Raw genomic sequence first — 57,671 nt, forward strand, 5'->3', positions numbered from 1 at the left:
ACTCGGTGCTCGGCACCACCCTGGTGCTCAAGGGGGTGACGGCCTCGCCCGTCCGCGACCCGGCCGGGGTGATGTACAGCCACCGCGCACCGGACGGGGCGTGGCTGCCCGGCGGCGCGTCCAGCGTGGGCGCGGGCGTCTTCGCGGGCGTCGCGGACCTGGAGCGGCTGGACGCGCTGGCCGCCCGCCGCGAACCGTCCAGCGCGGTCGCCTACCCGCTGGTCTCGCCCGGTGAGCGCTTCCCCTTCCTCGCCCCCCAGGCCGAAGGGTTCATGCTCGGAACGCCCCGCGACGAGGGCGACCGGCACGCCGCCCTGCTCCAGGGCGTCGCCCTGGTCGAGCGGCTGGCGCTGGCCTACGTCCGCCGGCTCGGCGCCGCCGTCGAGGGGCCGGTGACCTTCACCGGCGGCGCGGTGCGCAGCGCCTACTGGAACCGGCTCCGCGCGGACGTCCTGGGCCGCCCGGCCCGGATCCCCGAGCACGCCGACGCGGCGCTGGGCATGGCGGTCCTCGCCGCCTGCGGCACCGCGCCGGACCGCTCACCGGCCGACGTCGCCGAGTCGATGGTGCGCATCCGCACGGTCGTGGAGCCCCGTCCCGGCATGACGGAGCGTTACGGCGCTCCTTTCGGGCACCTCGTGGACGAACTGGAAAAGCGCGGCTGGCTACCCTCCGAAGTGGCCGCCTACGCACGAGAGCACGGGTAGGACAGCATGGGCAGGAGTGCCTTGAACACCACCCTCTACGTCGTCCGGCACGGCCAGACCGAGTGGCACGCGGAGAACCGGTACGCGGGCGTCACCGATGTCGCGCTCACCGGAACCGGACGGGAGCAGGCCGAACGGCTCGGCCGGTGGGCGGCCGAGACGGGTGCGGAGGCGGTGTGGGCCTCCCCCCTGAGCCGGTCGAGGGCGACGGCGGCCCCGGCGGCGTCCGCGCTCGGGCTCCCCATCGCGATCGACGGCGACCTGATCGAGCTGGACTTCGGCGCCGCCGAGGGCCGTACCCTCGCCGAGCTGCCGCCCGCGGACGTGGACGCCTTTCTCGCCGACCCGGTGACCGGGGTGTTCCCGGGGGCCGAGGACCCCCGCAAGGCCGTCGAGCGCGGCATGACGGCGCTGCGGCGCATCGCCGCCCGCCACCGCGGCGAGCGGGCCCTGGTCGTCACGCACAACACGCTGCTGCGGCTGACCCTGTGCGGGCTGCTGGGCATCGCACCGTCGTCCTATCGCACGGTGTTCCCGCAGGTCCGCAACTGCGCCGTCACCGAGCTGCGGATGACGGGACGCTCCACCGCCCTGATCTCCTACAACGTCCCGGTTCCTTGATCCGCCCGATGGCGGGAAAGGGCCGCGGAATAAGGGACCAATCGTCACATTCGCCCCAAGAGTTCAGTGCCGAGTAGTGACGCCGCGACCGTAGGGGCGGGAGAATGGTCCGGTGACGCTCCTTTTGGCCCGATCTGACCTGGAGTCCCTCCTCGACCCGGTGGAATGCCTCGACGCACTGCGCCGCGGCTTCACGGCCGCCGAGGGCGAGGCCGTCGCGCGCCGGGTGGTCGGCAGGCTGCCCGGCCAGGGCACCGCGACGGCGCTGCTGCCGGGAGTGGTCGAAAAGGTCCCCGCCTACACGGTGAAGGTGAACGCCAAGTTCCCGGGCAGCCGCCCCGCGCTGCGCGGCGTCGTCTGCCTGCACGATCTCGGCACCGGGGAGCTGCTGGCGCAGCTGGACTCGGCGACCGTGACGGCGTGGCGCACCGGTCTGGCCGCCGCGCTCGGCACGCACGCGCTGGCCCGCCCGGACGCCGGCGCCGTCGCGGTGATCGGCGCCGGAGCCCAGGCCGAGCTGGTCATGCGGGGGCTGTCGGAGCTGCGCGAGGTGCACGCCCTCACCGTCTGCGACCTGGACGCCGGCCGCGCCGCCGGATTCGCCGAACGGCACGGCGCCCGGCTCGGGGTGACCGCCGCCGTCGAGGCGGACCCGCGCGACGCGGTCCGCGATGCCGGGATCGTCGTCATGGCGACCTGGGCGCGCCGCCCCATCCTGCACGCCGCCGACGTGACCCGCGGAACCCACATCACCTCCCTCGGCGCGGACGAGCCCGGCAAGGCCGAACTGGCCCCCGACCTGCTGGAGGGCGCCCGCGTCGTCGTCGACGACGTCCCCCTCGCCGTCGAGATGGGCGTGCTGGCCGGGGCGGGGCTCGACGTCAAGCACGCCGCCGGGACGCTCCGCGACCTGCTGCGCGGCCAGGTGCCGGGGCGGGTGAAGGGCGGCGAGGTCACCGTGTACGCGCCGGTCGGGCTGCCCTGGCAGGACCTCGCGGTGAGCTGGACCGCCTACGAGGCGGCCCGCGCCGCCGGCACGGGGACCCGGTTCGACTTCCTCGCATGACCCGGGCGCCGCACGTATTGAAACACGTTCTACCCGCTGCGTAGGCTGTGCGGCACGACTGGACGGCCCGGAGGTGACCGCGGTGATCCTTGATCGGTTCCGCATCGACGGCAAGGTCGCGGTGGTGACCGGCGCCGGCCGCGGCATCGGCGCCGCCGCCGCCGTCGCGCTCGCGCAGGCCGGCGCCGACGTGCTCGTCTCCGCCCGGACGGAGGAGCAGCTCGCCAAGGTCGCGGCCGAGATCGAGGCGGCCGGGCGGCGGGCGCTGATCGTCCCGTCCGACCTCAGCGATCCGGACGCGGCGGCGGAGCTGGCCGCCCGCGCCGCCGACGGCCTCGGCCGCCTCGACATCGTGGTGAACAACATGGGCGGCGCGATGCCCGCCCCGTTCCTGGAGACCAAGCCGCGCCATCTTGAGAACGCGTTCCAGTTCAATGTGAGCACCGCGCACGCGCTGACCCGCGCCGCCGTCCCGCACCTGCTGGAGTCGGGCGCGGGCAGCGTCGTCAACATCTCCTCCGTCATGGGGCGGATCGCCGGCCGCGGATACCTCGCCTACGGCAGCGCCAAGGCCGCGCTAGCCCACTACACCCGGCTCGCCGCGTTCGACCTGGCGCCGCGCGTCCGCATCAACGCCATCTCCGTCGGCTCCGTCGCGACGTCCGCGCTCGACATCGTCATGACCAGCGACGAGCTGCGCACCGAGATGGAGCGCAAGACGCCGCTGCACCGCGTCGGCGCCCCCGAGGACGTCGCCGCGGCCGTCGTGTACCTCGCCTCACCCGCCTCCGCCTACACGACCGGCGCCCTCCTGCGCGTGGACGGCGGAATCGAGACCCCGAACCTCGACCTGGGCCTGGAGGATCTGTGACCTACCGCGTCGTTCAGTGGAGCACCGGCAACGTCGGGCGGCACGCCATCGCGGGCATCGACGCCCGGCCCGACCTCGAACTCACCGGGGTCTGGGTCTCCAACCCCGCCAAGGTCGGCAAGGACGCCGGGGAACTCGCCGGCCTCGGCCGCGACCTCGGCGTCACCGCGACCGGCGACGAGGACGCGCTGCTCGCGACGCGGCCCGACTGCGTCGTCTACACCTCCATGGCGGACGTGCGGCTGATGGAGGCGATCGACGACCTGTGCCGCATCCTGCGCGCCGGCGTCAACGTCGTGTCCAGCAGCCCGGTGTTCCTGCAGTTCCCGGACGGCGTCGTCCCGCCCGAGATGTCCGACCCCGTGCGGGAGGCGGCCGCCGAGGGCGGCGCGTCGATCTTCGTCAACGGCATCGACCCCGGCTTCGCCAACGACGTGCTCCCGCTCGCCGTCACCGGCATCAGCGAGCGCATCGACCAGGTCCGCTGCATGGAGATCCTCAACTACGCCACCTACGACCAGGGCACGGTGCTGTTCGACATCATGGGCTTCGGCCGGCCCCTGGACGAGACGCCGATGCTGCTGCAGCCCGGCGTCCTCACCATGGCGTGGGGCAGCGTCGTCCGGCAGATCGCCGCCGGTCTCGGCGTGGAACTGGACGAGACCGCCGAGTGGCACACCCGGCTCCCGGCCCCCGACACGTTCGCCGTCTCCGCCGGGACGATCGAGAAGGGCACCCAGGCGGCGCTGCGGTTCGAGGTGCGGGGGATGCGCGGCGGCGAGGCCGTCGTCGTCCTGGAGCACGTCACCCGGCTCCGCGACGACCTCGCCCCCGACTGGCCGCAGCCCGCCGGCGAGGGCTGCTACCGGGTGGAGGTCCGCGGCGAGCCGAACTACACCGTGGACCTCCGGCTCCTCGGCACCGACGGCGACCACAACACCGCCGGGCTGAAGGCCACCGCGATGCGCCTGGTCAACGCCGTGCCCGCCGTCGTCCAGGCACCGCCGGGCCTGCTCACCGCCCTCGACCTGCCGCTCATCCCGGGACGCGGGCTGCTCTAGAGCCCGATCGTGTCGAGGAGCGGGACGAGCCGCTCCTCCTCGCGGTCCAGGTGGGCGTGGAGGATCGCGGTGAGCCGTTCGACCTCGGTGAGCAGGGACGCCGGATCTCCGGCGTCGAGGACGCGGCGCAGCTCGTCCAGAAGCTCCTGCATCTTCTCGTGGTCGTCCTTCAGCTCCGCCAGCGTCGGCCCCAGTCCCGGATGGTGACGCTCCAGGAGCGGGAAGATCTGCTGGTCCTCGCCCATGTGGTGGTTGCCGAGGCCCTGGCACAGCGTCAGGCAGTTGACCCGCAGCTGCGCGCCGAGACCGGCCCCCGACGCGGCGACCTCCTTGCGGATCAGCTCCAGCTCCCTGCGGAACGCGTCGTGCAGCGCGACGAGCATCGCGCCGAGCGACTCCGGCCCGGCGGGCGGCCCGGCCACGACCGGTACCAGGGCGACGACGGGCAGCGTCCGTCCCGACCTGGTCTCGTACTCGGCCCACCCCGGGTCGGCCTCGGCGGCGCGGGCGAAGGCCGCGTCACGTTCGCCGCTCTCCAGGACGACGGCGTCCGCCTCGTAGGTGAAGGCGCCGCTTTCGACCGTGACGCGCGGGTTCGCGACCAGGTTGTGGAACCAGGCCGGGTGCTTCGGCGACCCGCCGGCCGAGGCGATGACCAGCACGCGGTGCTCGCCGTCCGGCAGGTATCCGAGCGGCGTCGTGTGCGGTGCGCCGGACCGCGCGCCGGTGGTGGTCAGCAGGAGGAGCCGGCCGTCCTGGAACACGCCGCCGACGCGGCCGCCGCCCGCCCGGAACTCCTCGATGACCTGCCTGTTGAAATCCATATGTCTCCTGAACTGTTTTCGGGCATGACGAATAAGCCACGGAAAGGGATGCGCAACCGTGGCTGAAGAATGGCGGAGAAGGGCGTGCCGAAGACGGTGTTCGCCGCATAGGGCAGCCCGATGACGTCGCGCGATACACGCGAAACAAAGAAACGAAGAAGAGAGGGCGAGGAGGGGAGTGGCGGGCCTCGCGCCCGCGCCGGCCTCACTCGGAGGCCGGGTACCTCACTCGCTCATGGCCCATGGCCGACCCGGCAGTCACGGAAATGGAGATTACCCGCGCGGGCAATTCAATGCAACATCACATTCCCTCGCGGTGCGCGGCGGCGGCGGCCTGGGTGCGGCTCGTCACGTTCAGCTTGGCGAGGATGTTGGAGACGTGGACGCTCGCCGTCTTCGGGGAGATGAACAGCGCCGCCGCGATCTCCCGGTTGTTGTGCCCCTCCGCGACGAGTTTCAGCACCTCCCGCTCCCGCCCGGTGAGGGACCCGAACGGGCCGGACGGGGCGGTCGCGGCGGGCGCGGGGCGCGCGGCGCCGAGGCGGGCGCGGGCGCCGAGGTCGCGGAGCGCGGCCAGCAGCGGCGCGGCGCCGAGCCGCTCGGCGTCGCGGACGGCGGACCGCCACTGTTCGGCGGCGCCCTCCCGGTCGCCGTTCTCCGCGAGTGCCTCGGCGAGCCGCCACCGCGACCGCGCCACCTCGTACACGAACCCGCCGTCCGGGTCGCCGTAGGTGAACAGGTCGGTCGCCTTCCGCCACAGGTCCACGTCGTGGACGCCGTCCACGCGGCGGCGCTCCGCCTCCGCACGGGCCAGCCAGCCGTGCCCTTCGAGCCCGAGCCAGGCGCGCGTCCGCCCGTTGTCGGTGAAGCCGACGGCCCGCCTCGCCCGCGACAGCAGGTCGTCGCCGGTCGCGGCCGCCTCCCGGACGGCGGCGTCGTCGCCTGCGGCCCGGGCGCGTGCCGCGATCTCCGCCTGCGCCCACAGCCCGGTCGCGGCGATCCGGATGACGCCGACCGTGTCGCCGTAGGAGGTGGCGATGATGCTCGCGACGTGCTCGCTCGCGGCCCGGGGATCGCCCCGCCACAGGGCCTGCTCGGCGGCGAGCCCCCGGGCGAGGTAGTTGAGGAAGAGGTCCTGGTCCCACAGCGGGGCGATCCAGCGCAGCCGCTCGTCCGCGGCGGGCCCGCCCCGCGCGACCTCGACGAACAGTGCGTACGCGGAGATCTGCGCCTCGTACGGCCGGACGACCTGGACCGCGAAGTCCGCGGCGAGCCGGTCCGCCTCCGCCCAGTTCCCCGTCGTGTAGTGCATCAGGTACCGCAGGGACCGCAGGATGATCCCGAACGTGCTCCAGCCGAGGCCGTGCTCCAGGGCGAACTTCACGCCGTCGTCGGCGGCGCGGGCCGCGCCCGCGAGGTCGCCGCGGTCGAACTTCGTCCGGGCGTAGTGCCACGCGGCGCGCATCGTCACCATCGGGCTCTCGCCGCCCGCGGCGGACAGGTCGCGGGCCCGCGCGAACACCTCCGCGACGCCCGAGTCGGCCTCTCCCGCCTCCCGGTGCACGCCGAGCGTCACCAGCAGGCTCGCCTCCGCGCCGGTGGCCCCGGCGGCGCGGGCGGCCTCGACGGCCCGCTCGGCCAGCCCGGGCAGCTCGCCGTCGCCGTCCCGGTAGAGCAGCATCCGCGCGTAGGTGGCCAGGGCGTTGGCGCGCTCGACCGTCGGCGGGTCGGCGGGCAGCATCGCGACCGCCTCCCGCGCCGTGGCGACCGCCTGGTCGAGGTCGTCGATGTCGCCCAGGTACGACGCGAGCACCTCGCGGATCCGGGAGCCGAGCGGCGCGTCCGCCGGGTCGGCCTCGTCCAGCAGCCGCCGCAGCCGGTGCACGGCGCGCCGGAGCTCACCGGACTGCGCGGACTTCTGGGCGGCGAGCAGCGACAGCCGCACCCGGTCGGTGCCGGCGGCGCCCTCGGCGTCCGGCACCGCGTCCCACAGCTCCAGCGCCCGCTCGTAATGCCCGAACGCCTCGGCGGGCGCGCCGAGCCGCCCCGCCTCGTGCCCCGCCCGGACGGACGCGGCGAACGCGGCGGGCAGGTCGTGCGCGGCGAGGCTGTGGTGGGCCAGCTCGGCCGCCGACCCGCGCGTCCCGTCCGGGAGGCCGGCGAGCAGCCGCGCGAAGGCGGCGTGCAGCCGGGTCCGCTCGCCCGGCAGCAGATCGGCGTAGACGGCCTCGCGCAGCAGCGCGTGCCGGAACGTGTACCCGGCCCCGGACGGCACGAGCAGCTGGTGGGAGACGACCTCGCGCAGCGCCCCGCCGACCTCGGCTTCGTCGAGCCCGGACACGCTGCGCACCAGCTCGTCGTCGATGCGGCGCCCGGCGACCGCCGCGACCCGGACGACCCGCTCCGCGGCGTCCGAGATCCGCTCCATCCGCGACAGCAGCAGGTCGGCGAGCCCGGACGGCAGCTCCGCCGGCTGCGCGCCGGGGGAGTCGAGCCCGGCGGCGTACAGCTCGCCGGCGTAGAACGGGTTGCCCTCCGACCGCAGGTGCACCCGCTCGACGACCTCCGCGGTCACCGGCGCCGACCCGCGCGACAGCTCGGCGAGGTACTCGGCGGTCTCACCGGGCCCGAACGGGCGGACCTCGACACCGGTCACGTTCGGCAGCCGCAGCAGCTCCGCCACCACCGGCCGCAGCGGATGCCGCCGGTGCAGGTCGTCCGAGCGGTACGTGCCGACGAGGCAGACCCGTTCGCGCTGGAGCACCCGGGTGAGGAAGGTCAGCAGGTGCCGGGTCGAACGGTCGGCCCAGTGCAGGTCTTCCAGGACGAGCAGGACGGGCCGGTCCGCCGCGAGCTCCCCGAGCAGCCCGAGCACGGCCCCGAAGAGCTGCTGCTGGCCCAGCTCGGACGCCGCGCCGGGGCCGCCCTCACCGTCGGGCAGCAGCCGTCCGAGGACGGGCCGGGCGGTGATCGCGGCGCGGACCTCGTCCGCCTCGGGGGCGCCGGCGTGCGCGGCCGCCCACAGCGCGTCCGTGAGCGGCAGGTACGGCATGCTCTCGCCGAGTTCGGCGCACTGCCCGACGAGGACGGCGGAGCCCCTGTCGCGTGCGGCGCGGGTGAGCGCGGACACCAGGCGGGTCTTGCCGGCGCCCGCGTCGCCGCTGACGAGCACGACGCCCGCGCCGCCGCCGGCGGCCCGCTCCAGCGCCGCGGTCAGCTCCGCGAACTCGGCCGCCCTGCCGATCAGCCTGCTCTCCGGCGCCTGGCCGTCCCCTCCGGTCATCGCGCCCAGTATCGCACCGGACCGGACATGAACGGGCCCCGGATCCGGCGTCGGATCCGGGGCCCGCGGGCTGGCGGACGGGCGCCGAGTGGAACTCGTCCTTTGAATGGCGGCGGGTGGGGGCTGGAGGACGGTGCCGAGTGGAACTCGTCGGTTGAATGGTGGCGGGTGGGGGCTGGAGGACGGTCAGCCGACCAGGGCGGGGGTCCTGTCGGTCTCGCGCACCGCCGCGTCCTCGGCGGCGTCTTCGACGGTGTCCTCGGGGTCGGGGACGGGCAGCACCTTCTGGTAGGCGCGGAGCGTCTCGGCGGCGATCCGCTCCAGCGAGTAGCGGGAGCGGGCGCGGTCGGCGGCGGCGATCGAGTAGCCGTGCAGCGTGGTCTCCTCGGCCAGCAGGTGCCGGATCGCGCGGCCGATCACGACCGGCCGCCCCGCGGGGACGTGCAGCCCGGTGATGCGGTCGAGCACCTCGTCGGCGTTGCCGCCCGCCGGGGTCGTCACGACGGGCACGCCGCAGGCCATGGCCTCCAGCGGCGTCGACGGGCACGGGTCGTGCGGGGTCAGGCACAGGGCCAGGGACGCGGTACGCAGCAGCTTCGGCAGCGCCTTGCGCGGCAGCCGCCCCAGGAAGATCACCCGGTCGGCGACGTGCAGTTCCTTGGCCAGCAGCGTCAGCCGGTGCACGACCTGGTCGTGGTCGAGGTCCTCGCGGGCCGGGCCGCCCGCGACGGTCAGCTCGGCGTGCGGGACGTGCACCAGCGCGTGCAGCGCCGTCTCGACGTCCCCGGCCTCCAGGTCGTCGCAGACCATCACCAGCCGGCGCCGGTCACCGCGGGGCATCGCGGGGCCGACCTGCGCGAACTGGTCGCCGTCGACGCCGTAGGGGACGACGGCGACCGCGGGGCGGGGGACGCCCATCCGCACGACCGCGCCCGCCTCCTCGGTGTGCCCGGCCAGCACCACGTCGGCGTCCCGGCCGATGGCTTTCTCCAAACGGTCCCGGTGGGGGTGAACGGGGTGCCCGGCGCGCCGCTCGGCGGCGGCGACGCCGTGGTAGCTCTGCGCGAACGGGATGCCCAGCTCGCGGGCGACGGCGCAGGCGGCGAGCCCGCCGATCCAGCCGTGCGCGTGCACGATGTCGGGACGTCCATGCCCCGTCCAGCGGCGGCGCAGCTCGTCGGCGAAGTCGCGGACGTGCTTCAGCGTCTCGTCGTCGGACAGCGGGCGGGCCGGCCCGGCGTCGATGTGGACCAGCGCGGCTCCGGGCGCCAGCCGCACCCGGCTGCGGGCGGCGGCGTCCTGGCGCCGCGTGTACACCGTGACCTGGTTCGGCTCCCCGTCCCCGGTCAGCGGGCGGGTGAGCGAACGGGCGAGGTCCCGTACATGGACGGACTGCAGGTGTTCGCCGTCGAGGTCGGAGGCGGACACGAGAGCGATGTTAAGCGTGCGGTGCATGACGGATCCTCCGGTACATCACAGGGGAAGCACGGAGGTATCTGCGTCGTAGACACCTGCTCGGTCAGTTTCATATCCGCCCGCACTCCCCGTCAAACGTCGCGAATCGGGTCTCAGCTCCGCTTGGACCCGGCGAACCGCCTTCAACCTGCTGGAATACTGGACCAGATGGACGACGAACCGCTCTGGTACGTGGCCTACGGCTCGAACCTGTTCCGCGACAGGTTCCGCTGCTACCTCGCCGGGGGCCGTCCGGAGGGCGGCGCCCGCCGCCAGGCCGGCTGCCGCGATCCCCGTCCCGCCCGCGCCGAGCAGTCGATCACGGTGCCCGGCGGCATCTACTTCGCGCACGCCTCGCGGACCTGGGGCGGCGGGATGGCCTTCTACGACCCCGGCCTGCCCGGACGCGCCGCCGCCCGCGCCTACCTGCTGACCCGCCGCCAGTTCTGCGACGTCCTCTCCCAGGAGATGCACCGCGACGTCGGCACCGACCACGACCTCTCGCAGGCCGTCGCCCACGGCCGGCAGCGTCTCGGCCCCGGCCGCTACGAGACCGTCCTGAAGGTCGGGGAACGCGCCGGGCACCCCATGCTCACCTTCACCTCGCCCGCCCCCGCCCCGCCGAACGCGCCGACGGCCCCCTACCTGACGATGCTCGGCAACGGCCTCCGCGAGGCGCACGGCTGGTCCGCCGAACGCGCCGCGTCCTACCTGGCCGGACGCCCCGGCGCCCACGGCACCTGGACGCCCCGGGGCATCACCGCCCTCCTGCGCCCTGGCCCGCCGGCCGTCCGGACGGCTAGGTTCGACCCATGAACGTCGGTGACGTCGTTGACGACTTCGAACTGCCCGACGAGACGGGCGAGCCGCGCACGCTGACCGGGCTGCTGGAGAAGGGGCCGGTCGTCCTGTTCTTCTACCCGGCCGCGATGACCCCCGGCTGCACCGCGGAGGCCTGCCACTTCCGGGACGTGGTGGCCGAACTCGCCGAGGCCGGCGCCCACCCGGTCGGTGTCAGCGCCGACCCGGTCGCCAAGCAGAAGGAGTTCGCCGACAAGCACTCCTTCGGCTACCCCCTCCTGTCGGACCCGGACGGCGACGTCCGCGCCCGCTTCGGCGTCAAACGCGGCATCGCCCTCCTGCCCACCAGACGCCAGACCTTCGTCATCGACACCGACCGCCGCGTTCTGGCGGTCGTCAAGAGCGAGATCCGCATGAACACCCACGCCGACAAGGCCCTGGACGCACTCCGCAGCCGAAGGGCCTGAAGAAGAAGGCGGCCTCCGCTCGCTGCGTCCGCCGTAATACGCGTGCCCCGCTTCCCGTTATCGGCGGGCCTGGTGGCGCGTTCGCCCGTGGGTGCGGGTGCTTTGTGTCGTGTGGTCGGTGGGATCAGCGGACGACGGGGAGGTTGACGGTTGAGGGGTGGGCCGGGGAGTGGAAGATCTCCTGGTCGGCGGTGAGCATTTCGGTGGCGGTGCCGATGGGGGCGCCGGTGCCGGGGTTGCGGGCGACGCGGGGGTAGGCGCCGCTCGCGATCTGGACGCGGACGCGGTGGCCGCGGCGGAACCGGTGACCGGCCGGCCATAGCTCCAGGGCGACGTGCCGGACGCCGTCGCCGTCCGGCTCCGGGGTGCCGGGGACGAGGCGGCGCATGCCCTCGCACAGGTTCAGCGACTCGCCGTCGGGGGTGACGTCGCACAGCCGCACCACGAAGTCGGTGTGCTCCCGGTTCGAGCGGATGTGCAGGTCGGCGGTGACCGGGCCGATGATCTCCAGGTCGTCGTCGAGGACGGCGGAGGTGTAGGTCAGCACGTCCCGGCGGCGTTCCAGGCGCTTCTGGTCGGTGGACGGGCGGGTCTCGCCGAGCAGTGTGGGGCCGCCGAGGAACGGCGTCGGGTGCTCCGGGTCATAGCGGTAGGTGTCGGGTTCCGACTCGGGCGGGGCGTCGGGGGACAGGGCGCCGGCGGGCTGCAGGTGCCAGCGTTCCTCCCGCATCCCCGGGACGGGCCAGTCGGGGAACTCGCGCCACTCGCCCGCGCCGGTGATGTACAGCCGGACGGGCTGTTCCCGCAGCCCGGACGGGTCGTCCAGCAGGTGCGCGCGGAACCAGGCGACCGACTCGCCGACCGATCCGCGCATCATCCGCTGGTCGGCGTGGAACCACGGGCCGATCGTCAGGTAGGGGCGCCGCCCGGCGGCGCGGAGCGCGGCGTAGTCCTTCATCTGCCACGGCAGGAAGATGTCGTACCAGCCGCCGGTCATGTTCACCGGGGCCGTGACCTGCGACACGGTCGGGCTGAAGTCGCGCTTGTCCCAGAACGAGGTGTCGGGGCCGTTGACGAGGAGTTCCTGGAAGAACCGCTGCTGCCCGCCTGTCGCGAGCCGGTCGAGTTCGGCGATCGGGCGTCCCGACAGGGTGGCGCGGCGGGCCCGGCGCGGCGACATGATGCCGGTCGTGATGCCCGACAGGGAGTTCTTCATCCGCGCGGTGAGGTCGACCCAGATGAGCGCCGACTCCAGCGCGAAGGTCCCGCCGACGTTCACCGCGTCCCGGAAGGTCGAGGCGGTGACCTGCATCGACAGCGCGCGGAGTTCGGGGCCGGCCTCGGCGGCGACGGCCCACTGCACGTAGCCGAGGTAGCTCGGCCCGTGCATCGCGAACGTCCCGCCGAACCACGGCTGCGACTTCAGCCACTCGATGGTGGCGAGCCCGTCCTCCCGCTCGTCCAGCGCCTCGAACACGCCGCCGGACCCGAACCCGCCGCGGACGCTCTGCACCACGGCCTGGAACCCGTGCGACGCGAACGCCTGCCCGCACATGAGTCCGAACGGCCCGCGCCGCCCGTAGGGGGAGCGGACGAGCACGGTGGGGGCGCGCTCCACGCCGACGGGCGCGTACCGGTCGGCGAGCAGCGTCACCCCGTCGGCCGCGGGGACCTCCAGGTCCCGCTCGACCGTGACCTGGTGGGGGCCGTTCCGCAGTCCCAGCGCCGTGACCCCGAGCCGGCGCATCATTCCGACGCCTACCACTTGATCGATCGTAATAGCCTCGTGGGTCGCGTCCGTCCCCGGAGTCCGTGATGTGCCTCGCACGCTCCGGGTCTTCTATACGATCGAGGACGCGCAACACGGCAAATCGGGATCTGACGGGCGGGCGGCGGCGCCGTCCGCGCGAAGGGGGAGATGCACGCGCCATGGGTGATGTGAGCTGGGAGCGGGTCATCGCGGCCGGGGTCGTGCTGGCGGCCGCCCTGGCGATCGCGGTGTTCCTGCGGTTGCTGACCGGCCGGCTGTTCAGGCGGGCGGGAGACACCCGGTGGGCCTGGGACGACATCGGCGCCCGGCTCATGAAGGACCTGGTGGTGCCGGTCTCGGTCCTGCTCGGCCTGTGGATCTCGGCGAAGGTGCTGCAGCTGCCGCGCGGCACGCTCGACGTCACGGCCAAGGTGCTCACCGCCGTGACGATCCTGGTGGTCACGCTGGCGCTGGCCCGGCTGATCGCCGCGTCGGTCGCCTCCGTCGCGCTGGCCCGGCAGGGCGTCGCCGGCAATGTGACGATCTTCGCCAACATCACCCGGGTGATCGTGCTCGGCCTCGGCATCCTGGTGATGCTGGGGAGCCTCGGCGTGTCGATCACGCCGCTGCTCGGCGCCGCGGGCATCGGCGGACTGGCGGTCGCGCTCGCGCTGCAGGACACCCTCTCGAACCTGTTCGCGGGCGTGCACGTCCTGGCGGCCAAGACCATCGAGCCCGGCGACTACATCAAGCTGGCCACCGGCCAGGAGGGGTACGTCGTCGACATCAACTGGCGCAACACCTCCATCCGGACGCTGTCGGACAACATCGAAGTCATCCCGAACATGCGGTTCTCCGACACGATCCTCACCAACTTCCACCGTCCCGCGCAGGACATGTCGATCCTGGTGTACGCGAAGGTGGCGTACGACGTCGACCTGGACCGGTTCGAGGAGATCCTCACCGAGGTCGGCCACGACGTGATGAAGGAGGTGCAGGGCGGCGTGGCCGGCAGCGACGTCCTGGTGCGGTTCGACGACTTCAACGACTCCACCGTCGGCTTCCACGTGATCCTGCGGTCCTCGGAGTTCGGCGACCAGTTCCGCATCAAGCACGAGTTCCTCAAGCGGCTGCACAGGACGATCCGCGACGAGGGCATCGCGCCGCCCTACTGGCACCACCGCGTGCTCGTCGACGAGGCCGCCCGCAACGGCGAGCCGTCCCGCGACGGCGAACCGGCCGTCTGACCCGGTGGGGGCCGCGTGCCCCCGGCCCCGCAGCCGTCAGGGCCGGACGATCGGCATCAGCACCTCGTCCACCACCGACTCCAGGTAGGCGTCGGTGATGGGGCCGCCCTCCGTAAGGTTCTGGTAGACGACCACGGCCGGGCCGACCTTCGCGATCTGCCTGGTCACGGCCTCGGGCCGGATCTCGCCGCGTTCGGCGGCCTGCTCGAGCGACTGGTACATCACCTCCTTGACGGGCTTGCTCATGCGCAGGTGGACGACCTCGTGCAGGATCCCCTTGCCTTCCTCGCTCTCCTCCTTCAGCACCTTGAACGCGGCGCCGCGGCAGGCGATCAGCGTGTCGCGCAGGCAGACGAGGGTCGCCAGCATGTCCTCGCGCACCTTGCCCGTCGACGGCGGGGCGGGGGGCTCGGGCAGGACGTGCTTGAGGGCGTCGGTGATGAGCGCGTCCTTGGACGACCAGCGCCGGTAGAGGGCGGCCTTGCCGGTCCGGGCGGCCGTCGCGATGCCCTCCATGGTCAGCCGGTGGTACCCGACGGCCTCCAGTTGCTCGAAGACGGCGTCGAAGATGGCCGTCTCCAGGTCGCCGCCGCGGCGGCGGGTGGCCGGGGTCACGACACGCTCCCCAAAATAGTGAACGCAAGCGTTCCTTCTGGTGCGAATCGGTGATACGTTCCCCACATAGTGTACTTCGCCGTTCCTTAATTCTCGAAGGGTCGATCTTGTCCGCATCGAACGGGCGGACGGCCGCACCGGAGGAGTTCGCCGCTCCCGCCGAAGCCGCCGCACCACCACCTCATCATCGCCCGGGAATCATTCTCGCCGTCATCGTCGGCTGCCAGCTCATGATCGGGCTGGACACGTCCGTCGTCACCATCGCGCTCCCGCAGATCCGGGACGGGCTCGGGCTGTCGACCGGGGGCCTCGCCTGGATCCAGAACTCCTACATGCTCGCATTCGGCGGGCTGCTCCTCCTCGGCGGACGGGCCGGGGACGTCTTCGGCCGCCGCCGCACCTTCACCGCCGGGATCGGGCTGTTCACCGCCGCGTCGCTGGCCGGCGGGCTGGCCACCGAGGGCTGGTGGCTGCTGGCCGCCCGCGTCGCCCAGGGCGTCTCCGCCGCGATCGCCGCGCCGAGCGCGATGGCGCTGATAGCCACGAACTTCCAGGGCGGCGCCCGCGTCCGGGCGCTGAGCGTCTTCTCCGCCGTCACCGGCGCGGGTGCGGCGCTCGGCATGCTCGCCGGCGGTGTGCTCACCGAGGCGTCCTGGCGCTGGGTGTTCTTCGTCAACGTCCCGTTCGGCGTCGTGCTGGCCATGCTCGCGCCGCGCATCCTCACCGAGACCCGGCGCCGCTCCGGCCGGTTCGACGTCGCCGGCGCCGTCGCGTCCACGGCCGGCATGACCGCCCTCGTCTACGCGCTGATCCGGGTGGGCTCGGACGGCTGGGGGGACGGCCGGGCCCTCGCCGGCTTCGCCGCCGCCGCCGTCCTGCTGGCCGGGTTCGCAGCCGTCGAGCGCCGCGCGGGGGAGCCGGTACTGCCGCTGTGGCTGCTGACCGGCCGCGACCGCGCGGCGTCCTATCTGACCCAGTTCCTGCTGGTCGCGGCGATGTTCGGGGCGTACTTCTTCCTCACCCAGTACTTGCAGCAGGTCCTCGGCTACGGGCCGCTGCGGGCCGGCGCGGCGTTCCTTCCGATGGTCGTGATGCAGTTCGCGACGGTCCGTGCGGTCCCGCGCGTGCTGCCGCGCCTGGGCGCCCGGACGCTGGTGGTGGCCGGGACGGCCCTGGTCGCGATCGGGCTGTTGTGGCTGTCCGGCCTCTCGCCGGAGGACGGCTACGCCTCCGGGCTGCTCGGACCGTTCGTCCTCGTCGGCGCGGGCGGCGGCATATCGATCATGCCGTTGAACGCGACGATCCTGGGCAGCGTCGAGCCCGAGCAGTCCGGCGCCGCCTCCGGCGTCGCGCAGACCATGCTGTGGACGGGCGGTTCGCTCGGCTCGGCCGTCCTGGTCACGGTGCACGGGTCGGCGGTGCCCGATGGGGCCGTGCCCGGCGGCGCGGTCGTCGAGGGGATGACCGCGGCGTTCGCGGCCGGCGCGGTGTTCGCCGCCGCCGCGCTGCTGGTGGCGCTGTTCGTCCTGCGCGTCCGCCGGTGACCCCGGTGGCCGGGCCGGTCAGGCGGGTGGGGGGACGGTTTCGTCGAACCAGGCGAGGAACTCGGTGCGGCCGAACATCTTCGCGGTGTCGACGGCGGACGGGGAGCCCGCCCGCGGGTCGGCGCCCGCGTCCAGCAGGGCCCGCACCACCTCCGCCTCCTTCTTGAACACCGCGCCGGCGAGCGGCCGCTGGCCCCGGTCGTTGGCGCGCTCGGGGTCGGCGCCCCGCGCCGCGAGGGCCCGGACGGTCCCGGGGTGTCCGTGGTGGGCGGCGACCATGAGCAGCGTGTCGCCCTTGTCGTCTGACAGGTTCGGCGGCACCCCTGCGTCGACGTGGCCGGCGAGTTCCGCCGTCTCGCCGCTGCGCGCCATGTCGAACAGACGGGTCGCGAACTCCGCCGTCTCCGGGCCGGCCTCGGCCGTGAGCGGGACCCCGGTGCCGGCGGTGAGCAGCCCGCCGAGGCTGTCCTCCCCGTACCGCAGGTTCTTCTCCAGCGCGACGAGCGCGCCGTCCTGGAGGAAGGTGCGGAACCGGACGTCGTCGGCCAGCGTCCTCATGATCAGCAGTCCCCGGCCCTGTTCGGCCACCGGTTCCGGATGCGGGATCCGCTCGGCGTCGAATCCCGTCCCCGAGTCGATCACCTTGATCAGGCAGCGGCGGTCCTGGATGACGACCCGCACCGTGTAGTCGGCGCCGTGCTCGGCGTGCTCGATCACGTTGGTGCACGCCTCGGTCAGCATCACCTCGATGTCGTCGCGGATCTGGTCCTCCACCCCGAGGGCGGTCAGCGCCGCGTCCAGGAGCCTCCGCGTCGCCGGGACGCTGGCCGCGTCACGGGGGAGCAGGAGGTCGAGGCTGATCTCCACGTTGTCTCCGTCCACGTTCTGTCCCTGTGAATCGTGCCCTTTCGGACACGCTCAAACATGCGGGGGACGGATGTGCGCTAGACTGATTGTGTCAAACTAAATTGTGCACAACTGAAGGAGGAACCGGTGGACGTTCACTACACCGCCGTCGCCACCGCCAACGGGCGCGACGGCAAGGCCGTCACCTCCGACGGCCGTCTCGAAGTGGCCCTCGCCGTCCCCGTCGAGATGGGAGGCGGCGGCGGGAACGGCACCAACCCCGAGCAGCTGTTCGCCGCCGGATACGCGGCCTGCTTCGCCAGCGCCATCGGCGCCGTCGCCCGCACCACCCGCCAGGACGTCCGGGACGTCTCCGTCACCGCCGAGGTCGGCATCGGCGGCGACGTCGAGAACGGGTTCGGCCTCACCGTCGTCCTGCGGATCGAGCTGCCCGAGGACCTGGAGAACGGGCGCGACCTGGTGGAACGCGCCCACCAGGTCTGCCCGTACTCGAACGCCACCCGGGGCAACGTCCCGGTCGAGCTGGTCATCGAGTAGCCGGTCCGGGGGCGGCTCATCCCGCGGCGGCGGCCGCGTTCTCCTGGCGGAGCAGCTTGCGGACCGCCGTCGCCGCCGGTCCCGTCCGCGCCGTCAGCTCCTCGATCCGCCGCTTGTGCCGCCGCCGGTCCGCTCCCGGCAGGACGGTCTTCAGCTCGCCCGCCGCCGCCAGCGCGACCGCCGCCGCGTCGTAGCTGTTCACGTGGGCCACCGGACGCCCACGCAGCGCGGACGACGCCCCGCCCCACAGCGACTTCACCACCCGGGGATCCTTGACCGTCACCTCCTGGCGCTTGAACAGGCCCAGCTTCCGGCGCGTCCGCACGCGGATCCACCCGTCGCGGACCAGCTCGTCCCGAACCCTCCCCACCATGGCCTTGCTGTCCTTGCGGACCCAGTGCCGCCACGACCGGGGCCGTGACTCGGCGATCTGGGCGAGCACCCCGTACGGGTCGTCGCCCGGCGTGTCCGGGACGGGTTTGCGCCGCTCCTCGCCGAGCCGACCGTCGAGGTACAGCTCGGTCAGGGCCGCCGCCCGCAGCACGTAGCCGAGCTGCGAGCCGCCCTTGCTCATCCTGTGCTTCCTCAGGTCGTACGCCAGCAGGTACATCCGCGCCGGCAGCGATTCCGGAACATCGACCATGGCTAGTCCTCGCCCCCGCCGCGCGGCGGGTCTTCCTCGTCCTCGGCGGCCTTGCGGGGGCGGCCGGGCCCGCGCATCCCGCGGGCCGACCCGGGCATCCGCCCCGCGTCGGCGAGCGCCCGTCTCAACAGGAACTCGATCTGCGCGTTGGTGCTGCGCAGCTCGTCCCCGGCCCACCGGGCCAGTGCGTCGTGCACCGCCGGGTCGAGCCGCAGCAGGATCTTCTTGCGTTCAGTCACCGGTCAGGGGGTCACTGGTAGAGGCCGCCGGTGTTCACCACCGGCTGGGCGTCGCGGTCGGCGCACAGGACGACCAGCAGGTTGCTGACCATCGTCGCCTTGCGCTCCTCGTCCAGTTCGATCACGTTCTGGTCGTCGAGCCGCTCCAGCGCGAGCTGCACCATGCCGACCGCGCCCTCCACGATCCGCTGCCGCGCCGCGACGACCGCGCCGGCCTGCTGGCGGCGCAGCATCGCCTGCGCGATCTCCGGGGCGTACGCCAGCCCCGTTATCCGCGACTCGATGATCTCCACGCCGGCGGACGCGACGCGCTCGGCCAGCTCGTCCGACAGCTGCGCGGTGATCTCGTCGGCGTTGTCGCGCAGCGAGGTCCGGGCGGCGTCGTCGTAGGGGAAGCTGCCCGCGATGTGCCGGACGGCCGCCTCGGTCTGGAACGCCACGAACTCCACGAAGTCGTCGACCTCGAACACGGCCCGCGCGGTGTCGGCGACCTGCCACACCACCACGGCCGAGATCTCGATCGGGTTGCCGTCCAGGTCGTTGACCTTGGCCAGCCCGGTCTCGTGGTTGCGGATCCGCGTCGACACGCGTTCCCGGTTCGTCAGCGGGTTCACCCACCGCAGCCCGTCGGTGCGGACCGTCCCCTTGTACCGGCCGAGCAGCAGCAGGACCCGGGCCTCGTTGGGCGCCACGGGCGTCAGGCCGGCGGCGACGACCAGCCCGACCGCCGCGAGCAGCGATCCCGCGGTGACGGCCGCCGCGAGGGCGACGGTCCCGCCCACGGCGATCCCGGGGAGCACCGCTGCGGCGCCCAGCAGGATCAGCACCACGGCGAGCGCCAGCATCGTCCACCCGCCGCGGTCCCGGGCCGGCCGCTCCGTGATCTTCGGACGCGGCATGTCCACCTTCGCCGTCTCATCGGCCATGTTCGGTTCTCCTCGTCTAGCGTTATCACCAACCTATCAAAGTGATATCACTTTATTCAAACCGGGGCAGGTCAGGCGGCCGTGACCAGATCGGGCTCCTCGACCTCGGGGATCACCTTGGGGACGTTGCGGAGCGTGACGAGCGCGAACCCCGCGACGAGTGCGGCGAACACCGCGCTGCACAGCAGGGCGGCGTGCATGCCGTCCACGAAGGCGTCCCGCGCCGCGGCGCCGACCTGGGCGGCGACGTCCGCGGGCAGGTTCCCGGCGGTCTGGAGGGCGGCGCCGATGGAGTCGCGGGCGGTGGCCGCGGCCGGTGCGGGCACCGTCGCCGGCAGGTCCAGGACGCCCCGGTACACCGCGTTCAGGACGCTGCCGAGCACCGCCATGCCGAGCGCCCCGCCGAGTTCGGTCGCCGTCTCCGAGATCGCGGACGCGGCGCCGGAACGCTCCTTCGGGACGGATGCCAGCACGGTGTCGGAGGTGACCGTGAGCCCCATCCCCATCCCGATGCCGGACATCAGCATCCCGGCCACCATCACCCAGTACGAGGTGTTCAGCCCGATCGTGAGGAAGAAGGTGAAGCCGCTCGCGGCGACCAGCATGCCGGCGGCGACGGTGCGGGCCCGTCCGAGCGCGGTGATCAGCGGCGGTGCCAGCGCCGCGCCGCCGATCACGGCGCCGACGGCCCCGGGCAGCCCCGCCAGCCCGGCCTTCAGCGGCGACCAGCCGAGCGCGAGCTGGAAGAACAGCGAGAAGATCAGCGACTGGGCGACCAGGGCGAACATCGCGAACATGTTGGTGCCGACCGAGCCGCTGAACGCCGGGTTGCGGAAGAGCCGGACGTCGATCAGCGGCCGGTCCAGCCGTGTCTGGCGGACCAGGAACGCGGCCAGCGCGAGGGCGCCGGCCGCCGCCGGGACGTACACGCGGATCTCGTCCGGCCCGTGCGCGGCGGCCTCCTTGACCGCGTACACGAGCCCGAGGACGCCGGCGACCGACAGCGGCACGCTGAGCAGGTCGAGCCGTCCGGGAACGGGGTTGCGGGACTCGGTCAGGAAGACCGAGCCGGCGAGGAACGCCACCACCATGATCGGAACGTTGATCATGAAGACGGAGCCCCACCAGAAGCGGTCGAGCAGCGCCCCGCCGATCACGGGCCCGAGGCCGACCGCGAGGCCCCCGGCGCCGCCGAACGCGCCGACCGCCATCGTCCGCTCCTTCGGGTCGGTGAAGGCGCGGCGGATCAGCGACAGGCACGACGGCATCAGCGTGGCGCCCGCGGCGCCCAGCAGCGCCCGTGCCGCGATCAGCAGCTCGGCGGTCGGCGCGTACGCGGTCAGGGCGGACGCGGCGGCGAACACCACCGTCCCGATCAGCAGCAGCCTCTTGTGGCCGACGCGGTCGCCGACGCCCCCCATGGTGATCAGCAACCCGGCGAGCACGAAGCCGTAGGCGTCGGCGATCCACAGGATCTGGGTGGACGACGGCCGCAGATCCGCGCTCAGATGCGGGACGGCCTGGTTCAGCGCGGTCAGGTCGATGTTGGGCACGATCGCGACCAGCAGGCAGATCGTGAACGTGGCCCATTTGCGGGTGGAGGTGTCCATGCCCGCAACGGTCGCGGGGAGCGCTGACCGTTCCCGCACCGTCCGCTGACCGACCCGGGGGCATGCCGTCAGCGTCCGCCCGGCGTCCGCTCAGCCGGGCGGTCAGCACCTCAGCGGGCGGTCAGCACGGCCAGCGCCTCCGCGCGGGGCAGTGCCGCCGCCCGGTCGAAGACCGCCCCGTACTCGGCGTCGCCGAGCAGGACGCGGGCACCGGACGAGATGCGTTCGGCGTCGGGGTCGCCGGGGATCTGCACACCCCGCAGCGCCGCCGCGACTCCCAGCAGCAGCGCCGCCCGCCGGCCGTCCCCCTCCGCGACGCCCACGCCCGCCAGCCCCACCGCCGCGGACGCCTGGTAGGTGAAGACCGGGTGGTCGAACGAGATGTCCAGAGCCTCGTGAAGCAGTTCCCTCGCCCGTGCGTGGTCGCCCTCGGCGAAGGCCAGCCACGCCAGCCCGACCAGGGTCGCGCCGCGCACCCCGGCGGCGATGAAGCGCTCGGACGTGTAGCCGGTCAGCGCCGTCTCGTACAGCCGCCGCGCCCCGGCGACGTCCCCGCGCAGCCGCGCGACGTCGCCGAGCCCCTGGTACCCGGCGGCGATCTTGTCGGGGGTGCCCGCCCGCCGGGACAGCTCGATGCCGCGCTCGTACGCGGCCTCCGCGGCGTCCAGGTCACCTCCGTGAGTGTGGACGAGAGCGCGCTGGTAGAGCAGGTCGGCGGTGTCCTCCAGCGCGCCGAGCTGCCGCGTCAGCTCCAGCGCCTCGTCCAGGAGGGCGAGGGCCCGTTCGCGGTCCCCGCGCCGGTCGGCCGCCTGGGCGAGCGGGTCCAGCGAGTTCGCGATGCCCCAGCGGTCGCCGCACGCCCGGAACCCCTCGACGGCCTCGGTGCATGCCTTCTCCACCTCGCCGAGGCCTCCTCTGATCTGGGCGAGGAACCCCTCGCTCATCCGGACCAGCGCCCGCGTCCACGGGTCGTCCCGCATCTGCTCGGCGAAGATGGTGTACTCGGTCCGGGCGGGGCCGGCGATCAGCGCCCACATGACGGTGGTGACCGGATGCCTCAGCGGGCCGCCGATGCGGCGCAGGACCTCCGCGGCGTGGTCGAGCCACGCCACCGCGCGATCACCCGAGCTGCCGCCCGACACCGCGTTGGTGACGCACAGGGCGTACTCCTCGCCGAGCCCCTCCGGCGGGTCGAAGCCGATCGCGTGCATCAGCTCGGACGCCAGCGGCGCGCCCTCGATGCGCCCGCGCAGCTGCCAGTACCACGACAGCGCCGCGATCAGCCGGAGCGCGAGCGCGTGGTCGTGCCGCACGCACCACCGCAGCGCCGCGTGCAGGTTCCCGTGGTCGGCGGCGAGCGCCGCCAGCCATTCCAGCTGCTCCGCGCCGCGCAGATGGGGCTCGGCGCGCCGGGCCAGCCCGAGGAAGTACTCCGCGTGCGCCCGCTCGAACCGCTCGGTCTCACCGGCCTCGCCGAGCCGCTCGGCGCAGAACGCGCGGACGGTGTCGAGCATCCGGTACCGGGTGCCGTCGCTCTGCACCAGCGACCTGTCCACCAGCTCGATGAGCAGTTCGTCGTCATCCTGACCGCAGACGCCCGCGGCGGCCTCCATCGTGAACCCGCCGGAGAACACCGTGAGACGCCGCGCGAGCGTCCGCTCCGCCTCGTCCAGCAGGTCCCAGCTCCACTCGACCACCGCCCGCAGCGTCCGGTGGCGCGGCACCGCCGCCCGGTTCCCGCGCGACAGCAGCCGGAACCTGTCGTCCAGCCGCATGGCGACCTCCGTGACGGGCAGCGACCGCAGCCGCGCCGCCGCCAGCTCGATCGCCAGCGGCAGCCCGTCCAGCGTCCGGCAGATCCGCAGGACGGCGCCGGCGTTCCCGTCGTCCACCGCGAAACCGGGCCGGACCGCCTCCGCCCGGTCGAGGAACAGCCGCACCGCCGGATACGCGGCCAGCTCCCCGGCCGGCGTGCCGTCCGGCGGCAGCTCCAGCGGCGGCACCGGCCGCAGCGCCTCGCCCGTGATGCCCAGCGCCTCCCGGCTGGTCGCGAGCACCCGCAGCTCCGAGCAGGCGCTCAGGAGCCGGTGCGCGATCCCCGCAGTCGGTTCCACGACATGCTCGCAGTTGTCCAGGACGAGCAGCATCCGCCGCCCGTCCAGCGCCGTGACCAGCCGCTCCACCGCGTCCGCCGGCTGCTGCTCGCCGGGTGCCGGCCGCATCCCGCCCTCCCGCAGCCCGAGCGCACCCAGCAGCGCCTTCGGCACCTCGCCCGCGGCGACCGGCGCCAGGTCGACGAAGCAGACCTCGCCGCCCTCCCGCTGCGCCGCCTCGACCGCCAGCCGCGTCTTGCCCGCACCGCCGGGGCCGAGCAGCGTGACCAGCCGCCCGCCCGCGAGCATCTTCCCGACCCGCCTCAGCTCCTCCTCGCGCCCGACGAAGCTGGTGAGCTGCGCCGGCAGCCTCGGGCGGGTTTCGCGGGCCTCGCCCCGCAGGATCGCCACATGCACGTCGGCGAGCTCCCGGGACGGATCGGCGCCCAGCTCGTCGGCCAGAACCCGGCGGCCCTCCTCGAACACCGCGAGCGCCTCCGCCTGCCGGCCGCACGCGTGCAGCGCCCGCATCAGCAGCGCCCGCGCCCGCTCCCGCAGCGGCTGGGCGTCCACCAGGCCGCGCAGCTCGGCGACGACCGCGCCGGCGTCGCGGCCCTGAAGCCGGGCCTCGCCGTACTCCTCGACGGCCGAGGCGCGCGCCTCCTCCAGCCGCGCCGCCCGCGCCCCGGCGAACGGCGCCCCCACATCGGCCAGCGCGGGCCCGCGCCACAGACCGAGCGCCTCCTCGAACAGGCCCGCCGCGCTCGCGAACTCCCCGGCCGCCATGGCCCGCCGCCCGCAGGCCGCCAGCCGCCCGAACCGGTGCACATCGACCTCGTCCCGGTCGACGACGATCCGGTACCCGGCCGCCCGGCCCTCCACGAGGTCCGCGTCCCCGAGCGCCCGCCGCAGCCGCGACACCTGCGACTGAAGCGCGTTCGCGGCCCCGTGCGGCGGCTCGTCCCCGTACAGCCCGTCGATGAGCCGCTCATTCGGGACGACCCTTCCCGCGTCCAGCAGCAGCATCGCCAGCAGCGCCCGGACCCGGGGCCCGCCCAAGGCCACGGACTCCCCGTCCACCCGGGCCTCGACCGGCCCCAAGACGCCGAACCGCATGTCCCCGATTGTCCCGCATCCCCCGACTACGGTGGTGCCACCGAGACTGGAGGACCGCCATGAGCGAGACGCAGATCGTCACCGACTTCCTCTCCGCCCTCGAAGACCTCGACATCGACCGTGCCCTCACCTACGCCGCGCCCGAGATCGTCTACCAGAACGTCCCTCTCCCACCCGCCCGGGGCCTGCCCGCCGTCGAGAAGACGCTCCGCGCCATGTCCCGCTACGGCACCGGCTTCGAGGCCCGCGTCCACCACATCGCCTCCAACGGCCCCGTGGTCCTGACCGAGCGGACCGACGTCCTGGAAGCCGGCGCCTGGCGTGCCGAGTTCTGGGTGTGCGGCACCTTCAAGGTGCACGACGACCGCATCACCCTCTGGCGCGACTACTTCGACTGGACCACGTTCATGGCCGCCTCAGTGAAGGGCCTGGGCGGCGTCCTCCTGTCGGCGCTGTCCCCGCGTCCCAAACGACGTAGCCAGACGTAAAGCGCGCGACCAGGGCGGACGCCGTCGCCGACGCGGCCCGCGCCGCCGCCCGCCGACGATCCCGTTCCGGTCTGCCCCTTCGAAAGAGCAGGCAAAATAAAGCGGCATTCCCGGTTGTTTACGTCTCCGGCATCGAAGCAATTCCCTCCCCGGTCCAAGATGATCGAGGAATTGTGCGCCAGGGGAAGGAGGGCGCCAATTCCCGATCGGAGACAAAGAAACGGGGGAAAAGGGATGAGACGGACTTTCGCAGCCTCGCTCGGCGCGGTCGTCGCAGTCGCCGGGCTCGCGGCCTTCACGCCGGCCGCCGGCCAGGCGTCGACCATCGTGACGCCATCGGTGGAACGCGCCCGGGTCCATGTGGTGAAGCCGGGACACTCGATCCAGAAGGCCGTCAACAAGGCGCGGCCCGGCGACGTCATCCAGCTCAAGGCGGGGCATTACGACGGGGGCGTCCTCGTCCGCAAGCGGCTCACGATCCGGGGCGTGGGCAACAAGACCGTCCTGCGCCCGGGCAAGAAGGACCACTGCGCGAAGGCCGGACAGCCCGGAATGGGCATCTGCGTGCTCGGCCATGCCAAGCACCCGGTCAAGGATGTGACGATCAAGAAGCTGAGCGTCCGGAACTTCAAGGAGACCGGCGTCCTCGGCTACTACACCGACCGGCTGACGGTCGAGCACGTCCTGGCCAAGAAGAACGGCGAATACGGCATAGCGGAGTTCCGCTCCACCCGGGGCCGTTTCGTGCACAACTGGGTCGAACGCTCAGGTGAGCACGCCGGCCTCTACGTGGGCGACATCGCCAACGCGCGGGGGACCGTCGTCGCCGGGAACCACGCCTCGGGCAACGCGATGGGCCTGCTGATCCGGCACGCCCGCCACGTCAAGGTCTGGGGCAACTCCTTCGTCCGCAACTGCACCGGAATCACCCTGGTCGACGACGGCCAGCGCGGCGGGCAGGGCAACAACGCGATCTGGAAGAACGACGTTTCGAAGAACAACCGCGTCTGCAAGCCGCACGACCCGGTCCCCGCGCTCCACGGCACCGGCATCCTGCTCTTCGGCGGCGACCACAACACGATCAAGAAGAACAAGGTGAAGTGGAACCGGGGCAAGCTGCCCTACTCCGGCGGCATCGTCCTCTTCCCCGGCGTCCCGCCGCAGAACCGGCCCGCCGCGCACAACCTGATCAAGGCCAACCACGTCCGCGGCAACGCGCCGTACGACCTCGTCGACAAGAGCGGCAGCAGGACCAACCGCTTCCACGGCAACCACTGCAAGACGTCCAAACCACGCGGCCTCTGCTGACCGCCGATCCACCAGGAAGGCCACGCCGGGAGACCGACCCCGGCGTGGCCTTCCCGCCGAAGAGCCCTGGTCCCGCCCCGCCGACGCCCCGCCCGGTCCCGCTTTGCGCCATGATGGGCACCCACGGAACCATGGGAGGGGCATGACCTCGGCACCGGCCGCACCCACCGCACGCGACCGACGCCCCGAGCGCTGGCTCGCCGCCTGCGCCCTCCTCTACGGCCTCACCCACCACATCGGCTTCGGCCTCGCCGGACTCGGCACCGTCGGCGACACCCGCTGGGCCGACTGGGTCGACATCCTCGTCCCCTACACCGTCCTGCTCACCGCCGCGGCCGCGCTCCACACCGCGAAGGCCGACGGCCGCAGCCAGGCCCTCTACCTCATCGGCGTCATCACCTACGTCGAAGGGCACGGCATCCACCTGGCCGCCAACTCCGTCGGCAACGACACCCCCGGCATCGCCGTCGTCCACCTCTGGGACGAAGTCGTGGGCCACTACGTCTGGTACGCCGGAACCGCCCTCGTCTTCGCCGCCCTGGCCCGCACCTTCGCGCGCCGCCCCGCCCGCCCGCCGCTCCACACCCTGGTCCCCGCCCTCGCCGTCGCCCTCACCTGGACCACCAACTCCCTCGAAGGCGGCACCGCCGCCATGGGCCTCATCATCGCCGCCTTCTTCACCGCCTGGGGCCTGCGGACCCGCCACCACCTGGGCCGCGCCCTCATCCCCGCATTCGCGCCCGCCCTGATAGCCCTGACCGCCTACGGCATCTGGCACCGCGGCTTCCCCCAACCCACCGACCTCGGCTGGCTCTAACCCCTCCCACGGCCGTCCCAGCCCGCGCTGGAACCCTCACGATCCAGGTTCCAGCGGAAGAAGCCTCAGCCACGCTTGTGCTTTCGCTTGCGGGCTTCTCTCTTCTCTTGACGCCGGGTTGCCTCGGCCCACGCCGCCTCCTCCGTGAGAGACCAGGCCGGACGGCGGTCCAGCAACTGCTTCACGTACGCGGTCTTCCATTGGCCCTTGCCCACCCTGAGTCGTCGAACCACCTCTTCGGACAGCCCGAGCAACTCGGCCACACTCGCGTCACTGAGCCGCGCCGTCGCTCGCCCGGCCGCCTCGAGGGCGGCTTCCCGCCGCCTTTCGTCCTGATGCATCACCTCCGTGGCCGCCAGGTGAAGTTCGATCTCCGCCCGCGCCGTGAGAAGCCAGGAGGGCGGGGCCTCGGCCAACTCCCGCAGTACGGGGACGGGGATGTGCAAACCGAAATGCTGGACGTGCTCCGAAACGAGGCGGGCCGAGACGCCCAGCGTCGCCGCGATCCGGTCCGGGGTGGCGAGCCCCTCGGCAGCTCGGGCGGCGCGGGGGAGGATGTCGTCGAGCCATACCTGGAGTTCGCCCCGCCCGAACCTCGCCTCGCGGATTAGGCGAGCGAGCTGCTGGGCCTGGCCGTCGTCCACATGTGCGAACTTCCGGAGCGGCCCGGGAAAGATCTCGGCGGTCCGCATCAGAGCGACCGCCCACACCAGTACGTCGATGGCTCCCGCGTCCGCAGGAGGTTTCCGTTGCTCGAGCTCCGCCCGCGCCACTCGGGCGAGTTGGGCGTTCCGCCTCCTCGTCGCGGCGGCCTTCCGTCCTGCATGTTCCCGGGAAACCGTGGTGGCGGCGGCCCGTAACTCGACGTCCGCACGGACGTGGTCGGCGACCGCGTCCACGTCACCCGCGCGGTAGTAGAGCACGTGCAAGACCCTTCCGTACCGGTGGACGTCCTCTTCGGCGACCGGCATCAGCCCCGCTGCGGCCGCGACTCGCTTGAACCGCTCCACGCTGACGCCCAGACGTGCGGCGGACTCCGTGGCGTTGCAGCGTCTTTCCTTGCCAAGCGCCTCCCGAACGCTTCGAGATCATCCTGCGCCGCTTTGACGGACGCGGGGTCGAAGCTCCGATCCGGGAGCCGCCGCAGCAGGCCCGTCTCCGCTGCCAGCTCCACCTCCCACACCGCGAGCCCGAGCTCCGCCCGGACCTTCTCCCGCCCAACCCCGTCCGGCCTCTTCACCATGCATGACCTCCTCACGGCCACAGCATGCCGAGGGGGTATGACAATCCGTGACGGCAAATGACTGATCGTGCTCAACCGTCCTCTGGGTGAGAACGGGCCTTGGATGGGCGGGATGTGCGGGAGCATGAAGGGCGTGCGTATTCACCGGATCAAGATCACGCTGCTAGAGATGCCCGTCCCGGTCTGGCGGGCCGTCGAGGTACCGGCCGACATCACCCTTGCCGACCTGTACGGCGTCATCCAAAAGGCGATGGGCTGGGAACTGAACTATCACCTGCACGTGTTCGAGTCCGCACGCGGGCGGTTCGGTGAACCCGACCCTGAGCTGAAGATCCAGGACGCGGCGAGCGTGACCCTGGACGAGGTCGCACCCCGCTTCGAGTACCTCTACGACTTCGGCGACAACTGGCGGCACACCATCGTCGTGGAGGAGACCTTCACCGCCGAGCCCGATACGCGGTATCCGCGGGTGGCCGGCGGGGCCGGCGCGTGCCCGCCCGAGGACAGCGGCGGGACGTTCGGCTACGCGGAGCTGCTGGAGGCGCTCGCCGACCCCGCTCACGAGGAACACGAGCACTACCTGGAGTGGACCGACGGCGGCCACGACCCCGCGGCCTTCGACGTCGAGGCGGCGGACCGGAGGCTCGGCGACCCGGAACTCACCGATATCGGCGAATGGCTCACGGACGAACGGATTCCCAAGGCCGTGCGAGCGAAGGCGTCCGACATCGTCACCATCACCGACGCGTTCTGCCTCGGCCACCTCGACACGGAATTCGCGGAGCTGTGCCGCCAGGCCGCGGCCAAGCTCGCCCGCAAGCGCCCGAGCCCCCTCGCACGTGGTGACCTGCACATCTGGGCCGCGGGCGTCGTGTACGCGATGGGCCGCGTCAACTTCCTCGGGGACGGAACGCATCCGCTGCACATGTCCGCCTACGAGATAGCCACCTTGCTCGACGTCAAGAAGACGACGATGCAGAACAAGGCGACCCGCGTCCTGGACATCCTGGAGATCGGCACGTTCGACCCGGAGTTCGCCCACCCCGGGCTCGTAAACCATCCGCTCCAGCAGGCCGGGGAACTGCTGCGCCTCCTCTCCGGTCCCGAGCCCGAGCCGGTGCCGCTCGACGATCTGCTCGACGCGATGATCGACGACGTCCCGGACGGGCTCCTGGACGACCCCGACCCCCTCCAGCCGGAGATGTTCTTCTCCGAGACGATGGGCGCCTGGTGGGGGCAGGAGCTCATCGATGCCGACGTGGACGAGGTCTTCTGCGGCGGCGTCATCGAACGCGCCGCCGGGCGCCGCACCCCGCGGGCGCTGGCCCTCCTGCGCGCCCTCGCCGTCCTCGCGCCTGCCCCGTTCGACGCCTGCGCCGCCGCCTCCGCCGACGAGTTGTCCTCCGCCGGCGTCCCGGACCCGGTCTGGGCCGACGCGATCGGCCGCGTCCGTCCGGGGAAGTGCTGGAGCCACCACGACATATTCGGGGACCAACGCTCGATCTTCTGCGGCTTCGCCTACGACGGCGCCGAGCACACCCTCTGCGTCCTCGTGGACGACTCTCTCGGCCGCATCGTCAAGGACGCCTACATCGCCGGCCGGCCGGATGCGGTGCTCGGCGAGGTGAGGGCGCAGGTGTCCGCCGAACCCACCACCGTCCTGGAATCCGTGGACCCCGCCGTCGCGCGCGCCCTGCTCGAGACGGCCTTCGCCAATACCACCGGCTCCTCCCCGGTGAGCGAGGACTTCGCGGGCGAGCGCGCTCTGGCCCTGAGCAGGGTCCGTGCCCTGCCCGCCGGAGGCGTCCTCGAACCGACCCCGATGCATGACGACCAGGCGCGGCAGCAACTCGTCGACGACTTCCTCAAGGACCATCCGGGCCTGCCGGCCGACGTCGTCCGGGGGATCATCGACTTCGGCTGCGACCACGACCTCGGCAGGCCGCTGCGCGTGAGCCCCGCGAAACTGGACCAGCTCGTCTTCATCCCCGCTCTGTGGCCCATCGAGGACGTCCTACCTGCGTGGACCCGCTGGGCGGCGGCCCGCCAGGACCTCCCCGACCCGGCCAGGACGGCCCTGGCGGCGATCGCGGACGAACACGCCGCCCTCCTCAGCACCTGATCCCCGCAGAGCGACGGCCGCGTCATCCCACGACGCACGGCGCCGCCCGGTTCGGGTATCTGCGCTGCAGGTTCCGATCACACGGTGCGGCGGAAGGTGAACGGTGCGGCGGTCGCGGCGGTCAGCGGAAGGGAGAGGAAGGCGAGCGCGACCACGGTCGACCCTGCGGTCTCGTTCCACAGGTACGCCTGGTCGGGGGTGAGCCGGTAAAGGAGGGCGGTGAGCACCGGACCGGCCATGCCCGCGGCCACCGACGTCCACCATTCGCGGGTGCGGTGGGCGGTGGCGCCGCTGACGGCGCCGGCCAGGACCAGCACCGCCGCCGCCACCGGGAGCATGGACGGCAGGTGGTAGCCGAGGTCGTACGGCTCGGTCCGCAGCGCGACCAGGAACTCCAGCCCCAGCGGCTGCACCATGCCCGCGTAGACGACGGTGCGCGGCACCAGCGCCGTGCACACCAGGGCAGCGACCCACAGCAGCGCCGCGTAAGCGGCAAGCCCCCTGCCGATCGCCGGAACCACGGCGACGGCCAGCGCGCCGGCGGCTCCCAGGAGAATCCCCGTCCACATGGCGGACGTGACATCGTCCCGGACGGCGTCGCCGCTGAACCACGCTAGGAGCGGCCAGACCGCGAGCGTCGCGATGGCCGCGGGCAGTACGGCAAACTTCCTCGCCCCCTCGCCAGCCCCTGGCCGCGCGCCCGCGACCGCGGCGGCCAGCGGCACCGTGAGGGCGCAGTACCAGGCGATGAGCGTGACCTGCACGCCCTGGACGCGCTCGTTCCCCGCCGCGAAGTCCCCGCCGAGCGTGGTGATGCCGGCCAGTTCGGCGACCGTGACCTGCGCCGGGCCGAGCGCGGCGGCGACGACGGCGGCGGTCGGGTACGGCGTCCAGCGCGTCATTCGCCCCTCCGTTCGAGGTGTCGGCCGTGCCCGCTTCGGGGAGGAGGTGTTTGTCGCAGGCGGTGGCCACCGCCTGCGACAAGCGCCGCCCGGTCTTCGACGTCCAGCTTCGCCGTGTGTCGTGTTCGCGAGGTAGCACAAACTTGCCAGTATTTTCTGTCATGATTGTGACAAGCCCCGAGGTGCGCCGTCCAGCACGATGACCGGCATGAAACGTGCATGGATGATCGGAGCCGCGGCCGCCCTGGTCGCCGGGCTGGCGGCCCCGGCCCACGCCGCCGAGCGCCCGTGGCGGCTGATGGACGCCCCCTTCGGCCTCTGGCCCCAGAGCGGCCTCACCGACGTGACCGCCCTGGGACCGCAGGACGTCTGGGCGGCCGGGTTCGAGGGCCACGGGTGCGTGGAAGTGCCCATCACCGGCGGCGTCCCCCTGAGGTTCTGCAGTTCCAACGCGATCGTCCGCAAGTGGAACGGCTCCTCCTGGGAGAACCGCAACCCGCCCGGTCTATGGAACATGAAGGTCCGGGATCTGGGGTCCTCCCCCTCCGGGGACGTCTGGCTCTCCGGCGAAAAGGACAACGGGGCGTACCTGGCCCACTGGGACGGCTCCGGCTGGTCGCGGGTCACTCCGCCCGAGCCGTGCGAGTCCGCGACCAACCTGCAGGTGGCGCCCGTCGGCGACGCCGTCTGGGCGTCCAACGGGTGCCTGGCCAGATGGCAGAACGGCACGTGGACCACCTACGACACCGACTTCTACGTCCACACGATCCACCCGGTGAGCGACACGGAGCTGTGGGCCAGGGGCACCGACCTGCCCTTCCGGGACGTCATCGCGCGCTGGGACGGCGGCACATGGGTGGAGGCGGACGTCCCCGAGGGCTACACCTACCTCCTGGCGGCCGGCCCGCAAGGCGTCCTCCTGGGCGGCCCCACCAAGACCGAGTTGATGCTCGGCACCGGCGGCACCTGGACGGCGATTCCGAAACCGCCCTCCTCCGGCGGCGGCTATCACGTCGCCGAAGACGGTTCCCTGTGGTCGGCCGACGACCCCGACGGGCCCGGCGCCCGCTTCTACCGCTTCGACGGCCAGACCTGGCAATCCACCCCGATGCCCGCTCTCGCGCGGACGGGCATCGGCGACCTCGATCGCGGCGGCTTCGACTTCACCGGGATCCCCGGCACGAACGGCGCCATGGTCGCGGTGGGCACGGCCGAAGGCGGCGGCCCCCTGGCGATGACCAACCTCCCGTGACCGGACGGGAATCCGCGTGATCGCGTCCGCCTCCGATGGCCGGATGTGGACGCCGGGCCGTGAACCGCGACCGGTGCCTGGAGGATCTTGAACACTGGGTGACCGGCCCGTCGGGATGCGAACGGGACCAGAGGATGGGGGAAGATGGAGCCGCTGCGTCCCGCCGATCCCCAGTCGATCGGGCGCTACCGGCTGGCGGGGCGGCTCGGCTCGGGAGGAATGGGCGAGGTGTTCCTCGGCCACTCGCCGGGCGGCCGCGCGGTGGCGGTGAAGGTCGTCCGGGCCGAGCTCGCCTCCGACGCGCAGTTCCGCCGCCGCTTCGCCCGCGAGGCCGAGGCCGCCCGCAAGGTCGGCGGCTTCCACACCGCGCAGGTGGTCGAGATCGACCTGGACGCCGACCCGCCGTGGCTCGTCACCGCCTACGTGCCGGGCCCGTCCCTGGCCGCCGTCGTGGCCGAGCACGGCGCCCTCCCCGAACGGTCTCTGCGGGTCCTGGGCGCGGGCCTCGCCGAGGCGCTGGAGGCGATCCACAGCGTGGGCCTGGTGCACCGCGACCTGAAGCCGGCCAACGTCCTGCTGGCCTCCGACGGGCCCCGCGTCATCGACTTCGGGATCGCGCAGGTGCTGGAGGGGACCGCGCTGACGGTCCCCGGCGGCTCCATCGGCACGCCCGGGTTCATGGCCCCCGAGCACGTCAAGGGCGAGGACGTCGGCCCGGCGGCGGACGTCTTCGCGCTGGGCGCGGTCCTGTGCCACGCGGCCGGCGTCCGGCCGTTCGGCGACGGGCCCGCCCACACTTTGATGTACCGGATCGTCCATGAGGAACCCGGCCTGGACGGGCTGCCGGACGCGCTGTGCGACCTCGTCGCGGCATGCTTGGCCAAGGATCCCGCCGACCGGCCCTCGCCCGCCGGGCTGCTGGAGCGGCTCGGCCCGGACGGCGGGCCGATCGGGGAATGGCTGCCCGAGCAGGCGACCCGGATGCTCGACCGGTACGGAGAGGAGCCCGCTCCGCTCCCTCCGCCTCCGCCGCCTCCTCCTCCGCCCGTTCCGCAGCGGTCCGTCGCGGCTCCAGTCCCCGCCGCGGCTCCAGTCCCCGCCGCGGCTCCAGTCCCCGCCACGGCCCCTGACGCGTCCGCCGTGGCGCCGCCGCGCGCCCGCGGGACGTGGCCGGTCTGGGTCGGCGCGGCAGCGGCAGGGCTCGCCGGCACCCTGGTCATCGGCCTGCTCATCGCGTCGCGTCCGTGGTCCGGTACCGGCGGCGCGTCGCCGTCGCCGAGCACCGGTGCCGGCGGGACTCCCGCGGTCGAGCGATGCGAGCCGGAGGGCCGGAGGGTCACCGACCCGCAGGGCCGCGAGTTCGCGACGTGGTCCTGCCGGACGGTCCGGCCGGGCCCGCTCTTCCTCGAACGGCGGCCCGGGACGACCGTCGGCTACCTGAGGTCGTCCAGCAACTGGTTCGTGTGCTGGGCGAAGGGGGCGGACAACCCGGAGGGCACCGGGTCGACCTGGCTCTACACCCAAGGCGACGACCGCTACGACAACGACGGCTGGGGCTGGTTCCCGGCCTCGTCGGTCTCGACGACGTGGGGGGACGGGCCCGTCCCCGGCATCCCGCCCTGCACGTTCTGAGACCCCGTGCTCGGCACGCTGGTCCGCCTGGTGCGTACGCACCAGGACGCGTGAGCGGCTGGTCCGGGTGCACCAGGGGAAGACGGTGGCGGGGGACGATGCCCGGCGGGGCGCCGGAGGGAAGTGTTGGAGACGCGCGAAATTCGCGCATTTCCCCTTTCTAGCGGTGTCTGGAGTGATCAGCAGGTGGCGACATCTCTTTACCGGATCGGACGGTGGGCCTTCCGGCGGCGCCGGCTCGTGCTCGCGCTGTGGCTGGGCGCCCTGGTGCTGGCCGGGCTCGCCGCCGCCCTGGCGCCGGCCGGGCAGGACGAGGACCTCTCCATGCCCGGCACCGAGTCGCAGAAGGCGTTCGACCTGCTGGACGAGCGCTTCCCCCAGAGCAACTCCCAGGGCGCCGAGGCCCGCCTGGTGTTCCAGGCCCCGGACGGGCAGCGGGTGACGGCCACGGAGAACAAGGCGGCCGTCGCCGGTGCGCTCGGCTCACTGGACGGGGGTGATCAGGTGGCGTCGACCACCGACCCCTATGAGACCGGCGCGGTCAGCGAGGACGGCACCATCGCCTACTCGACGATCACCTACACCAAGGAGGCCGTCGAGCTGACCGAGTCGACGAAGAGCGCCCTCGAAGACGCCGCGGGCCAGGCCCGGAACGCGGGGCTGACCGTGGAGATCGGCGGCTCGGCCCTGGACGCCGAAGAGGCGCCGGGCGGGACGACGGAGATCATCGGCGTGGCGGTGGCGGCGGTGGTGCTGATCCTCGCCCTCGGGTCGCTGGCCGCGGCCGGATTGTCGCTGCTGACCGCGTTCGTGGGCGTGGCCATCTCCTTCGGCCTGGTCTCCGCGCTGGCCGGTCCGCTGGGCCTGACGTCCACCGTCGCCATCCTGGCGCTGATGCTGGGGCTGGCGGTCGGCATCGACTACGCATTGTTCATCACCTCCCGCTTCCGCGACGAGCTCGCGCAGGGCAGCGAGCCGGAGGAGGCCGCCGGCCGGGCTGTGGGCACGGCCGGGTCCGCCGTCGTCTTCGCCGGCGCGACCGTCTTCATCGCCCTGGTCGGGCTGGGGGTCGTCGGAATCCCCGAACTCACCAAGATGGGCATGGGCGGCGCGGGCGCCGTGGCCCTCGCCGTGCTCGTCGCCCTGACCCTGGTCCCCGCGCTGTTCGGCTTCTTCGGCCGGCGGATACCGTCCCGCGCCGCCCGCAAGGCCGGCCGGCCGGGAAGCTCGCACCCGGTGCCCGCCGCGGCAGCCCGGCCCGGGCTCGGCGCCCGCTGGGCGCGGTTCGTGCTGCGCCGGCCGGTGACCGTGCTGCTGGTCGCCGGACTCGGTCTCGGCGTGGTGGCCCTCCCGGCGCTGAGCCTCGAACTCGGGCTGCCCGGAGACGAGTCCAAGTCGGCGGAGACCACCCAGCGCCGTGCCTACGACCTGCTGTCGGAAGGCTTCGGCCCCGGCTTCAACGGCCCGTTGACCGTGGTCGTGGACATGTCGGAGTCCGCGGACACCCGCGCCGCCACGGACCTGGTGGCCGAGACCGTGCGGGGAGTGGACGGGGTCGCGTCGGTCGGTGATCCGGTTCTCAACCGGACCGCGGACACGGCCGTCCTCACCGCCGTCCCGCAGACCGCGCCGAACAGCGGCGAGACCAAGGACCTGGTGCACGCGATCCGGGGCGCGGTCTCCGGCGTCGAGGCCGACACGGGCGCCGGCGTCCTGGTGACCGGCACCACCGCGATGAACATCGACATCTCCGAAGCCATGTCCGACGCCCTCATCCCCTATCTGACCGTGGTCATCGGCTTGGCGGTGCTGCTGCTGATGGTGGTCTTCCGCTCGGTCCTCGTCCCGGTCAAGGCCGCGCTCGGCTTCCTGCTGTCGGTGGGCGCCGCCTTCGGCGTGCTCGTCGCCGTCTTCCAATGGGGCTGGGCGGCGGAGCTGATCGGCATCGAGCAGACCGGGCCGGTCATGTCGCTGATGCCGATCCTCATCATCGGAATCGTGTTCGGTCTCGCCATGGATTACGAAGTCTTCCTTCTCACCCGGATGCGGGAGGCCTACGTCCATGGCGCGTCCTCGGGCGAGGCGATCGTCCACGGCTTCCGGCACAGCGGACGTGTGGTGGCCGCGGCGGCGATCATCATGATCAGTGTCTTCGCCGGGTTCATCGGGATGAACTCCCCGACCATCCAGACGATGGGCGTCGGCCTGGCCGCCGCCGTCGCCTTCGACGCCTTCGTGGTCCGGATGGCGATTGTCCCCGCGGTCCTGGCGCTGCTCGGCCATCGGGCCTGGTGGCTGCCTCGTATCCTGAACCGTGTGCTGCCGAACGTGGACATCGAGGGAGAGAAACTGAGCAGGCGCGTCCCGGCCTCCGCGACCAGGCCGGACGCGGCGGCGCCGCTGCTTCACGGCGGCAGGCGCTGAGCCGGCCATGACGAACACCGGTGGCGGCGGCCCGCGACCACGCGGCATGTGGTGGCGGGAGGCGGCGGTCATGGCGACGGCGTTCGCCGTGTGCCTGCTCGGCGGCGTGGTGCGGGTCGACGACACGCTGTCGGCGCCGCCCGCCGCCGCCTACCTCATCGCCGTGGTGTCCTGTGCCGTGCTGCCGCTGCGGCACCGGGCCCCCGTGGCCGCCGTGGCGGCCACGACCGCGGCCGGCATGCTGGTGCCGCTGCTGGGCCTGCTGCTGAGCCCGCTCATCGTGGCCCCCGCCGTGATCGCCGCGTACTCGCTCGCCGTGCGCACCGAAAGGCGCGCGGCGAGCGCGGTGCTGCTCGCCTCCGCGGCGCTGCTGGCCGCCTCCACCCTCTTGTTCGGGGCCCTTTCGTGGAAGGACGCGAGCAGGATGGCGGCGGTGGCGGCGTTCCCGCTGGTGGCCGGCGTACTCGGTCACTCGACGCAGAACCGGCGGGCCTACCTGGCGGCCGTGGAGGAGCGGGCCCGGCGGGCCGAGAAGACCCGGGAGATCGAGGCGCGCCGGAGGGTGGCCGAGGAACGGCTGCGCATCGCCCGGGAACTCCACGACCTCGTGGCCCATCAGATCACCCTGGCCAACGCGCAGGCCACGGTCGCCGCGCACCTCTTCGACACCCGCCCGGAGCAGACCCGCAAGAGCCTGAAGGAGCTCGTCGAGACCACCGGCGACGCGCTCGACGACCTGCGGGCCACGGTCGGCCTGCTGCGCGAGTCCGGGGACGCGGCCGCGCCCGCCGAACCGGCGCCCGGGCTGTCCCGGCTTCCCGCGCTCCTCGAGTCGTTCCGCCGCGCTGGCCTGGACGTGTCGGTGCACCAGGAGGGCGCGTCCAGGCCGCTGCCGCCGGGAGTGGACCTCACCGCCTACCGCATCGTCCAGGAGGCCCTGACCAACGTGACCAAGCACGCCGGTACCGGAAGCGCCCAGGTGCGCCTCACCTGGAACCGCGATCGCGTGACCATCACCGTCGCCGACGACGGAGGGGGCGCCCATACGGCGTCGGCCGCGTCCACGGCGCCGGACCGTCCGCCCGGCTACGGTCTGATCGGGATGCGTGAACGCGCCACCGCGGTCGGGGGACGCCTCTCCGCGGGCAGTCGCCCGGAAGGCGGCTTCCTCGTCTCCACCGAGCTGCCCCTCCCGCCCGCCAAGCGGGAGACCGATGGACCGGCGACCGGCGAGGCGCCGATGGCCGGCGGAGCGACGGGCGACGGAGAGGCCGGGGATGCGCCGTGACGCTCAAGGTGCTGCTCGCCGACGATCAGGCCCTGCTGCGCGGCGCCTTCCGGATGCTGCTCGACACCGCCGACGACATCACCGTGGTCGGTGAGGCCGCCGACGGCGGGGAGGCGGTGAGACTCACCCGGGAGCTGTCCCCCGACGTGGTGATCATGGACATCCGGATGCCCGAGGTGGACGGTCTCACCGCCACGTCGCAGATCTGCGCGGACCCGGAACTGCGCGCCAGCCGCATCCTGATCCTCACCACGTACGAGACCGACGAGTACGTCGCCCAGGCCCTGCGCGCGGGCGCCAGCGGCTTCATCGGCAAGGGCATCGGGGCCGAGGACCTGCTGGACGCCGTGCGCACCATCGCCGACGGCGACACTCTTCTGTCCCCTGCCGCGACCCGATCCCTGGTCGCCCGTTTCCTGGCCACACCGGACGACGCCCCGCCGAGCCACCCCGAACGGCTCGCCGTACTCACCCCGCGCGAACGCGAGATGGTGGCGCTGGTCGCGACCGGCCTGTCCAACCAGGAGATCGCCGAGCGGATGTTCCTCAGCCCCTACACCGTCCGCGCCCACGTGCAGCGCGCCATGATGAAGCTGGAGGCCCGCGACCGGGCGCAACTCGTCGTCATCGCCTACCGGACGGGCCTGGTCCGCGCCGCCCCCGACGGCGGCACCGACAGCCTGTTGTAGTCCGACACGCGCCGGGACGGGTCCGTGCGAAATCCTGCGGCATTGACCGTCCCGCGACGGGGTGATCCGATGGACGTCTCCCCGAATCATGCCTCTCGACTTGCCGGGCCCTCGGCGCGGCCCACCAGGGGCGGCGACGGAGTGTGCGATGGGATGGTGGCGGAGGCTACGGCTGTCCGGCACGGCACGCGCGGCCAAGAGCGGGGACGCCGCTGCCGTCGACAAGCTGTGGTGGACGTGGTTCTTCCACCCGGACCCCTGGCTGTATCGGCTGCTGATGAAGCTCGGCGTGCCTCAGACCGAGAAGCAGTGGCAGGGCTTCGGTAAAGGCATGGGCCGGGTGGTGCTGGGCCAGGGCAGTGACACCGAACCGGACATCCGGGCGGCGCTGCTCGAAGCGCTGGCGTTCTACAACGAGCCTCTCAAAGAGTGGCTCGGTGACCATCCGATGAAGAGGATCGCCCGCGCCCGCGTCCTTGCCGGTGGTGACCGTGAGCTGATGTACGAGGCGGCCATGCGGGATACGACGGTGGCGCGACACTGCCTGGACCGCGGCCTCGAACCCGCCGATCCGGCGCAACGGGCGGCCTTCTACCTGCTGGTGGGGGAGTACGGCCGCTTCGCCGAGCTGGACCCCGGCGGCACCTGCCTGGCCGCCGCCTACCCGCATCTGGACGTCCGGCTGCGCGTCCGGGTGAACCAGGCCCTCCTGGACTCGGGGCACCTGGCGATCCTCGCCCCCGAGCGGGTGCCCTCCGTCCAGGCGCTGGAGATCGTGGAGGCCCTCGCCGCGCGGGAGGAGTGGCCGCACCTGCACCGGATGGTCGACGCGCTCCCGCTGGGCGATGCGGTGCAGGCCGCCGCCGTGCCGGAATCGGCCGGACAAGGCGGAGGTCCGCTGTTCGACCTGCTGGCAGGTCAGGACCGCACCCTCCTCGAAGGGGCGCGAGGCACCTTCTGGGGCTACGCGCACTCCGGCCCGTTGCGCAGCCCGGGTTACGACGAACAGAGCACCCGGTTCACGTACCTGGGAGCCCTGAGCCCGGACGGCCGCCGTCTCATCGCCTGGTGCGAGGATCTCTACCGGCCGCGGGGCGGCCCACGCCATCTGGTGATCTACGCACTGCCCGAAGGCGAGGTCAGCGACACGATCGGTGTGTCGCCGCCGTTCCACCGCGAGCGCAGCCGGATGGGAGGGGAACTGCTCCTGGACACCGGCGAGGCCGTCTTCTTCCAAGATCGGGAGCAGGGACCGCTCTACCGGCTCGACGGGCACCGATGGGAGAAGCTGCACCCTTCGTCCGGGCCGATCGTGCGCCATCGCGCGGGTTTCCTCATCGGAGAATCGGCCGTTCTGCGCGTGCACGACGCGTACGGCGACGTCGTCGCGAACCACACTCTGCCCGCCGGGGCGGACTGGACGCCGCTGGCCGGCGATCCGATCAGCGGCCGGGTGGTTCTGTACGGCGCATCCGGACAGAGCGGCCACCTGATGATCGCGGACCCCGACGGCGTCCCGATCGCGCGCTCACCCGAGATCCCGTCCCGCGTCGTCTCGGCCGTCTTCCGCGACCCCGACCAGGTGATCGGTGCCGGCGAGGACGGCCTGCGCGTCTGGCGCGTGGAGGGCCACCGGCTCCGGCAGGAACTCCACCAGCGCATGGTGTTCCCCGGCCCGCTCATCATGCTGCGGCCTCGCGACGAGCTCGTCATGGGCGGCCAGATCGTGGACGCGGCGGCCCTTCCTCTGGACGCGGTCCGCCTGGCGGAGGTCGGCAGGCCGGGCCCGGCCGCACCGGGCTGGTACTCCGATTCGGGCCTGAAGCTCGCGCAATTGTTGAACGATCGGGACGACGACGAGATCGCCGTGCGGAACCGCCACTCGGACGCGGTCATGGAGACCGCGAAGCGCCCCTTGACCGCCATGACTCCGGACGACCTGGCCGTCGTCCGGCGCGAACTGCGCTCCACTCCGGCGTACGCCGGAACCCGGCCGTTCCTGGACCTCCTGCACGCCGCGATTTCCATCCGGCTGGCCAGCGGCAAGCAGTCCCGTCCCTAGACGCCGTCAACGGGCACGAGCAGACAGAAGAGCCGTACCGCTACCCTCCCATCGGGCAAAGGCGCCGGACTGTCCGCGACCACAGCCTCTCCGCCGGGCCACTGCTCGCCGTCCAGGAGCACCTCATTGGTCTGCAACCGGCCGTCGTGGTAGGCGATGAACAGGCGCAGCCCGTGCACCTTCCGAGTGAGCGGCACCGAGCGCAGCGCCTCGGACAGCCGGTCGAACAGGGGCCCGGCGGACGGCACCGGCCGGTCGGTGAACATTGTGAGCTGAGCACCCAGGACCAGGTCGAACGCGCCGCCGGGGTGCTCGTACCGCTCCCGCACCACCTGGTCGGGAGCGGCACCGGGACGCAGCAGGCCGTCGACGATCGGATGCAGGGAGCCGCGCTCGAACTTGCGGAGCGCCCCGCCGATCGCCTCGCGCCAGGTGGTGCCGTGCCCGGCGAAGCTCTCCACCAGCCACGATGTGGCCAGCGCCGGGTGCGACACGGCGAAGTCGACCTGGGCCATCACCACGCCGGCCGGAGCGGGGTGGACGAACAGCTTCGCATCGGCCTTCGTCTCGCCGTCGAGCAGCACATGGTGCCCCCGTAGGAGGCCCTCGAACACGGCTCGTGGCGAGGGTACGCTGCCGTCGCCCGGCTCGACCGGTTCCAGGTCCTCGACCAGGACGGTCTCGCCGGGCACCAGGTCCGACAGCTGCGACCCGGCGTTCAGCGCCTTGTTGATCGCACTGATCTCGCTGCTGCGCAGCGCCACCCGTTCGATCTCGCCGCGACCGGCCTGCAGGGCGCGCGCCGACGCGGCCACGAACACCGGCTCGGCCGGCAGGCTCACGCGCCCGCCCGGAGCCACCACCGCATCCGGGAACCGGACATCAGGCAGCAGCCGCCGCGTGTACGCCATCGGGAGGAAGATCAGCAGCCGCTCGGCCAGCCACGGTTCGACACCGGCCCCGGTCAGCCGGCTCAGCACTTCGTCGTCACTCGGCGGCTCCGCACCCGCGCAGAACGCGGCGACACCCACCTCGACGGCAGCGTCGAACGTCATAGATCCGGTCACTTGGCGCGATCTCTTTCCGTAGTCGGCTCGGCCACCTCGGCCAGCTCGGTCGGTTCGGTCAGTTCGGTCAGATCCGCGAGGATTTCGGAGGCGGGGCCCGGCTCGGGCGGGCTCGCGTGCCGCTCGTCGTCGGCGTCAACGACGTGGGGCCTGAGCCGCTCGTCGAACCCGACGCGGAAGCCGCGGGGACCGTAGTCGAGGTTCATGCCGCCTTCGGCGTCCAGCCCGAAGTCGGGGACGAGCCGCGCGGCGAGCCGTTGCCCGCTCAACCCGCGCCGCTCGGCGATCTCCCGCATCGCCTCCAGGGCGCCGGGGCCGATCCGCGTCTGGTCGGCCGCCTCGCGCCCGAGCCCGTCCAGCAGGCGCAGCGCGGCATCGCTCCCGAGCGCGGTGAACACCCGCAGGGCGGAGGCCCTCTGGGCGTACGCCGGCCGGACCTCCCGGGACGACCAGCGGGCGACGACGGCGGCGAGGCGGGCGGCGGTGCGGTCGTCGCCGAAACGTTCCAGCGCGTACCGGACGCCGTCGGAGGCCCAGACTCCCCGCCGCTCCGCCGGTGTCCGCGAGTCGAACTCCGCCCGGTACAGGCCCCAGGCGAAGTCGGCGAGCGAGCCGGGGTCGCACGCCTCGACGACCTCCTCGACGACCTCACCGAGCGCCGGGCGCGGCCGCTCGGGGCGCAACCAGGACAGCAGCGTGACCAGGTGCCGGACGGAGGCGGCGGGCAGGACGTGCCGACCGTCCCGCAGCAGAACCGACGGCAGCCCATCGAGCGGGAACTGCGGGCCGTGGCGCGCGAGTGGATAGCGCAGAACCTGCACCGCCCGTACGGCCTCGCCGCCGTGCCGTGCCGCGGCCTCGGCGACGGCGTCGTGACCGTGGTCGGCGATGATCCCGCGGATCGCCGCCTCCGCGACGGCGCGGTCGCGGCCGGGCTCGCCAAGCGCGTACGGCAGGACGTACGGCAGCGCGGCCGTCCCGTGCCCGTCGAACCAGGCATCGGCGGGCCAGCCGACGACCGGGAGCCGTCGCGCGCCGTCCGAGTGGACGATCACCAGCCGCGCCACGTCCGCGTCCAGGAAGGGGGCGAGGGCGCCCAGCGTGTCGGGGTCGTCGGGACGGACGGCGTGCAGCGCCAGCCGGTACGCCGCCAGCTCGTGGCGGGCGACGACCGCCCGGACGTGGTTCGGGACGAGGTCGCCCCAGTAGCGCCGGTCGTCCAATGCCTCGGCGGCGAGGTCGTCCGGGCCGTGCACCAGCAGGCGCGCGTAGAGGGTCGAGCGTCCCTTGGCCGTCAGGTCGGCCAACGGTCTCCCGCCCCGGATCCGTTCCGCCGTCGCGTCCCAGTCGTGGTCCTTACCGGAGGGCGCCGCAGGGGCCTTCTCCAGGAAGGACTCCCGGACGCCCTTCGCCCAGGACACGACGGTCGGCCCCGCGGGCGGCTCCACCCCGTCGAGCACGATCGGGTCCCACGCCCAGGGCGGGTCGACCAGGAGGGCGGGCAGCGCCTCGGCGGGCGCTTCCTCGACGTCCGCTTCACGGGAATCCGGCATGGCTCCTATTTCGAATCGGCTCGGTGAGCATCACGAGGGCATCTGAGACGGTCGGGACCGAACTCGCCGAACATCCGACCACCCCTCCTCCGACCCGTGCACCAGCGATCTGGTTCCGATCACGACCTCGCGGAGCGGCGCGGCGCCCAGTTCGCTCTCCGCGCGCATACTGACGACATGGACGAGGGGGAGCGGCCCGCCGAGGCTGAGCTGGTGCTGGCAGCCAGAGAAGGGGACCGGGAGGCGTTCGGACATCTGGTCGAGCCGTTCCGGGACGAGTTGCGCGCGCATTGCTACCGGATGCTCGCCTCAGTGCACGACGCCGAGGACGCCGTCCAGGACACCTTCGACCGGGCATGGCGGGGGCTGGGGAAGTACGAGGAGCGTGGATCGGTCCGGCCCTGGCTCTACAAGATCGCGACGAATCGGGCGCTGACGCTGATCGAAAGACGCGGGCGGCGCGAATTGCCCACCGACATGAGCCCGGAGGGTGCGCCGGCGGTCGAGACGGCCTGGGTGGAGCCGTACCCCGGGCGGTGGATGTCCTGGGCGGGCGACCTAGATCCGGAGGCTCGCGTTCTCGCGCGAGAGAGCGTGGAGATCGCGTTCGTCGCCGCCTTGCAGCACCTGTCGGCCACGCAGCGGGCCGCTCTGCTGCTCTGCGACGTGCTCGGATATCCCGCCCGTGAAGCCGCCGAGGTCCTGGAGACGACGACGGCCGCGGTCAACAGCGCGTTGCAGCGGGCGCGGAAGGCCGTCCCCGAAACCAGCCAGCAGCGCACCTTGGACGCGATCGGCGAGGCCGCGCAGCGGGACCTGGCACGCCGGTACATGGCGGCCTGGGAGGCGCAGGACGTCGACTCCATCGTGGCGATGCTCGCCGAGGACGCCAAGTACTCCATGCCGCCCCTGGCCGCCTGGTACGAAGGGCATGCGGGCATCCGTGCCTTCCTCGTCGAAGGGCCGCTGACCGACCGCTGGCGTTTCGTGCCGGCGCAGGCGAACGAGCAGCTGGCCTTCGGCACCTACATGTGGGACGACGCCAGAGCGGCATACGTCCCGGCGGGCCTGGACCTGCTCGTGCTGGACGACACCCGGATCGCCGAAGTGGTGTCCTTCCTGGACGCCGACTTCTCAAGATTCGGCCTCCCCATGGAATTGCCCGGCCCGCCGCGATGATTTCGCGGCCCGGCCCGGGTTGTAGTCCTGACGGACAACCGAGCCGGAAGGACACGACAATGCAGACCGACCAAGAGCAGATCCGCGCCCTGATCGAACGCTGGGCGGAGGCCGTTCACACCGGCGACATGGACCGGGTCCTCCAGGACCACGCCGAGGACATCGTCATGTTCGACGTCCCGCCGCCGTACGAGGGAGTGCGCGGCCTGGACGAGTACCGCCGGTCGTGGCCGCCATTCTTCGAGTGGCAGGCCCAGGGCGCCGTCTTCGACATCGAGTCGCTGGACGTCATCGCAGGCGACGACGTCGCCTTCGCTTACGCGCTTCTGCGCTGCGGCACCAAGGAGGAATTCGCCGCAAACCCCGACAACCGCTTGCGCCTGACCCTCGGCCTACGCAAGGAGGACGCCCGCTGGACCGTCGTCCACGAACACCACTCCTTCCCACTCGTCCCCACGGACCAGGACGAACCCGAGGAGGCCTGACGCCCGCGCCGCCGAGGACCACGCGGCAAAGAAGTCCGCCTCGTTTCACCGATACGCCACGTGATCACCTCCCGACAGGACGCCGTCCGGTGACCACGAGGAGGACGTCCTTGGACGTCATCGCCACGACGGTGGATCCTTCGCCGACGACCGCGTCGGAGTCGGTGGCGGTCAGTTTTCTCCCGCCGAGGTCGACCCCGAAGTACTTCAGCTGCCGGGGACCGCCCGATGCCAGAACCAGCGCGAGACGCTCGGCCGGTGCCGAGGGGAGGCCGAGCGGCTCGGTGAAGTCGAGGCCGTGGATGACGTCATGGCTGAGGGCACCCGCCTGCCCACCACCGGGCGGACGCCAGGGGTGGTCGATGTTGCGCCGGAGAAGGTCGACGAGTTCGGCCTCGCTCATCGTCCGGGCCGCCGATCGGGCATCCCGGTCGGCGTACCGGTTGAACGAGAACCCGGCCCGGACCAGGCCCGCCATCACCCCGATCGGCTTGGTCCGGAACGGCATCGTCATGTGGGCGACCACCTCACGGACCCGCCAGCCCTCGCACAGGGACGGCATGTCCCACTGCTCCGGCGTGAGGTCACCGAGCAGGCCGGCGAGCCGCTCCCGCTCTGCCCGGGTCTCGCTGGTCAGGTGGTCCGAGGTTGTTTCCATCGAGCTGGTCCTTCCGCGTCGTCAGGGTGTTCATCGACTTGTACGACGCGTCGGGCGAGAACTCATCGGTCACACGGTGACCTGCTCACCATCTCGGAAGGACTCGGGGAGGCCGAACTCGGCGAAACGGTGCTGAGTACCGAGGAACGTCACCATTTGGGTGATCAGTTCGTCCCGTATGTCGACCGATACGAGAGCGAACGGCCGGAGGACGCCGTCGTCGCCGGGCCGGTACTGCCCGAACCCCGGGGCGCCGTTGATGCGGCATGGAACCAGTCGCGCGCCCGCGCACGAGTCGCTGTTCCCGGCGAGCGCGGCGATCTTCTGTGCGCCTTCCAGCCGCCACTGGAACGGCGGCATCGAAGCCACCGCGTCCTCACGCATCACCGCGGTCAACCCGGCGATGTCATGGGCCTCGAAAGCGGCCACATACCTGCGAAGCAGATCACGCTGCCCGGCGTCTTCGGGGTCGTAGAGGTCGAAGGGGTCGGGCCGAGCGGCGTCCAGCGAGGCCCGCGCACGCTGCAACGCGCTGTTCACCGCGGGCACCGTGGTGCCGAGGATCTCGGCGGTCTCCTGGGCGGTGAACACCAGGACGTCACGCAGCACCAGGACGGCCCGCTGACGAGGAGCGAGATGCTGAAGCGCCGCGATGAACGCCAGCCGAACCGACTCCCGCTGCAGGGCCACTTCACCGGGGTCCCGCCCGCCCAGCAGACGCGAGTCGGGCATCGGCTCCACCCATGCCTCCGGCGGAAGCGGCGCGCCGAGGTCCGAGCTCTGGGCAGCCGCCGACTCCACGTCCATGACCAGGGCCCGCCGCTTCGCCGCCCGGAGCATGTCGATGCAGACGTTGGTGGCGATCCGATGGACCCAGGTGCTCAACCGTGCCCTGCTCGGGTCGTACTGGTCCCGCTTGGACGACGCTCGGATCAGGGTTTCCTGAACCGCGTCGTCCGTGTCGGCCGCAGAGCCGAGGAGCCGGTAGCAGTAGCCGGTCAGCGGGACGCGCAGAGCCTCCAGGTCCTCGATCGCCAACTCGCCTTCCGGCACGAGCCACCTCCATCAGCCGACCGCCACGTCCACACCCGAAGGCTAGACGCCCAGGCGAAAACCTCATGCGCTGGACCGCAGCCCCAGTGGCTCGTCCTCCGGCTCGGAGGCCGGGATCGCCGTGCCACGAGGCCGAGAGCTCCTACCTGACGGCTGACACCACGCGCCCCCTCGGTCAGCGCAGGACGATGCGGTCCGGGAGGCCGTCGATCCGGCCTTCTTCATGGAGTTTCTGGAGATCCTGCGCGAATGCGCGGGCGATGTCGGAGCCGCGGCGGTTCCAGCCGAAGAAGCGGGCCGTGTGGGTGGTCAACTCCGTCCCGTTCATGCCGGGGGATTCGGCGATGATCTCGAGCAGGGCCATCCGCCGCTCCGCGGGCGGCACCTCGGCGACCTTTCGGGCCACTCCATCTCCGGGCTCGCGCGGGATGACCAGGCATCCTCGCACGGTGATGGTGTCACCGTCCTGCTCGACGTCGCGATCGGCCCTGAGCAGGTCATCGAGCGCCCTGTCGAGGTTGGCGCGAATGCGCGAGCCGAGCCGTTCGATCCCCCATACCACCGCCGCCCTCCGGTAGAGGACGTCGCGTTGGACCGGCGCCTCGGTTTCGAGGGTCTCGCGGAAGAGCCGCTGGAGCAGCCCGCGTGATTCCGGCTCGTGCATCTCGTAGTAGTAGAGGTGCCCTTCGAGATGTGCCCGGCGGTAGCGGGCGGCCCAGTCGCGCGGCTGCCCGTCGTCGGCGGATTCCATGGTCACGCGGGGCGGCTCCGCCGTTCGGGGCTGCTCGGGGACGACGACGATCGGGCTTTGGCCGTCATCGGGTTCGGGCTCCACGGCCATCAGGGCGATGGCCGATTCGACGGCCTCACGTAGCCGCGTCTTCGCTTCGGGACGGTTGCGGTACCAGTCGGTGCCCCAGATGCGGTGCAGCTCCCAGCCGAGCCCGCGCAGCACCTCTTCCCGCAGGCGGTCGCGGTCCCTCGCGGCCTTGGACGAGTGGTACATCGCCCCGTCGCACTCGATGCCCAGCGCGAACCGCCCCGGGAGAGCGGGATGGCGTACCGCCATGTCGATGCGGTAGCCGCCAACGCCGACCTGCGGCTGGACTTCGTAGCCCCAGTCCGTCAGGACGTCCAGCACGGACTCCTCGAACGGGCTCTCGGGCGCCGCGTCCTCGGCGAGCGGCCCCTGCTCCAGGACGGCGGGGCCGCGCTCGGCGTAGTCGAGGTACTTCTTGAAATGCTCGCGGCTCCTGTTGGTGCCCTCCCGGATGTCGGAGCCGGAGATCGACGAGATGACCTCGACGCGGTGCCGGGCGCGGGTCACGGCGACGTTGAGGCGCCGCCAGCCGTTCTCCCGGTTGAGCGGGCCGAACGCCATGGTGAGCCGTCCGTCGGGGCCGGGCCCATACCCGACGGAGAGGATGACGACGTCCCGCTCGTCGCCCTGGACGGTCTCCAGGTTTTTGACGAAGAACCCGTTGAGCCGGTCCTCGGAGAAGAACGGTTCGAGATCGGGATGGCCGTCCCGGGCCCGTTCCACCGCGTCTTCGATGGCTTGCGCCTGCGCGTCCGACATCGCCACGACACCGAGGCTCAGGTTCGGCCGCGTCCGGTAGTGGTGCAGGACGCGCTCGGCGACGGCGTCCGCCTCGATCGGGTTGCGGCGGCTGCGGCCCCGTTCGTAGACGCCGGGCACCTTGGTGAACGTGACTCCGACGTCGTCGCCGGATTCGAACGCCCCCGGGAACGTCACCAGGCCGTTGTCGTAGAACCGGCGGTTGCTGAACGCGATGAGCCCTTCGTGGCGGCTCCGGTAATGCCAGGACAGCGGCAGGCTCCGGATGAGGCCGCTGCCCTTGCACATGTCGAGGAGCGAGTCGAAGGAGTCGGGGACGTCCTCGTCGTACTCCTCGTCGTCCGAGTCGTCGGTCTGGGAGAAGAAGTCGGTGGGCGGCAGCTGCTTCTGGTCGCCTGCCACGATGAGCGAGCCGCCCCGGTAGACGCAGTTGACGGCGTCCTGCGGAAGTACCTGCGACGCCTCGTCGAAGATGACGACGTCGAAGCGGTATCCGGGCGGGAGGAACTGGCTGACCGTCAGCGGGCTCATCATGAAGCAGGGCTTCACCAGCGGGACGATGTCGGAGGTCTTGTCGAGCAGCGTCCGGACGGGCATGTGCCTGCTCTTCTTCTCGGCCTCCCGCTGGACGACGGCGGCCTGCCCGACGTTGGGCCGGGGACGGCGCGCGTTGCACGCCTCGATGACCTGGGCGTGGGCATTGGCGACCAGAGCCCGGTCGAGGCCGCGGAACTGCTCGACGAGCTTGTCCCGCTCGACCGCCCGGACGGGATTGAGACGGGAGTCGCCGGCCATGACCTGCTCGGCCCAGGCTTCGAGGACGGCCCGTTCGACGGCCCGGGGGAACCCCGCGCCGTCCAGCCCCTTCTCGGCGGCCCGGCCGATCAGCCCGTCGAGCCCGTACCGGCCCAGGGCGGCGCGGGCCTCATGGAAGGAGCGCCACTCTTCAGGGCCGGACCGGTCGGCGGCGAACCGGCCGGTGAGTTCATCGAACGCCGCGGTCGTGCCGGTCAGCCGGGCGCACAGGTCGGGCACCCGCGCAGCGTCGAACAGCTGGGCGAAGTCGGTGACGGCGGCGCGGAACGCGGTCCACACTCTGCGGAGCTCCTCGTCGGGACGGGCCGCGAGGAGTGCCCGAGCGGCCTGCTCGGGCATCGGCTCGTCCTGCCCCCGTACGCCGGCGACCCATTCGAGTGCACTGGAGAGCGCGGTCGCGTCGGTGTCCGGCCCTGCGTAGAGAGCGTCCAGCAACTGCTCGTCGCGAGCCTTCCGGGACAGGAACGCCTCGCGTTCGGCACGTACCGCCTCCACCCGCGCGGCGATCCGCCGCGCCTGCCCGAGGGTGAGCTTTGCCGGGACCGCGAGCACGGGCTGCACCTTGGCGATCAGCTCAGCGGCGGCGGCCAGGGGCCCGAGGTGGGCCGAGTACCAGGCGGCGGCGTCGGTGAGGGTGCCGGTCGCGAGCCTTGGACGTCCGCCTGGCCGGGGTGCCGGGACGAGCGTCCGCCGCCACCGGTCGAGCCGCTCGCGGACCTGACCGGCGGCGTCGCAGGCGCCCGCGTCGGGGCGGCCGTCGGCGCTGACCTGCTCGGCGAGAGCGGACGGGAAGTGCAGCCCGGCGGTGAGCCGGCCGATCTCCTCGGCGCCCTCCAACAGCCCCCGGACGAGCTGGAAGTCGGTGTGCTCGCCCTGCCAGTAGCGTCCGAGGAGCCGGCTCTGGGAGGCGGCCGCCTGACGCAGCGCCATCGCGGCTTCGTACCAGGCGACCGCCTGGGGCAGCCGTTCGGCGGCGTCCTTGGTCCACTCACCCGACACGGTCAGCCCCGCGAGCAGCCGCTTGTCGCCCCGGTGGGCGCCGGAGAGCTTCCCGAGCCCGTGGGTCTCGCCGAATCGCAGGACGAGGCCGGGGAAATCGGGCACGGTGAAGATGTTCTCGGTGAACACCTGCCCGGCCGCGGCCCTGGCCTGGACGAGCGCGTTCACGTGACCTTCGAGTTCGGCGGCGGCACGGGCGGCTGCGGTCCTGCCGGCCTCCGTCAGCCAGGCCGCTTCGGGACGGTGCGGCCAGCGCGCGAACCCGGTCAGCCTGCAGAGGGCGAACGCCTGCTCGAAGGTCTCCGGCGCGGGCATCCCGTAAACGGCGCCGACGTCGCCCAGGGACGCCTGGGCGCTGCTCAGCATCTGCGCCAGGTCGTGGAAGTCGGTGCCGAGCCCGCGGAGCCACTCCTCGGTGAGCCCCGACAGTTCAAGCCCCTCCGTCGCCAGCCCGGCCAGCGCGGTCTCCTCGGAGGGCGGCTCGGTGCGGATCCCGAACGGCAGGTGGTCCCAGCCCGGCCCGACGTCTCCGGCGATGGCGGCGGTCGCGGCCCGCAGCGCACCCAGCCGCGTGGTGAAGTCGGTGACCTCGGCCCGCAGCGTCGGAAGTTCGGGGACGGTGAGCCACGCCTCCGGGGCGTCCGGACGGCCGGCCGTGGCGTCGAGCAGAGCGAGCAGCCGTTCGGTGGCGCCGAGTTCGATGAGGCCCAGCGGCCCGGTGAGATCGGCGTGCACGGCAAGGCGGCGCCGGAGCGCGTCGGCGCGCTCGCACAGCAGTTGCAGGCGCGTCTGCGGTTGCCCGCTCCCGGTGAGGTCCCGCCACACGAAGCCGGAGCCTTCGGCGACCGGCCGCCACGCGTCGCCGAGCCTCTCCGCGGCGGCGCGGACGTCCCGGAGTCCCTCGGAGGTCAGGCCGTCCGGCAGGGCGGTCGGCAGCGGCGGGACGTCGGCCAGCGCGCTCAGCCGCCCGATCACGTCGTGGAGCGTCAGGCCGAGCGGTGGCCGGGTCTCGTTCATCGCCGCCGCGTAGGCCGAGAGCTCCTGCCGGGTGCGCAGGAGACGCTGCCGGTCCTCGTCCACCCCGGTGCGGACGGCCTTGGGACGCTGCGCGAGCGCGGCCCCCAGCGTCTTCGCGACCTCCTTGCGGCTCGCGTGGTGGCTGTGCAGCGCCAGGACGAACGCCCCGAGCCCCACGGAGTCCAGGCGGTTGCGGACCACGTCCAGTGCGGCGGCCTTCTCGCTGACGAACAGGACGCTGCGGCCCTCGTGCATGAGCGCCGCGATCATGTTGGCGATGGTCTGGCTCTTACCGGTGCCGGGCGGGCCGTCCATGATGAACGACCGGCCCTCGAGCGCCGCCGCGACGCACTGGCGCTGCGACGAGTCGGCGTCCAGGACGAGGGGCGTCAGCTCGGGCGGCTGAACTTCGTCGATCCTGTCGGCGTCGACTGGTTCGAAGTACAGCGCGTCCTCGGGCAGCCGGGCGGCTTCGCCGAGCCCGATGGCCTGGACGAGGGGATGGGCCAGGATCTGGTCCTCGTGGTCGAGCAGGTCCCGGTACATCGCCTCCTTGTGGGAGCGGAACGTGGCGAGCACGACGTCCTCGCTGACCTCCCAGTCGGGGTTGCCGGCGACGGCGGACCGGACGGCCGAAAGGGTGCCGGGAAGGTCTTTCATGCTGTCGGGGTCGGGCCAGTCGAGGCCGAGCTGCCCCATCTTGACGGCCAGCGCCGGGTTGGGGACGGTGTCCTCGCTCTGCTCCGCGATCAGCTTGAACAGGCCGGGGCCGAGCCGGTCGAGCCGTACCGGGACGAGCAGCAGCGGTGCCAGGTTGAAGCCTTCCGCGCCGGGCTCGCGCCATTTGAGGAACGCCACTCCGAGCTGGAGCGTCCACAGGCCGGTGTCGTTGAACATCTGGTTGGAGTCGCGGTAGAGCTTGCGAAGTGCGGCGTCGAGTGCGAGCCGGGTGTTCTTCTGCGTGACGATTCCGCTGGTGTCCGCGAGCGTGACCAGGCCCTCGTCTTCGGCGTCGTCTTCGGGCAGCTCCGCGAACCGCAGGCCCGCGTCGAGGTCGACGAGCAGCGGGCCCGCCAGCGGTGACCGGATGGCGAGCGTGGCCGTGCGGGTGTGCCGGAAGTTCAGCAGCCGGTTGCGGCCGGTGAGGTCGATCAGGTTGTCGCGCCATTTGCCCAGCACGTTCCGCAGCTGGGTGCGCGGGAGTTCGTCCATCACCGAGTCCCCCATCGATCTATCCCCTCCCGGCTGGACCCGTCAGCGGGGTCTCGGCCAGGGACCGGAATGATTCTGACACTTCACATCCTGCGTTAACGGGTCCGGATGGGGACGCTGAGACCAATGTGCAGAGTGGGACGTCCCGCGGGGCTCATCGGTTGTCCGGTGGCGGCCATCGGCCAAAGGTACATGCGTGAACTTGATCGACCATCAGACTATGGGTTTAAAGTCCCGCTGTGTAATGTGAGTGCTCGCATGACCCCGGTCGTTCAGGAGGAGGTCCCGTGGATCCGGACGCCGACCTGGCACGACTCCCCGGCGGCGGCCCGGTTGACCGGAGACTGTGTCCGAATACGGTCAGCCGTGTCAAGGCCCCGGGAGAACATCGCGACCCGATGTCGGCTGACCAGGGAACTTCAGCCTTCGTGGCGCTCCGACCTGGAACGATGTCCCGTCAGGAGGTGCGCCGGCGGAGGCGGTCGCGAAGGGTCCGTCCGGGACGTCCCACGGTCACCGTTCAGCGACTGTCGGAGAACGCCGCTACCGCCTCGTGCGCGCGCCTATCCTGGCTGCTCGGCCGGTCATCCGGCCGGACGACCCTGGTCAATGCCGTCCTGGGAAGGCAGACGCCGATGAAGCCGCTCGAACCGTCCGATCCGCGGACGATCGGCGGCATCGAGCTGCACGGCAGGCTCGGCGAGGGCGGCATGGGCGTCGTCTACTTCGGGGTGACGCCGGACGCGGAGCAGGTCGCGGTCAAGGTGATCCGGGACGGCCTGGCCGGCCAGGCCACCATGCGCGAGCGGTTCGACCGCGAGGTGCTCGCGATGGGGATGGTCCAGGGCCCGCGCGTCGCGGGTCTGGTGGCCGCCTCCGAGCCTGGCGCAGACAGGCCGTGGCTGGCGATGCAGTACGTGCGCGGCGAGACGCTCCAGGATTACCTGGCGGGGCACCCGGCGCTCACCGCCGAGATGGGCGCGGCGCTCGGGGTGATGCTCGCGGAGGCGCTCACCGACATCCACGCCGCCCGGATCCTGCACCGCGACCTCAAGCCCGGCAACATCCTTCTCGGCCCGGACGGCCCGAAGGTCATCGACTTCGGCCTCGTCGACCTGGTGGAGGCGGAGGAGAGCCTCACCGTGACCGGCATGCGCCTCGGCACCCCCCGCTTCATGCCACCCGAGCAGGTCGAGTCGGCGAAGGACCTCACGCCGTCGGCCGACGTGTACGCGACGGGCGCCACGCTGCTCTACGCGCTGACCAAGCACCCCCCGTACGGGCAGAAGAACGAGCACGCCCTGTACTTCGCGATCGCGAACCCCGACAAGGGACCGGACGTGTCGGGCCTGCCCGCGTCGCTGGCACCGCTGATCGAGGCGATGCTGGCGCACGCCCCGGAAGCCCGTCCGACCCCGGCGGACGCGTCCGCCGAATTCCGCGGCGTGCTGGACGGCGCCGGGCTGTCCGTCCGCGACGCCCGCGTCCATTTCGCGACGCTCACCTACGTCGAGCGGCCGGATGACCCGCCGTCCGACATCGAGCCGCCCCGGCGTCCCGCCCGGCCCCGACATCGGGAGCGTTCGGTGCCCCGCCCGGTCGTGGCGTCGCTCGCGGACCGGCTGGCCCTCGCCTACGCGCCGAGCGCCAGACTCTGACCCGGCGCCCGCACCGCCAGCGTCCCGACCCCCCGTGAACGACCCGTTAGGAGCCCGCCGAGTGACCTCCTCCGCAGAGACCGCGACCCCGTACGCGCCGGGCGCGCGTATCGAGGTCCGCGACGCGGAGTGGATGGTGCGCACCTGCACCCCCACACCCCGCGACGGCTTCAAGATCACCGCGGTGGGGGTCTCGGAGTTCGTCCGGGACGAGGACGCGGTCTTCTTCACCGAGATCGACGACGTCGTCCAGCTCCGACCCGAGGACACCCAGCTCGTCGCCGACACGTCCTCGGCGTTCGCGCGCAGCCGCCTCTACCTGGAGTCGGTGCTGCGCCGCACGCCGCTGCCGCAGTCCGAGCGCGGCCTCGCGCTGGCCGACCGGTTCCTCCTCGACCCGCTCCTCTACCAGCAGCGCCCGGCGGAACTGGCGCTCAACGGCTTGCGCCCCCGCATCCTCCTCGCCGACGTCGTCGGCCTCGGCAAGACCCTGGAGATCGGCCTGATCCTGGCGGAGCTGATCCGCAGGGGACGCGGCGAGCGCATCCTCGTCGTGACGCCCCAGCAGGTCCTGGAGCAGTTCCAGCACGAGCTGTGGACCAGGTTCGCGATTCCGCTCGTCCGGCTCGACTCGGTCGGCATCGAGCGGATCCAGCGTGACATCCCCGCCGGACGCAACCCGTTCCTGTACTACAAGCGCGTCATCATCTCCGTCGACACCCTCAAGAACCAGGGACGGTACGGGCAGCACTTGGAGAACATGCACTGGGACGCGGTCGTCATTGACGAGTCCCACAACCTCATCAACGAGGGGAACCTTCGCAACAAGCTGGCCCGCCTCCTCGCCAGGCGCACCGACGCGCTGCTGCTGGCGAGCGCCACCCCGCACAACGGCGACGCCAAGTCGTTCGCCGAGCTGATCGGCCTGCTCGACCCGGCCGCCATCGCGGACCCGAAGCGGTACTCGGCGTCCGACATCGATCACCTCTATATCCGCCGGACGAAGATCAGCGACGAGGTCCGCGACCGGATCCGCGGCCGGTGGCCCGACCGGGGCCCGTCCATCTCGCTGCGCACGCCCGCCACGCCCAGGGAAGAGGCGATCTTCGCGGAGCTGGCCGAGGTCTGGCTGCCCGGCCCCGACCGCACCGGAGGCTCGGTGGTCGACGCCGACCGGCGCCTGTTCCCCTACACGCTCGCGAAGGCGTTCCTGTCGTCGCACGTCGCGCTCGGCACGACCGTCGCGAAGCGGCTGAAGAACGCGACCGAGGCGCGCGAGATCGAGGCGCTCAACAACCTGGCCTTCCTCGTCGAGCAGATGGGCGACCACGACTCCGCCAAGCTCAAGGCCCTCGTGGACGAGTTGAAGAACATCGGCGTGAAGGCCAAGGGCACGATGCGCGCCGTCGTGTTCTCCGAGAGCATCCCGACCCTGGAGTGGCTCGCCCGGACCGTCCCCGCCGAACTCGGGCTCGCCGCCGACCAGGTGCAGATCATGCACGGCGGTTTCTCCGACCAGCGCCAGCAGGAGATCGTCGAGGCGTTCTCCCTGGCCGACAGCAAGGTCCGGCTGCTGTTCACCGGGGACGTGGCGTCCGAGGGCGTGAACCTGCACCGCCAGTGTCACCACATGATCCATTACGACCTGCCGTGGAGCCTCATCCGGATCGAGCAGCGCAACGGCCGCATCGACCGGTACGGGCAGGAGCACGAGCCGCAGTTCCGCGCGATCGTCCTGACCTCGGAGACCGAGGGCGCGTTGGACGACACGACCGTCGCCGAGAAGCTGCTGAGGCGCGAGGAGGAGGCGCACCGCAGCATCGGGACGGCAGAGGCGGTCACCCGCGAGTTCACGGCGAAGAAGGAAGAAGACCGCCTCATCAAGGACCTCCTCAAGGGCAAGTCGGTCGAGGAGTCCCTCGCGGAGGCGCCGCCCGTCGACTTCATGGCCGAGCTGTTCGGCGCGGTGGAGCAGGGCGAGGCACGCGCGGAGGTCAGGCGCGCCCGCGTCCCGAAGCTGTTCGGGTCGACGGAGGAGTTCGTCCGGGAGGCGCTGCGCACGGTCTGCCCGAGCCTGCGCGTCGATGACGACGGCGGCCTGCTCGCCTTTGCGCCACCCTCCGATCTGATTCACCGCCTGTCAGCGCTGCCGACGTCCTACCTGCGCACCCACAAGATCACCGAGCGGATGAAGGTCACCTTCGACCACGACCTCGCGAAGCGCAAGCTGGACGAGGCCCGCCGCACCAAGACCATGTGGCCGGACATCGCGTACCTGTCCGACCTGCACCCGATGGTCGAGTGGCTGGTGGACAAGGTGCAGGTGCAGCTCGTCCGGCGGCAGGCGCCCGTCATCACCGCGAAGGTGGACGAGCCGACGTTCCTCGTCCAGGGCATCTACTCCAACGCGCTCGGTCAGCCCACGGTGGTCGATTGGATGGCGATCAGCGGCCTGCCCGGCGCGCCGGTCGTCCGCGACATGACCGAGGTCCTCACCGAGGCCGGGGTCGGCCCCGCGATGATCAACACCAGCCGCACACCCGATGTCGAAGGACTCACGCCGCTCATCGAGCCCGCGATCCACGCCGCGCGCCGCCACTTGGACGAGCAGCGCGACCGGCACGACGACGAGGTGGCGCGGCCCCTCCGGGAGTACGACGGGCAGCTCGAACTGTGGGAGCGGGAGAGCTTGAAGAGCCTGGACGGGACGTCCCACGGCGCGAAGAAGCGGGGGCAAGTGACCGACACCGTCGCCGACCAGAAGCGGTTGCTCCAGAGCCTGGAGACGACGGGGGAGCCGCTGCTGCGCATCCTCGCTGTCCTTGAGGGGGACGCATGACGTACGACTCGATCGTCAACCGCGGCGACTACTTCTCGGCCCACTACCTGGCCGAGGTGCTCCCCAAGGACCTGAAGAAGAAGGACGGGCTGCTCGCCCGCTGGACCGAGGCCGAGAAGGACGGGCAGCCGACCCCCCGCACCGGCTTGCGCGGCCTCAAGCGCAGCTACTTCAAGGACCGCCCCACCTTCGCGGACGCCTTGGAGACCGTCCGCGAGGGCAAGGACATCCCGAAGATCGAGGAGTGGAAGAAGGCCCTCCACGAACTGCACGGCGACATCCTGCGCGCCTTGGGCTTCAAGGCCGAGCCGCGCGTTCTCACGGTCGAGCGGTCGGACAAGCGGTACGAGGTCGCCGTCGCGCACGCCGAGCCGGCCGACCGTCCCAGCGTCATCGCGATCGAGTGCGGATGGGCCCCGGACGTCGATGCCGCCCTCGACATCACCGACGCCGGACGGCTCCTCACCCCCGTCGAACTCGACCACCCGCACCTGCTCCGGACCGGGGACAAGCTCGCGTCCTGGCTGTTCGCCGCCGACGAGCCACCCCGCTACGTACTGATCCTCGCGGGCGGCGTGGTGATCCTGGCCGACCGGATGACCTGGGGTGAGGGACGGTACCTCGCCGTCAGCCTGGACATCGCGCTCGGCCGCAGCACCGCCGCGACCAGCGAGATCGAGACGATCGCCGCCCTGTTCAGCGCCGACTCGCTGCTGCCGCCCGAGGAAGGCGGCGCCGAACCCCTCGCCGAACTGCTCTCCGGCTCCCGCCAGCACGCCGTCGGCGTATCCAAAGAACTTCGAGAAGGACTCCGCGAATCCGTCGAGATCATCGCCAACGAGGTCCTCGACCGGATGAGAGAGCAAGGCGTCCGCCCCGAAGAGGTCATGGAACCGGCGGCCTTCGCCAAGGAACTCGGCCGCGAATCCCTCCGCTACCTCTACCGCATTCTCTTTCTGCTGTACGCCGAAGCCCGCCCGGAACTC

43 protein-coding genes (2 of these 43 running past the window's edge) are annotated in these 57,671 nt (G+C 72.3%); 25 read left to right on the forward strand and 18 right to left on the reverse strand.

Annotation, left to right across the window (positions count from 1 at the left end; all coding sequences use genetic code 11):
• The 5 genes from AB0C35_RS09065 to AB0C35_RS09085 form a co-directional block, all read left to right on the forward strand.
• On the forward strand, nt 1-707 hold the 3' end of the coding sequence (locus AB0C35_RS09065) for an FGGY family carbohydrate kinase (protein WP_358452275.1). It extends 769 nt beyond the left edge of the window; 707 of the gene's 1,476 nt are visible here — the last part of the coding sequence; its start codon lies beyond the left edge, outside the window; the stop codon is at nt 705-707.
• 21 nt (nt 708-728) lie between these two features.
• On the forward strand, nt 729-1,328 hold the full coding sequence (locus AB0C35_RS09070) for a histidine phosphatase family protein (RefSeq protein ID WP_358452277.1): 600 nt from the start codon (nt 729-731) through the stop codon (nt 1,326-1,328).
• A gap of 112 nt (nt 1,329-1,440) precedes the next feature.
• Complete coding sequence (locus AB0C35_RS09075) at nt 1,441-2,394, forward strand: ornithine cyclodeaminase family protein (RefSeq protein ID WP_358452279.1); 954 nt, start codon at nt 1,441-1,443, stop codon at nt 2,392-2,394.
• Between the two features lie 82 nt (nt 2,395-2,476).
• Nucleotides 2,477-3,265 (forward strand): SDR family oxidoreductase, encoded by a 789-nt coding sequence (locus AB0C35_RS09080; RefSeq protein ID WP_358452281.1) that lies wholly within the window; start codon nt 2,477-2,479, stop codon nt 3,263-3,265.
• The gene (locus AB0C35_RS09085; RefSeq protein WP_358452283.1) at nt 3,262-4,326 is read left to right on the forward strand and encodes a dihydrodipicolinate reductase; all 1,065 of its coding nucleotides are present in this window, start codon (nt 3,262-3,264) and stop codon (nt 4,324-4,326) included. Before AB0C35_RS09080 ends, AB0C35_RS09085 begins: the two co-directional genes overlap by 4 nt.
• On the opposite strand, the gene AB0C35_RS09090 is transcribed toward AB0C35_RS09085, so the two are convergent.
• From AB0C35_RS09090 to AB0C35_RS09100, 3 genes are all read right to left on the reverse strand, one after another.
• Nucleotides 4,323-5,150: a nitroreductase/quinone reductase family protein gene (locus tag AB0C35_RS09090; protein ID WP_358452285.1), complete on the reverse strand. Its 828-nt coding sequence runs from the start codon at nt 5,148-5,150 to the stop codon at nt 4,323-4,325. The genes AB0C35_RS09085 and AB0C35_RS09090 overlap by 4 nt on opposite strands.
• 301 nt (nt 5,151-5,451) lie before the next feature.
• A complete protein-coding gene (locus AB0C35_RS09095; RefSeq protein WP_358452286.1) occupies nt 5,452-8,433 on the reverse strand; it encodes an AAA family ATPase in 2,982 nt (993 codons plus the stop codon).
• A gap of 186 nt (nt 8,434-8,619) precedes the next feature.
• The gene (locus AB0C35_RS09100) at nt 8,620-9,888 is read right to left on the reverse strand and encodes a glycosyltransferase (RefSeq protein WP_358452288.1); all 1,269 of its coding nucleotides are present in this window, start codon (nt 9,886-9,888) and stop codon (nt 8,620-8,622) included.
• Between the two features lie 168 nt (nt 9,889-10,056).
• Between AB0C35_RS09100 and AB0C35_RS09105 the strand changes: the two genes are divergently transcribed.
• Both AB0C35_RS09105 and AB0C35_RS09110 read left to right on the forward strand, forming a co-directional pair.
• The gene (locus AB0C35_RS09105) at nt 10,057-10,704 is read left to right on the forward strand and encodes a histone deacetylase (RefSeq protein WP_358452290.1); all 648 of its coding nucleotides are present in this window, start codon (nt 10,057-10,059) and stop codon (nt 10,702-10,704) included.
• Nucleotides 10,701-11,156 carry a peroxiredoxin gene (locus tag AB0C35_RS09110; protein ID WP_358452292.1) on the forward strand — a complete coding sequence of 152 codons (456 nt, stop codon included), beginning with the start codon at nt 10,701-10,703 and terminating at the stop codon, nt 11,154-11,156. Before AB0C35_RS09105 ends, AB0C35_RS09110 begins: the two co-directional genes overlap by 4 nt.
• Before the next feature lie 124 nt (nt 11,157-11,280).
• On the opposite strand, the gene AB0C35_RS09115 is transcribed toward AB0C35_RS09110, so the two are convergent.
• Nucleotides 11,281-12,921 (reverse strand): CocE/NonD family hydrolase, encoded by a 1,641-nt coding sequence (locus AB0C35_RS09115; protein ID WP_358452294.1) that lies wholly within the window; start codon nt 12,919-12,921, stop codon nt 11,281-11,283.
• Between the two features lie 164 nt (nt 12,922-13,085).
• On the opposite strand from AB0C35_RS09115, the gene AB0C35_RS09120 reads away from it, so the two are divergent.
• The gene (locus AB0C35_RS09120; RefSeq protein ID WP_358452296.1) at nt 13,086-14,153 is read left to right on the forward strand and encodes a mechanosensitive ion channel family protein; all 1,068 of its coding nucleotides are present in this window, start codon (nt 13,086-13,088) and stop codon (nt 14,151-14,153) included.
• Nucleotides 14,154-14,189: 36 nt separating this feature from the next.
• On the opposite strand, the gene AB0C35_RS09125 is transcribed toward AB0C35_RS09120, so the two are convergent.
• Nucleotides 14,190-14,768 carry a TetR/AcrR family transcriptional regulator gene (locus AB0C35_RS09125; RefSeq protein ID WP_358452298.1) on the reverse strand — a complete coding sequence of 193 codons (579 nt, stop codon included), beginning with the start codon at nt 14,766-14,768 and terminating at the stop codon, nt 14,190-14,192.
• Nucleotides 14,769-14,875: 107 nt separating this feature from the next.
• Here AB0C35_RS09125 and AB0C35_RS09130 point away from each other — a divergent pair, with 107 nt between their 5' ends.
• The gene (locus AB0C35_RS09130; protein WP_358452300.1) at nt 14,876-16,312 is read left to right on the forward strand and encodes an MFS transporter; all 1,437 of its coding nucleotides are present in this window, start codon (nt 14,876-14,878) and stop codon (nt 16,310-16,312) included.
• A gap of 18 nt (nt 16,313-16,330) precedes the next feature.
• On the opposite strand, the gene AB0C35_RS09135 is transcribed toward AB0C35_RS09130, so the two are convergent.
• Nucleotides 16,331-17,194, reverse strand: coding sequence for an ATP-binding protein (locus AB0C35_RS09135; RefSeq protein WP_358452302.1), 864 nt, complete (start codon nt 17,192-17,194; stop codon nt 16,331-16,333).
• 111 nt (nt 17,195-17,305) lie between these two features.
• Here AB0C35_RS09135 and AB0C35_RS09140 point away from each other — a divergent pair, with 111 nt between their 5' ends.
• A complete protein-coding gene (locus AB0C35_RS09140) occupies nt 17,306-17,716 on the forward strand; it encodes an organic hydroperoxide resistance protein (RefSeq protein WP_358452304.1) in 411 nt (136 codons plus the stop codon).
• Between the two features lie 16 nt (nt 17,717-17,732).
• Here AB0C35_RS09140 and AB0C35_RS09145 read toward each other — a convergent pair whose 3' ends face one another.
• From AB0C35_RS09145 to AB0C35_RS09165, 5 genes are all read right to left on the reverse strand, one after another.
• Nucleotides 17,733-18,359: a GPP34 family phosphoprotein gene (locus AB0C35_RS09145; RefSeq protein ID WP_358452306.1), complete on the reverse strand. Its 627-nt coding sequence runs from the start codon at nt 18,357-18,359 to the stop codon at nt 17,733-17,735.
• A gap of 2 nt (nt 18,360-18,361) precedes the next feature.
• Nucleotides 18,362-18,598, reverse strand: a complete 237-nt coding sequence (locus AB0C35_RS09150; protein ID WP_358452308.1) for a hypothetical protein — start codon at nt 18,596-18,598, stop codon at nt 18,362-18,364.
• 11 nt (nt 18,599-18,609) lie between these two features.
• Nucleotides 18,610-19,497, reverse strand: a complete 888-nt coding sequence (locus AB0C35_RS09155) for an SPFH domain-containing protein (protein WP_358452435.1) — start codon at nt 19,495-19,497, stop codon at nt 18,610-18,612.
• A gap of 98 nt (nt 19,498-19,595) precedes the next feature.
• Complete coding sequence (locus AB0C35_RS09160) at nt 19,596-21,134, reverse strand: MFS transporter (protein WP_358452310.1); 1,539 nt, start codon at nt 21,132-21,134, stop codon at nt 19,596-19,598.
• A gap of 110 nt (nt 21,135-21,244) precedes the next feature.
• A complete protein-coding gene (locus AB0C35_RS09165) occupies nt 21,245-24,343 on the reverse strand; it encodes a BTAD domain-containing putative transcriptional regulator (protein ID WP_358452312.1) in 3,099 nt (1,032 codons plus the stop codon).
• A 59-nt stretch (nt 24,344-24,402) separates the two neighbouring features.
• Between AB0C35_RS09165 and AB0C35_RS09170 the strand changes: the two genes are divergently transcribed.
• From AB0C35_RS09170 to AB0C35_RS09180, 3 genes are all read left to right on the forward strand, one after another.
• Nucleotides 24,403-24,831: a limonene-1,2-epoxide hydrolase family protein gene (locus AB0C35_RS09170; RefSeq protein ID WP_358452313.1), complete on the forward strand. Its 429-nt coding sequence runs from the start codon at nt 24,403-24,405 to the stop codon at nt 24,829-24,831.
• A 234-nt stretch (nt 24,832-25,065) separates the two neighbouring features.
• Nucleotides 25,066-26,139, forward strand: coding sequence for a right-handed parallel beta-helix repeat-containing protein (locus tag AB0C35_RS09175; protein WP_358452315.1), 1,074 nt, complete (start codon nt 25,066-25,068; stop codon nt 26,137-26,139).
• A 142-nt stretch (nt 26,140-26,281) separates the two neighbouring features.
• Nucleotides 26,282-26,956 carry a hypothetical protein gene (locus AB0C35_RS09180; RefSeq protein ID WP_358452317.1) on the forward strand — a complete coding sequence of 225 codons (675 nt, stop codon included), beginning with the start codon at nt 26,282-26,284 and terminating at the stop codon, nt 26,954-26,956.
• 65 nt (nt 26,957-27,021) lie between these two features.
• On the opposite strand, the gene AB0C35_RS09185 is transcribed toward AB0C35_RS09180, so the two are convergent.
• Nucleotides 27,022-27,966 carry a hypothetical protein gene (locus AB0C35_RS09185; protein ID WP_358452319.1) on the reverse strand — a complete coding sequence of 315 codons (945 nt, stop codon included), beginning with the start codon at nt 27,964-27,966 and terminating at the stop codon, nt 27,022-27,024.
• 357 nt (nt 27,967-28,323) lie between these two features.
• Here AB0C35_RS09185 and AB0C35_RS09190 point away from each other — a divergent pair, with 357 nt between their 5' ends.
• Entirely contained in the window at nt 28,324-30,321 is a 1,998-nt protein-coding gene (locus tag AB0C35_RS09190; protein ID WP_358452320.1) for a DUF6398 domain-containing protein, read from the forward strand.
• Between the two features lie 77 nt (nt 30,322-30,398).
• Here AB0C35_RS09190 and AB0C35_RS09195 read toward each other — a convergent pair whose 3' ends face one another.
• Nucleotides 30,399-31,223, reverse strand: a complete 825-nt coding sequence (locus AB0C35_RS09195; protein ID WP_358452322.1) for a hypothetical protein — start codon at nt 31,221-31,223, stop codon at nt 30,399-30,401.
• Between the two features lie 208 nt (nt 31,224-31,431).
• Here AB0C35_RS09195 and AB0C35_RS09200 point away from each other — a divergent pair, with 208 nt between their 5' ends.
• From AB0C35_RS09200 to AB0C35_RS09225, 6 genes are all read left to right on the forward strand, one after another.
• Nucleotides 31,432-32,475, forward strand: coding sequence for a hypothetical protein (locus AB0C35_RS09200; RefSeq protein ID WP_358452324.1), 1,044 nt, complete (start codon nt 31,432-31,434; stop codon nt 32,473-32,475).
• A 144-nt stretch (nt 32,476-32,619) separates the two neighbouring features.
• Nucleotides 32,620-34,107 carry a serine/threonine-protein kinase gene (locus AB0C35_RS09205; protein ID WP_358452326.1) on the forward strand — a complete coding sequence of 496 codons (1,488 nt, stop codon included), beginning with the start codon at nt 32,620-32,622 and terminating at the stop codon, nt 34,105-34,107.
• Nucleotides 34,108-34,293: 186 nt separating this feature from the next.
• The gene (locus tag AB0C35_RS09210; protein ID WP_358452328.1) at nt 34,294-36,531 is read left to right on the forward strand and encodes an MMPL family transporter; all 2,238 of its coding nucleotides are present in this window, start codon (nt 34,294-34,296) and stop codon (nt 36,529-36,531) included.
• Nucleotides 36,532-36,538: 7 nt separating this feature from the next.
• The gene (locus AB0C35_RS09215) at nt 36,539-37,819 is read left to right on the forward strand and encodes a sensor histidine kinase (RefSeq protein ID WP_358452330.1); all 1,281 of its coding nucleotides are present in this window, start codon (nt 36,539-36,541) and stop codon (nt 37,817-37,819) included.
• A complete protein-coding gene (locus AB0C35_RS09220; RefSeq protein WP_358452332.1) occupies nt 37,816-38,508 on the forward strand; it encodes a response regulator transcription factor in 693 nt (230 codons plus the stop codon). Before AB0C35_RS09215 ends, AB0C35_RS09220 begins: the two co-directional genes overlap by 4 nt.
• 148 nt (nt 38,509-38,656) lie before the next feature.
• Complete coding sequence (locus AB0C35_RS09225) at nt 38,657-40,570, forward strand: hypothetical protein (RefSeq protein WP_358452334.1); 1,914 nt, start codon at nt 38,657-38,659, stop codon at nt 40,568-40,570.
• On the opposite strand, the gene AB0C35_RS09230 is transcribed toward AB0C35_RS09225, so the two are convergent.
• Nucleotides 40,567-41,625, reverse strand: a complete 1,059-nt coding sequence (locus tag AB0C35_RS09230) for a DUF6348 family protein (RefSeq protein ID WP_358452335.1) — start codon at nt 41,623-41,625, stop codon at nt 40,567-40,569. The genes AB0C35_RS09225 and AB0C35_RS09230 overlap by 4 nt on opposite strands.
• Before the next feature lie 8 nt (nt 41,626-41,633).
• Nucleotides 41,634-43,190 carry a hypothetical protein gene (locus AB0C35_RS09235; RefSeq protein WP_358452337.1) on the reverse strand — a complete coding sequence of 519 codons (1,557 nt, stop codon included), beginning with the start codon at nt 43,188-43,190 and terminating at the stop codon, nt 41,634-41,636.
• Between the two features lie 177 nt (nt 43,191-43,367).
• On the opposite strand from AB0C35_RS09235, the gene AB0C35_RS09240 reads away from it, so the two are divergent.
• Nucleotides 43,368-44,369, forward strand: a complete 1,002-nt coding sequence (locus AB0C35_RS09240) for a sigma-70 family RNA polymerase sigma factor (protein WP_358452339.1) — start codon at nt 43,368-43,370, stop codon at nt 44,367-44,369.
• A 59-nt stretch (nt 44,370-44,428) separates the two neighbouring features.
• A complete protein-coding gene (locus tag AB0C35_RS09245) occupies nt 44,429-44,854 on the forward strand; it encodes a nuclear transport factor 2 family protein (protein ID WP_358452341.1) in 426 nt (141 codons plus the stop codon).
• 64 nt (nt 44,855-44,918) lie between these two features.
• On the opposite strand, the gene AB0C35_RS09250 is transcribed toward AB0C35_RS09245, so the two are convergent.
• The 3 genes from AB0C35_RS09250 to AB0C35_RS09260 form a co-directional block, all read right to left on the reverse strand.
• Nucleotides 44,919-45,512 (reverse strand): maleylpyruvate isomerase family mycothiol-dependent enzyme, encoded by a 594-nt coding sequence (locus AB0C35_RS09250; protein ID WP_358452343.1) that lies wholly within the window; start codon nt 45,510-45,512, stop codon nt 44,919-44,921.
• A gap of 69 nt (nt 45,513-45,581) precedes the next feature.
• Nucleotides 45,582-46,565 carry an RNA polymerase subunit sigma-70 gene (locus AB0C35_RS09255; protein WP_358452345.1) on the reverse strand — a complete coding sequence of 328 codons (984 nt, stop codon included), beginning with the start codon at nt 46,563-46,565 and terminating at the stop codon, nt 45,582-45,584.
• Nucleotides 46,566-46,740: 175 nt separating this feature from the next.
• Nucleotides 46,741-52,203 (reverse strand): DUF3320 domain-containing protein, encoded by a 5,463-nt coding sequence (locus AB0C35_RS09260; protein WP_358452347.1) that lies wholly within the window; start codon nt 52,201-52,203, stop codon nt 46,741-46,743.
• Between the two features lie 620 nt (nt 52,204-52,823).
• Between AB0C35_RS09260 and AB0C35_RS09265 the strand changes: the two genes are divergently transcribed.
• The 3 genes from AB0C35_RS09265 to AB0C35_RS09275 form a co-directional block, all read left to right on the forward strand.
• Nucleotides 52,824-53,846, forward strand: a complete 1,023-nt coding sequence (locus tag AB0C35_RS09265) for a serine/threonine-protein kinase (protein WP_358452349.1) — start codon at nt 52,824-52,826, stop codon at nt 53,844-53,846.
• Nucleotides 53,847-53,907: 61 nt separating this feature from the next.
• Nucleotides 53,908-56,685 (forward strand): DEAD/DEAH box helicase, encoded by a 2,778-nt coding sequence (locus AB0C35_RS09270; protein ID WP_358452351.1) that lies wholly within the window; start codon nt 53,908-53,910, stop codon nt 56,683-56,685.
• Nucleotides 56,682-57,671 carry the start of a class I SAM-dependent DNA methyltransferase gene (locus tag AB0C35_RS09275; RefSeq protein WP_358452353.1) on the forward strand. 4,038 nt of this gene lie beyond the right edge of the window, so 990 of the gene's 5,028 nt are visible here — the first part of the coding sequence; it begins with the start codon at nt 56,682-56,684; its stop codon lies off the right edge, out of view. The genes AB0C35_RS09270 and AB0C35_RS09275 overlap by 4 nt, the downstream gene beginning before the upstream one ends.

Source organism: Spirillospora sp. NPDC048819 (assembly GCF_040650055.1).
Classification (GTDB): Bacteria; Actinomycetota; Actinomycetes; order Streptosporangiales; family Streptosporangiaceae; genus Spirillospora.

What these genes read in the sequence shown, in the direction of transcription:
- AB0C35_RS09155 (WP_358452435.1), bottom strand. Translation starts at nt 19,497, where the DNA reads ATGCCGCGTCCGAAGATCACGGAGCGGCCGGCCCGGGACCGCGGCGGG.
- AB0C35_RS09265 (WP_358452349.1), top strand. Translation starts at nt 52,824, where the DNA reads ATGAAGCCGCTCGAACCGTCCGATCCGCGGACGATCGGCGGCATCGAG.
- AB0C35_RS09120 (WP_358452296.1), top strand. Translation starts at nt 13,086, where the DNA reads ATGGGTGATGTGAGCTGGGAGCGGGTCATCGCGGCCGGGGTCGTGCTG.
- AB0C35_RS09170 (WP_358452313.1), top strand. Translation starts at nt 24,403, where the DNA reads ATGAGCGAGACGCAGATCGTCACCGACTTCCTCTCCGCCCTCGAAGAC.
- AB0C35_RS09245 (WP_358452341.1), top strand. Translation starts at nt 44,429, where the DNA reads ATGCAGACCGACCAAGAGCAGATCCGCGCCCTGATCGAACGCTGGGCG.
- AB0C35_RS09195 (WP_358452322.1), bottom strand. Translation starts at nt 31,223, where the DNA reads ATGACGCGCTGGACGCCGTACCCGACCGCCGCCGTCGTCGCCGCCGCG.
- AB0C35_RS09110 (WP_358452292.1), top strand. Translation starts at nt 10,701, where the DNA reads ATGAACGTCGGTGACGTCGTTGACGACTTCGAACTGCCCGACGAGACG.
- AB0C35_RS09260 (WP_358452347.1), bottom strand. Translation starts at nt 52,203, where the DNA reads ATGGGGGACTCGGTGATGGACGAACTCCCGCGCACCCAGCTGCGGAAC.
- AB0C35_RS09090 (WP_358452285.1), bottom strand. Translation starts at nt 5,150, where the DNA reads ATGGATTTCAACAGGCAGGTCATCGAGGAGTTCCGGGCGGGCGGCGGC.
- AB0C35_RS09230 (WP_358452335.1), bottom strand. Translation starts at nt 41,625, where the DNA reads ATGACGTTCGACGCTGCCGTCGAGGTGGGTGTCGCCGCGTTCTGCGCG.
- AB0C35_RS09240 (WP_358452339.1), top strand. Translation starts at nt 43,368, where the DNA reads ATGGACGAGGGGGAGCGGCCCGCCGAGGCTGAGCTGGTGCTGGCAGCC.
- AB0C35_RS09165 (WP_358452312.1), bottom strand. Translation starts at nt 24,343, where the DNA reads ATGCGGTTCGGCGTCTTGGGGCCGGTCGAGGCCCGGGTGGACGGGGAG.
- AB0C35_RS09180 (WP_358452317.1), top strand. Translation starts at nt 26,282, where the DNA reads ATGACCTCGGCACCGGCCGCACCCACCGCACGCGACCGACGCCCCGAG.
- AB0C35_RS09105 (WP_358452290.1), top strand. Translation starts at nt 10,057, where the DNA reads ATGGACGACGAACCGCTCTGGTACGTGGCCTACGGCTCGAACCTGTTC.
- AB0C35_RS09095 (WP_358452286.1), bottom strand. Translation starts at nt 8,433, where the DNA reads ATGACCGGAGGGGACGGCCAGGCGCCGGAGAGCAGGCTGATCGGCAGG.
- AB0C35_RS09100 (WP_358452288.1), bottom strand. Translation starts at nt 9,888, where the DNA reads ATGCACCGCACGCTTAACATCGCTCTCGTGTCCGCCTCCGACCTCGAC.
- AB0C35_RS09145 (WP_358452306.1), bottom strand. Translation starts at nt 18,359, where the DNA reads ATGGTCGATGTTCCGGAATCGCTGCCGGCGCGGATGTACCTGCTGGCG.
- AB0C35_RS09200 (WP_358452324.1), top strand. Translation starts at nt 31,432, where the DNA reads ATGAAACGTGCATGGATGATCGGAGCCGCGGCCGCCCTGGTCGCCGGG.
- AB0C35_RS09175 (WP_358452315.1), top strand. Translation starts at nt 25,066, where the DNA reads ATGAGACGGACTTTCGCAGCCTCGCTCGGCGCGGTCGTCGCAGTCGCC.
- AB0C35_RS09215 (WP_358452330.1), top strand. Translation starts at nt 36,539, where the DNA reads ATGACGAACACCGGTGGCGGCGGCCCGCGACCACGCGGCATGTGGTGG.
- AB0C35_RS09190 (WP_358452320.1), top strand. Translation starts at nt 28,324, where the DNA reads ATGAAGGGCGTGCGTATTCACCGGATCAAGATCACGCTGCTAGAGATG.
- AB0C35_RS09225 (WP_358452334.1), top strand. Translation starts at nt 38,657, where the DNA reads ATGGGATGGTGGCGGAGGCTACGGCTGTCCGGCACGGCACGCGCGGCC.
- AB0C35_RS09235 (WP_358452337.1), bottom strand. Translation starts at nt 43,190, where the DNA reads ATGCCGGATTCCCGTGAAGCGGACGTCGAGGAAGCGCCCGCCGAGGCG.
- AB0C35_RS09160 (WP_358452310.1), bottom strand. Translation starts at nt 21,134, where the DNA reads ATGGACACCTCCACCCGCAAATGGGCCACGTTCACGATCTGCCTGCTG.
- AB0C35_RS09205 (WP_358452326.1), top strand. Translation starts at nt 32,620, where the DNA reads ATGGAGCCGCTGCGTCCCGCCGATCCCCAGTCGATCGGGCGCTACCGG.
- AB0C35_RS09250 (WP_358452343.1), bottom strand. Translation starts at nt 45,512, where the DNA reads ATGGAAACAACCTCGGACCACCTGACCAGCGAGACCCGGGCAGAGCGG.